The sequence below is a fragment of the Streptomyces sp. NBC_00370 genome (assembly GCF_036084755.1).
Lineage (GTDB): Bacteria > Actinomycetota > Actinomycetes > Streptomycetales > Streptomycetaceae > Streptomyces.
Genome location: NZ_CP107968.1, coordinates 4,458,713 through 4,516,018, shown reverse-complemented (window position 1 = coordinate 4,516,018; position 57,306 = coordinate 4,458,713). Strand labels below are relative to the sequence as shown.

At 71.2% G+C, this 57,306-nt stretch carries 50 protein-coding genes and 1 tRNA gene (2 of these 51 only partly in view); 28 read left to right on the top strand and 23 right to left on the bottom strand.

Going from position 1 to position 57,306, the window contains the following annotated elements; genetic code table 11:
• The 3 genes from OHS57_RS20110 to OHS57_RS20100 form a co-directional block, all read right to left on the bottom strand.
• A protein-coding gene (locus OHS57_RS20110; protein ID WP_328582893.1) for a PP2C family protein-serine/threonine phosphatase crosses the window boundary here: on the bottom strand, nt 1–592 show its 5' portion. The gene continues 236 nt to the left of window position 1, outside the view; only the first 592 of its 828 coding nucleotides appear in the window; its start codon is at nt 590–592; its stop codon lies off the left edge, out of view.
• Nucleotides 593–695: 103 nt separating this feature from the next.
• Nucleotides 696–1,973, bottom strand: coding sequence for a hypothetical protein (locus OHS57_RS20105; protein ID WP_328582892.1), 1,278 nt, complete (start codon nt 1,971–1,973; stop codon nt 696–698).
• Nucleotides 1,963–4,104 carry a PulJ/GspJ family protein gene (locus OHS57_RS20100; RefSeq protein WP_328582891.1) on the bottom strand — a complete coding sequence of 714 codons (2,142 nt, stop codon included), beginning with the start codon at nt 4,102–4,104 and terminating at the stop codon, nt 1,963–1,965. Before OHS57_RS20100 ends, OHS57_RS20105 begins: the two co-directional genes overlap by 11 nt.
• 304 nt (nt 4,105–4,408) lie before the next feature.
• Between OHS57_RS20100 and OHS57_RS20095 the strand changes: the two genes are divergently transcribed.
• Entirely contained in the window at nt 4,409–5,749 is a 1,341-nt protein-coding gene (locus OHS57_RS20095) for a DUF1254 domain-containing protein (RefSeq protein WP_328582890.1), read from the top strand.
• Here OHS57_RS20095 and OHS57_RS20090 read toward each other — a convergent pair.
• Nucleotides 5,716–6,996 carry a TetR/AcrR family transcriptional regulator gene (locus tag OHS57_RS20090; RefSeq protein ID WP_328582889.1) on the bottom strand — a complete coding sequence of 427 codons (1,281 nt, stop codon included), beginning with the start codon at nt 6,994–6,996 and terminating at the stop codon, nt 5,716–5,718. The two genes, OHS57_RS20095 and OHS57_RS20090, sit on opposite strands and share 34 nt — an antisense overlap.
• 121 nt (nt 6,997–7,117) lie before the next feature.
• Between OHS57_RS20090 and clpX the strand changes: the two genes are divergently transcribed.
• Together clpX and OHS57_RS20080 are read left to right on the top strand one after the other, a co-directional pair.
• Nucleotides 7,118–8,434 carry an ATP-dependent Clp protease ATP-binding subunit ClpX gene (clpX, locus tag OHS57_RS20085; RefSeq protein WP_041986974.1) on the top strand — a complete coding sequence of 439 codons (1,317 nt, stop codon included), beginning with the start codon at nt 7,118–7,120 and terminating at the stop codon, nt 8,432–8,434.
• Nucleotides 8,434–9,534: a mechanosensitive ion channel family protein gene (locus tag OHS57_RS20080; protein WP_328582888.1), complete on the top strand. Its 1,101-nt coding sequence runs from the start codon at nt 8,434–8,436 to the stop codon at nt 9,532–9,534. Before clpX ends, OHS57_RS20080 begins: the two co-directional genes overlap by 1 nt.
• Here OHS57_RS20080 and OHS57_RS20075 read toward each other — a convergent pair.
• Nucleotides 9,482–9,811, bottom strand: coding sequence for a hypothetical protein (locus OHS57_RS20075; RefSeq protein ID WP_328582887.1), 330 nt, complete (start codon nt 9,809–9,811; stop codon nt 9,482–9,484). The two genes, OHS57_RS20080 and OHS57_RS20075, sit on opposite strands and share 53 nt — an antisense overlap.
• A gap of 93 nt (nt 9,812–9,904) precedes the next feature.
• Between OHS57_RS20075 and OHS57_RS20070 the strand changes: the two genes are divergently transcribed.
• From OHS57_RS20070 to OHS57_RS20045, 6 genes are all read left to right on the top strand, one after another.
• Nucleotides 9,905–10,579 (top strand): serine/threonine-protein kinase, encoded by a 675-nt coding sequence (locus OHS57_RS20070; RefSeq protein ID WP_443042924.1) that lies wholly within the window; start codon nt 9,905–9,907, stop codon nt 10,577–10,579.
• Nucleotides 10,576–12,231 (top strand): hypothetical protein, encoded by a 1,656-nt coding sequence (locus tag OHS57_RS20065; RefSeq protein WP_328582885.1) that lies wholly within the window; start codon nt 10,576–10,578, stop codon nt 12,229–12,231. Before OHS57_RS20070 ends, OHS57_RS20065 begins: the two co-directional genes overlap by 4 nt.
• A complete protein-coding gene (locus OHS57_RS20060; RefSeq protein WP_328582884.1) occupies nt 12,228–12,794 on the top strand; it encodes a hypothetical protein in 567 nt (188 codons plus the stop codon). The genes OHS57_RS20065 and OHS57_RS20060 overlap by 4 nt, the downstream gene beginning before the upstream one ends.
• Nucleotides 12,775–15,297: an Hsp70 family protein gene (locus tag OHS57_RS20055; protein WP_328582883.1), complete on the top strand. Its 2,523-nt coding sequence runs from the start codon at nt 12,775–12,777 to the stop codon at nt 15,295–15,297. Before OHS57_RS20060 ends, OHS57_RS20055 begins: the two co-directional genes overlap by 20 nt.
• Complete coding sequence (locus OHS57_RS20050) at nt 15,294–16,220, top strand: hypothetical protein (protein ID WP_328582882.1); 927 nt, start codon at nt 15,294–15,296, stop codon at nt 16,218–16,220. Before OHS57_RS20055 ends, OHS57_RS20050 begins: the two co-directional genes overlap by 4 nt.
• Before the next feature lie 91 nt (nt 16,221–16,311).
• Nucleotides 16,312–16,995 (top strand): NADPH-dependent F420 reductase, encoded by a 684-nt coding sequence (locus OHS57_RS20045; protein WP_328582881.1) that lies wholly within the window; start codon nt 16,312–16,314, stop codon nt 16,993–16,995.
• A gap of 48 nt (nt 16,996–17,043) precedes the next feature.
• Here the strand turns inward: OHS57_RS20045 and OHS57_RS20040 are convergent, their stop codons facing one another.
• Both OHS57_RS20040 and OHS57_RS20035 read right to left on the bottom strand, forming a co-directional pair.
• Nucleotides 17,044–18,132: a HoxN/HupN/NixA family nickel/cobalt transporter gene (locus OHS57_RS20040; RefSeq protein ID WP_328582880.1), complete on the bottom strand. Its 1,089-nt coding sequence runs from the start codon at nt 18,130–18,132 to the stop codon at nt 17,044–17,046.
• 228 nt (nt 18,133–18,360) lie between these two features.
• Nucleotides 18,361–19,821 carry an MFS transporter gene (locus tag OHS57_RS20035; RefSeq protein WP_328582879.1) on the bottom strand — a complete coding sequence of 487 codons (1,461 nt, stop codon included), beginning with the start codon at nt 19,819–19,821 and terminating at the stop codon, nt 18,361–18,363.
• 245 nt (nt 19,822–20,066) lie between these two features.
• On the opposite strand from OHS57_RS20035, the gene OHS57_RS20030 reads away from it, so the two are divergent.
• A complete protein-coding gene (locus OHS57_RS20030) occupies nt 20,067–20,477 on the top strand; it encodes a MarR family winged helix-turn-helix transcriptional regulator (RefSeq protein ID WP_328585114.1) in 411 nt (136 codons plus the stop codon).
• A 25-nt stretch (nt 20,478–20,502) separates the two neighbouring features.
• Here the strand turns inward: OHS57_RS20030 and OHS57_RS20025 are convergent, their stop codons facing one another.
• On the bottom strand, nt 20,503–22,017 hold the full coding sequence (locus OHS57_RS20025; RefSeq protein ID WP_328582878.1) for a phosphoesterase: 1,515 nt from the start codon (nt 22,015–22,017) through the stop codon (nt 20,503–20,505).
• Nucleotides 22,018–24,279: 2,262 nt separating this feature from the next.
• On the opposite strand from OHS57_RS20025, the gene OHS57_RS20020 reads away from it, so the two are divergent.
• Entirely contained in the window at nt 24,280–25,161 is an 882-nt protein-coding gene (locus OHS57_RS20020; RefSeq protein ID WP_328582877.1) for an alpha/beta fold hydrolase, read from the top strand.
• A gap of 29 nt (nt 25,162–25,190) precedes the next feature.
• Here the strand turns inward: OHS57_RS20020 and OHS57_RS20015 are convergent, their stop codons facing one another.
• The 9 genes from OHS57_RS20015 to OHS57_RS19975 form a co-directional block, all read right to left on the bottom strand.
• Entirely contained in the window at nt 25,191–25,580 is a 390-nt protein-coding gene (locus tag OHS57_RS20015) for a PPOX class F420-dependent oxidoreductase (protein ID WP_328582876.1), read from the bottom strand.
• A 34-nt stretch (nt 25,581–25,614) separates the two neighbouring features.
• Nucleotides 25,615–27,765 carry a TerD family protein gene (locus tag OHS57_RS20010; protein WP_328582875.1) on the bottom strand — a complete coding sequence of 717 codons (2,151 nt, stop codon included), beginning with the start codon at nt 27,763–27,765 and terminating at the stop codon, nt 25,615–25,617.
• Nucleotides 27,766–27,862: 97 nt separating this feature from the next.
• Nucleotides 27,863–28,774, bottom strand: a complete 912-nt coding sequence (locus OHS57_RS20005) for an SDR family oxidoreductase (RefSeq protein ID WP_328582874.1) — start codon at nt 28,772–28,774, stop codon at nt 27,863–27,865.
• A gap of 40 nt (nt 28,775–28,814) precedes the next feature.
• Nucleotides 28,815–30,047, bottom strand: coding sequence for a beta-ketoacyl-[acyl-carrier-protein] synthase family protein (locus tag OHS57_RS20000; RefSeq protein ID WP_328585113.1), 1,233 nt, complete (start codon nt 30,045–30,047; stop codon nt 28,815–28,817).
• A gap of 29 nt (nt 30,048–30,076) precedes the next feature.
• Complete coding sequence (locus OHS57_RS19995; protein ID WP_041987002.1) at nt 30,077–30,322, bottom strand: acyl carrier protein; 246 nt, start codon at nt 30,320–30,322, stop codon at nt 30,077–30,079.
• Between the two features lie 131 nt (nt 30,323–30,453).
• Nucleotides 30,454–32,610, bottom strand: a complete 2,157-nt coding sequence (locus OHS57_RS19990) for an acyl-CoA dehydrogenase family protein (RefSeq protein ID WP_328582873.1) — start codon at nt 32,608–32,610, stop codon at nt 30,454–30,456.
• 243 nt (nt 32,611–32,853) lie between these two features.
• A complete protein-coding gene (locus tag OHS57_RS19985) occupies nt 32,854–34,149 on the bottom strand; it encodes a beta-ketoacyl-[acyl-carrier-protein] synthase family protein (RefSeq protein ID WP_328582872.1) in 1,296 nt (431 codons plus the stop codon).
• Nucleotides 34,146–35,228 (bottom strand): beta-ketoacyl-ACP synthase 3, encoded by a 1,083-nt coding sequence (locus OHS57_RS19980; protein WP_328582871.1) that lies wholly within the window; start codon nt 35,226–35,228, stop codon nt 34,146–34,148. Before OHS57_RS19980 ends, OHS57_RS19985 begins: the two co-directional genes overlap by 4 nt.
• A gap of 165 nt (nt 35,229–35,393) precedes the next feature.
• Nucleotides 35,394–37,670, bottom strand: coding sequence for a terpene synthase family protein (locus tag OHS57_RS19975; protein ID WP_328582870.1), 2,277 nt, complete (start codon nt 37,668–37,670; stop codon nt 35,394–35,396).
• Nucleotides 37,671–37,844: 174 nt separating this feature from the next.
• Here OHS57_RS19975 and OHS57_RS19970 point away from each other — a divergent pair, with 174 nt between their 5' ends.
• The 4 genes from OHS57_RS19970 to OHS57_RS19955 all read left to right on the top strand — a co-directional run bounded on the left by OHS57_RS19970 (nt 37,845) and on the right by OHS57_RS19955 (nt 41,281).
• Nucleotides 37,845–38,495: an HhH-GPD-type base excision DNA repair protein gene (locus tag OHS57_RS19970; RefSeq protein ID WP_041987016.1), complete on the top strand. Its 651-nt coding sequence runs from the start codon at nt 37,845–37,847 to the stop codon at nt 38,493–38,495.
• Nucleotides 38,492–40,018 carry a M28 family metallopeptidase gene (locus OHS57_RS19965; RefSeq protein ID WP_328582869.1) on the top strand — a complete coding sequence of 509 codons (1,527 nt, stop codon included), beginning with the start codon at nt 38,492–38,494 and terminating at the stop codon, nt 40,016–40,018. The genes OHS57_RS19970 and OHS57_RS19965 overlap by 4 nt, the downstream gene beginning before the upstream one ends.
• A 146-nt stretch (nt 40,019–40,164) precedes the next feature.
• Complete coding sequence (locus OHS57_RS19960; RefSeq protein WP_041987019.1) at nt 40,165–40,467, top strand: type II toxin-antitoxin system VapB family antitoxin; 303 nt, start codon at nt 40,165–40,167, stop codon at nt 40,465–40,467.
• A 154-nt stretch (nt 40,468–40,621) separates the two neighbouring features.
• On the top strand, nt 40,622–41,281 hold the full coding sequence (locus OHS57_RS19955; protein ID WP_328582868.1) for a LytR C-terminal domain-containing protein: 660 nt from the start codon (nt 40,622–40,624) through the stop codon (nt 41,279–41,281).
• A 202-nt stretch (nt 41,282–41,483) separates the two neighbouring features.
• Here the strand turns inward: OHS57_RS19955 and OHS57_RS19950 are convergent, their stop codons facing one another.
• Entirely contained in the window at nt 41,484–41,678 is a 195-nt protein-coding gene (locus tag OHS57_RS19950) for a hypothetical protein (protein WP_041987021.1), read from the bottom strand.
• A gap of 35 nt (nt 41,679–41,713) precedes the next feature.
• Nucleotides 41,714–42,349, bottom strand: coding sequence for a uracil phosphoribosyltransferase (gene upp / locus OHS57_RS19945; protein ID WP_041987023.1), 636 nt, complete (start codon nt 42,347–42,349; stop codon nt 41,714–41,716).
• 123 nt (nt 42,350–42,472) lie between these two features.
• On the opposite strand from upp, the gene OHS57_RS19940 reads away from it, so the two are divergent.
• The 5 genes from OHS57_RS19940 to OHS57_RS19920 all read left to right on the top strand — a co-directional run bounded on the left by OHS57_RS19940 (nt 42,473) and on the right by OHS57_RS19920 (nt 44,698).
• Nucleotides 42,473–42,664 (top strand): hypothetical protein, encoded by a 192-nt coding sequence (locus tag OHS57_RS19940; protein WP_041987026.1) that lies wholly within the window; start codon nt 42,473–42,475, stop codon nt 42,662–42,664.
• 309 nt (nt 42,665–42,973) lie between these two features.
• Nucleotides 42,974–43,510, top strand: coding sequence for a tRNA adenosine deaminase-associated protein (locus OHS57_RS19935; RefSeq protein ID WP_328582867.1), 537 nt, complete (start codon nt 42,974–42,976; stop codon nt 43,508–43,510).
• Nucleotides 43,511–43,563: 53 nt separating this feature from the next.
• Complete coding sequence (tadA, locus tag OHS57_RS19930) at nt 43,564–43,992, top strand: tRNA adenosine(34) deaminase TadA (protein WP_328585112.1); 429 nt, start codon at nt 43,564–43,566, stop codon at nt 43,990–43,992.
• A gap of 91 nt (nt 43,993–44,083) precedes the next feature.
• Nucleotides 44,084–44,171, top strand: a tRNA-Ser gene (locus tag OHS57_RS19925).
• A 200-nt stretch (nt 44,172–44,371) separates the two neighbouring features.
• Nucleotides 44,372–44,698 carry a plasmid stabilization protein gene (locus OHS57_RS19920; protein ID WP_328582866.1) on the top strand — a complete coding sequence of 109 codons (327 nt, stop codon included), beginning with the start codon at nt 44,372–44,374 and terminating at the stop codon, nt 44,696–44,698.
• A gap of 23 nt (nt 44,699–44,721) precedes the next feature.
• Here the strand turns inward: OHS57_RS19920 and OHS57_RS19915 are convergent, their stop codons facing one another.
• A complete protein-coding gene (locus OHS57_RS19915) occupies nt 44,722–45,816 on the bottom strand; it encodes a winged helix DNA-binding domain-containing protein (RefSeq protein WP_328582865.1) in 1,095 nt (364 codons plus the stop codon).
• A 207-nt stretch (nt 45,817–46,023) separates the two neighbouring features.
• Between OHS57_RS19915 and OHS57_RS19910 the strand changes: the two genes are divergently transcribed.
• The 4 genes from OHS57_RS19910 to OHS57_RS19895 all read left to right on the top strand — a co-directional run bounded on the left by OHS57_RS19910 (nt 46,024) and on the right by OHS57_RS19895 (nt 50,065).
• Entirely contained in the window at nt 46,024–47,049 is a 1,026-nt protein-coding gene (locus OHS57_RS19910) for a helix-turn-helix transcriptional regulator (protein ID WP_328582864.1), read from the top strand.
• Nucleotides 47,050–47,489: 440 nt separating this feature from the next.
• The gene (locus OHS57_RS19905) at nt 47,490–47,783 is read left to right on the top strand and encodes a Dabb family protein (protein ID WP_328582863.1); all 294 of its coding nucleotides are present in this window, start codon (nt 47,490–47,492) and stop codon (nt 47,781–47,783) included.
• Between the two features lie 177 nt (nt 47,784–47,960).
• Nucleotides 47,961–48,941, top strand: a complete 981-nt coding sequence (locus tag OHS57_RS19900; RefSeq protein ID WP_328582862.1) for a SigB/SigF/SigG family RNA polymerase sigma factor — start codon at nt 47,961–47,963, stop codon at nt 48,939–48,941.
• A 236-nt stretch (nt 48,942–49,177) separates the two neighbouring features.
• Entirely contained in the window at nt 49,178–50,065 is an 888-nt protein-coding gene (locus tag OHS57_RS19895; protein WP_041987043.1) for an RNA polymerase sigma factor SigF, read from the top strand.
• Nucleotides 50,066–50,179: 114 nt separating this feature from the next.
• Here the strand turns inward: OHS57_RS19895 and OHS57_RS19890 are convergent, their stop codons facing one another.
• The gene (locus OHS57_RS19890; RefSeq protein ID WP_041987044.1) at nt 50,180–50,392 is read right to left on the bottom strand and encodes a hypothetical protein; all 213 of its coding nucleotides are present in this window, start codon (nt 50,390–50,392) and stop codon (nt 50,180–50,182) included.
• A gap of 256 nt (nt 50,393–50,648) precedes the next feature.
• On the opposite strand from OHS57_RS19890, the gene OHS57_RS19885 reads away from it, so the two are divergent.
• The 4 genes from OHS57_RS19885 to OHS57_RS19870 all read left to right on the top strand — a co-directional run bounded on the left by OHS57_RS19885 (nt 50,649) and on the right by OHS57_RS19870 (nt 55,155).
• The gene (locus OHS57_RS19885; protein WP_041987046.1) at nt 50,649–51,176 is read left to right on the top strand and encodes a MarR family winged helix-turn-helix transcriptional regulator; all 528 of its coding nucleotides are present in this window, start codon (nt 50,649–50,651) and stop codon (nt 51,174–51,176) included.
• Between the two features lie 13 nt (nt 51,177–51,189).
• A complete protein-coding gene (locus tag OHS57_RS19880) occupies nt 51,190–53,700 on the top strand; it encodes an MFS transporter (protein ID WP_041987049.1) in 2,511 nt (836 codons plus the stop codon).
• 121 nt (nt 53,701–53,821) lie between these two features.
• Complete coding sequence (locus OHS57_RS19875) at nt 53,822–54,646, top strand: YceI family protein (protein WP_041987054.1); 825 nt, start codon at nt 53,822–53,824, stop codon at nt 54,644–54,646.
• A gap of 38 nt (nt 54,647–54,684) precedes the next feature.
• Nucleotides 54,685–55,155, top strand: coding sequence for a PPOX class F420-dependent oxidoreductase (locus tag OHS57_RS19870; protein WP_041987056.1), 471 nt, complete (start codon nt 54,685–54,687; stop codon nt 55,153–55,155).
• A 137-nt stretch (nt 55,156–55,292) separates the two neighbouring features.
• Here the strand turns inward: OHS57_RS19870 and OHS57_RS19865 are convergent, their stop codons facing one another.
• Together OHS57_RS19865 and OHS57_RS19860 are read right to left on the bottom strand one after the other, a co-directional pair.
• A complete protein-coding gene (locus OHS57_RS19865; protein WP_328582861.1) occupies nt 55,293–56,087 on the bottom strand; it encodes a TetR/AcrR family transcriptional regulator in 795 nt (264 codons plus the stop codon).
• A gap of 167 nt (nt 56,088–56,254) precedes the next feature.
• A protein-coding gene (locus OHS57_RS19860; RefSeq protein ID WP_328582860.1) for an ArnT family glycosyltransferase crosses the window boundary here: on the bottom strand, nt 56,255–57,306 show its 3' portion. 1,168 nt of this gene lie beyond the right edge of the window; the window shows 1,052 of its 2,220 coding nt (coding positions 1,169–2,220); its start codon lies off the right edge, out of view; it ends in the stop codon at nt 56,255–56,257.

Below are 57,306 nucleotides of genomic sequence, written 5' to 3'. Positions count from 1 at the left end.
TCACCGGGTAGCTCTCGCCGGGCTGGATGCCCAGCGGCAGCCCGCCCTCGTCCTCGGCGAAGCCGTACCGGCCGTCGTCGGTGGCCCAGACCGCCGCCACATGTCCCGCACGTGCGGTGCGCAGCTCCCACGCGACCGGGTCGAAGCAGACGAAGCTGCAGGTGGCGAAGAGGGCGGAGTCCATCGAGAGCAGCAGGTCGTTGGCACGGCGCAGCACCTCGCCGGGGTCGGTCGCCGTGTTGGCGACCGCCCGCAGTCCGATCCTGATCTGGCCCATGAACGCGGCCGCGTCCACGTCGTGGCCCTGGACGTCGCCGATCGAGTAGCCGAGCGTGCCGTCGGAGAGCGGGAAGCCGTCGTACCAGTCGCCGCCGATGTCCAGACCGTCCCTCGCGGGTACGTAGCGGGCGGCCACCCGCAGTCCCGGTACGGCGGGCAGCGCGGCCGGCAGCATCTTGCGCTGCAGCGCGACGGCCAGCTCCACCCTGGCCTGCTGAAGCTCGGCGCCCTCACGGGCCTGGGCGGTCAGCCGCCCGAGGGTGCTCAGCAGATCGTCCGCGCTCACCGCATGGGAGGGACGCCGCCGAGTCATGCATCACTCCGATGTACATCATCAAAGGGAAGAGCCTGGAACATACGAAGATGACACGAATGCCACATTCACTCTATTTCGGCGCGGCCTCCTCCGCCTCCGGTCAGCTCCGGCGGCTGCGTGTGAAGTCGCCGCGCGTCACGCGCTCGGCCATGCCGTCCGGGCTGCCGGACGGCTCCAGCGAGCCGTAACCGGTCGCCGCCCAGACGCTGTCGCCGGGCGGCAGCTCGAAGTACGGCACCCGGACGCCGTCGGCGCGTATGTCGGTCAGCACCTCGGGGGCCCGCTTGGCGCGCACCGCCTGGAGACAGGCGCCGCACGCCGCCACGTCGAGCCGGTCACGGCGGCCCATCGGACGCCAGTCGACGCGTCGCTCGGCCCGGCCGTGCAGCGGGTCGAAGAAGCACAGCGGGAGCGCGTCGGGCCGGCCGGCCAGCGCGTCGCGGCCCGCTGTGACCAGCGCGAGCACCCCGGCCAGGTCCGGCAGACCGCGCGCGCCGTCGAGGACCTTGCCCGCTGCGGCGTACGCGTCGAGCGCCTGCCCGAGCCCCGGCACCGCCGCCACGTCGGCGGCCTCCACCGCCTCACCGAGCGCGAGCACCTCCGCGTCGGCGCGGCGCCGCAGCTCGCCCTCGTCGGCCGCGCGGGCCGCGGCGAACACCGCCTGCGGGAACGCGAACGGCGAGCCGTGCGCCCGGCCCCGACGGCGCCGTGCGAGATACAGCGCGCCGCCCGCGCACAGCACGAGCGCGACGAGCCCGATCATGACCGGCAGCCACACCCCGCCGCCGTCCGACGACGCGGGCTTGTCCCCGTCCGACGACGCGCCGCCGCCCAGGTCGGCGGTCTCCCGGTCGTACACGGCCGAGCCGTCCCCCTCGGCTATCAGATCGACGGCCTTGTCGACGCGGTCCGCGAGCCCGGCGTCCTTCATCGAGTCCATGAACTCGACGGCGCTGACCGCGTCCCTCGCCTGATGGGTGTCGGAGGGCCACTCGTGTCCGGACAGCGAGTCCGTGAAGTCGGACATGGTGATCAGGACGAGATCACCATGTCCGAGCTGCTCATGGATGATGTCGGCCAGGATCTGCGGATCGCCGCCGAAGGCGTCGCCCTTCACCAGCGGTACCAGCGCGGCCTTGATCGGCAGCCCCGTCCGGCCGATCCGGGCCACCAGCTCCTTCTGCCGCTGGGGTGGTACGGCGCCCGCGTACGCCGGGTCCACGTACACGGGCGACACCCGCAGCGCGTCGGCGATCTTCTGTCCCGGGCTGGGGGCGGCGGCCGTCGCAGCGGCGGCCGTGGCGGGCAACGCGCCGAGCACGGTCAGCGCGAGCGCTGTGAGGAGCGCCGCGAGCAGCGGCTTGCGGTCACTGGACACTGGCGTACTCCCTTACCTTGACGATGAGCTGGGGTATCCCGTCGCGGGCCGCCGGCAGCGCGCCGGAAGCCTGCGCGTACGGGATCCGGCCGCCGCCCTTCGGCAGGGTCAGGCCCGGGGGCTCGACTCCGCCGGCGGCCGTCCGGCATGCCTCGCACAGCCATGGCCGTGGCGTACGGCGCCTGCCTCCCCGAGCGGCAGAACCGCCCCGGGCAGCCGCTCCCCGGGCAGCCGGTCCGCCCCGGCCGGCCGGTCCGTGCATCGGGTTGCGTTCACAGCAGTGCGCATAGGTCTGTTGGGTCCTGAGCATCGCGAGAGCCGTCCTGGCCAGCGCTATCGCTGCGGCCAGGTCGGCGGCCGGCACATCCTTGTCGACGAAACCGTCCGGATCGCCGTCGGTCAGCAGCATCGCGGCGTCGAAGCAGTCCCAGACCTGCGCCTGCACCGCGGCGTCGGCCGACTCCACCGCGAATTCGGTCCCCAGCGTGGTCAGTTCCCGCTGGGCCGTCCGCCGCAGATACGCGAGCGACGGCGCCGCCGGGGCGTCGAAGGCCGTTGTGGGCTTCCCCGGGGAAGCCGTCCCGCGCTCGCGCCGCCGCACCTCCACCAGGCGCGCGATGCCCAGACCGGAGGTGATGAGGCCGAACAGCAGGGCCGCACCGAACGCGCCGATCATCAGCCCCGGCCAGAAGTCACCGGTGTACAGCGCCGGCAGGGCGTTGTCGTAGAGCGGGTCCGGCGTGGCGTCCGTACCGCTGCCCAGGGTGTCGGTGTCCGAGGCGTCCGAACGCGGAATGCCGCCGAGGAACGTCATCAGTTTGTCGAGCCGCTGCGCGAGACGGTGGTCGTCGGCGGGATGGTCGAAGTCCTCGTGCCGGATGTCGTCCGGCAGCTGGTAACCGAGCCGGTCCGGGTCCAGCGGAAGGCCGTAGTTGACCAGGTCGATGTCGCCGTTCAGCGGGTCGGCGACGACATAGGCACCGTCCTTGCCGAGCCGGCGGTGCAGCGCCGCCGCGAACGCGTACGCGTCGCCGCCGGACTCGTCGTCCGTGAGCTGCGGTACGACGGCGACGTAGACGAGACCGGGCGTGAACGCCTTGATCTCGGCCTCCAGCCGCTTGCGGCTCGCCGGGTCCAGGAGCTGCGGGCTCTCCAGATCGGTGTAGACCGGATCCTGCCGCAGCCCGGCGGCCACCCGGTCCAGCCGCGCCGTCAGGTCGGCGCGCGTGGGCGTGACCGTGGCGCTGTCGATGGTCTGGTCGAAGACCTGGGGCGCGCCGAAACCGATCAGAGCCGCCAGGACGCCGGCGACGACCAGCTCGATGATGTTCGGCCGGGCCCGTGGCGCCCGGGAAACGCCCTTCGTGAGGGAATGGCCTTTCGCGCCGGAAGCAGCCTTTGTGAGGGACAGGCCCTTCGGCGCGGCCCGCGGCCCGCCGGAAACAGCCTTCGCACGGGAAACACCCTTCCCGTCCGTCCCCTGTGTACGGCGATGCCGCCACCGCCGTACATAAGGACCGGTCAGCAGTACCAGCAGCGGCACACCCAGGAGCAGCATCCCCGTGAGGAACGACTGGTTCTCACGGTCGGTCCGGTCGATGTAGAGGTCTTCGACCTCCGCCTTGCCGTCCCCCGCGTGCGCGTCACGCAGGGAGTCGGCACGCTGCGCCGCCCGCTCCGGGCCCTGCGCCACGGCGCCGACGAACTCCTGGAACGAGCGCAGCGCTCCCGCGTCGTACGGCAAGGCATACAGCGCGACGGTCGCGGCGTCGGCGGCCGGGGCCCGTACACCGAAGGCCCGCGCGTCCGTGACGCCCGTCGTGCCGACCAGGACATACAGCCCGTCCTTGCCGAGCCGGTCATGGACGGCGCCGAGCAGCGACCTGCCGCTGCTCGCGTCCGGCAGGACGAGTACGTACGTGGGGACGCCGGTGCGCTTCGCGAGCTTCGCGTACGCCGGGGCCGTGGAGCGCGGCACCTCGCGGGGCAGCTGATCGCTGACGTAGACGGGGTTGTGGCGCAGCAGCTCGGCGAGCCTCGCCGACTGGGTGCCGCCGTCGTCACCCCCCGCGGCCGACGCCGTTGAACCACCGGCCAGCAGCGCCAGCGCCGCCAGGAGCACACACGCCACGACCACCACTGGACGCGGCACCGCACGCGGCGCTACCGGACGCGGCACACTCCCCCGCCCCGCTCCCCGCACTGTCGTCATGCCGACCGGCATGGCAGCCTCCCCCGATTGCCCGCGTCGCCCGCAATGCCCCCGTTGGCTGCACACGACAACGAACCCGACTTTACCGGCCACCCCCGACACCGCGCCCAGCCTGTGGACAACCTGGAGAACAGGCAGGTCGGACGGGGTCATGAGAGCGTGGATTGGGAATGTCCGAAGATGTCCGAGGCCGTCAGCCTGCGGCCGGGAAGAGGCGATCAGGATGAGCGATCTGCAGGCGCTGGCCAGTGACGCGTACGTCTACGGCTATCCCATGGTGTTCAACCTCGACGAGGTCGACCGGTTCACCCGCAAGGGCATGAACGCGGTCGCCCCAGCCCCGTTCAACACCTTCAGCCACGCGACGAAACTCGCGGGCCCCGACGACACCTTCGTCAGCGTCAACAACGACACCGTCTACTCGATGGCGCAGATCGACCTCAGCGCGGGCCCGCTGCTGCTCACCGTGCCCGGCACCGGCGGGCGTTACTACGTGATGCAGTTCGTGGACGCCTGGACCAACAACTTCGCGTACGTCGGCCGCCGCGCCACCGGCACCCGCCCCGGCCGCTTCCTGTGCACACCGCCCGGCTGGTCGGGGAAGGTGCCCCAGGGCGCGACCCGGATCGCGTTCCCCACCACCGTCGCCTCGATCGTCGCGCGCTGGGCGTGCGCGGGCGAGGCGGACATCGCAGCCGTACGCGCGCTCCAGGACGCCACGGCGCTCGAACCGTACGGCACGCCCGGCGAGGCCGAGGGGCTGCCGGTCGCCGACGTCGGCGTGGTCGACGTCATTGACGGCGGCCTGATGTTCTTCGAGAAGCTGCGGGTGCGGATGGCGGCCTTCCCGCCCGCCCCCGCCGACATCGACTACCAGGGCACGTTCGCGCCGCTCGGGCTGCTGAAGGCCGTCAGTCCGTACACCTCGCCCGATCCGGAACTGGCGGAGGCGCTGCGGGCCGGGTTCGCCGACGGCAAGGAGAAGGTGGAACTGGCCACCACGCACGGCATGAGCCCGGAGGACAACGGCTGGAAACTGGCGTACCACGCCTTCGACTACAACGCCGACTTCTTCGAGATCGGCACCGTCACCGACCCCGCCTGGATCGTCGAGGACCGGGCCAGGGCCCGGGTCATGCGGGCGGCAGCCGCGCGCGCCGGGCTGTGGGGCAACCACGGGTACGAGGCGGCGTACGCGATGACCTGGAACGACGCGGCGGGCGAGCCGCTGGACGGCGGCAGTTCGTACACGCTGCGCTTCGAGAAGGCGCCGCCCGTCGACGCGTTCTGGTCCGTGACCATGTACGACCTGCCCGAGTACCACCTGGTCGACAACGCGGCGGACCGCTACTCGATCGGCGACCGCACCCCCGGCCTGGTCCGCGCCTCCGACGGTTCGCTGACGCTGCGTCTGAGCAGCGAGCGCCCGGCGGACGAGACGGAGGCGGCCAACTGGCTGCCCACACCGCCCGGTCGGTTCCGGCCCGTCCTGCGGATGTACGAGCCGCGCGACGCCGTGGTCACCGGGTCCTACAGGCTGCCGCCCATCACGCGCGTCTCCTGAGCCCCGGCGTCCTTGGCTCCCGCGTCCTGGATCAGCGTCTTCTGAACCCGCGAATCCTGAACCCGCGTCTCCTGCACCCGCGAGTCCTGCACCCCCACTTCCCGCGCTCCCTGATCATCCGTCAGGACAGCCCCGCCCGCCGCCGCGTGGCACGCGCCGCGCCCGTCCGCCCGGCTCACGATCCGGCCCGCCTCGACCCGTATCGCGACCTCGGTCTCCTCGCTCACGGCCGGCACACCGGCCGCAGCCGCCACCACCCCCGACGGGTCGACCACCACCTGCAACCGCGGCCAGGCGGCCGTCGGGAACGCCCGGCGCAAGCAGCCGCACAGGTCGGCGACGGCCAGCCGGGCCAGCGGGGCGAGTTCGTCGGGACTGCCGGTGACCAGCACGGCGGTCACGCTCGTGCCCGGCCGCGCCGCCCGTACGGCGTCCTCGACGGACTCGATCCGGTGCAGCCCGAGCACGGCCACCACCCCGTCGCCGCCGAGCCGCGCCGGCGCGTCCCGTACCGCGTCCACCGCGCCCTGCGGCGGGGACCACGGCTCGTCGGCGGGCAGCGCGCGGGTGATCACATGCGTGGGTGCGTAGCGCTCCTGGAGGACGAGACCCGCCAACTGGCCGCAGGCGCGCACGACATTGAACGGCTCGACGAAACCCGGTGCCGCGGCGGCCAGTTGGCTCGCGCCGTGCAGCACGGTCAGGACGGCCTCGGCGACCCGAACCAGGCTCCCCCCTGTGGACGTAGCCCCGGACCCGGCCCCGGCCCCGGCCCCGGACACCGGCGCCGACCCCAGCCGCTCAAGAGCGAGCCCGAGCAGCAGCGCGTCGAGCTTCATCAGTTGCGCGTACGGCCGCCGTATCCGCTCCTCGGCGAGGACTTCGGGCACCACGTACACACCGAGTCTGGCCGCGCCGTGCTGCTCGTCCGTGTCAGCGAGCGGCAGCCGCGCCACCCAGGCGCGGGCGAGCGCGCCGAGCGCCTCGCCGAGGGTGCGGCCGGGTTCGGGCCGTGGCGCCGCGGGTGCGCGTTCGGTACGCTCGGCCCGCTCCGCGAGCACGGCGAAGTACAGCCCGCGCTTGCCGGGGAAGTTGGAGTACACGGCGCCACGGGTCAGACCGGCCCGTTCCGCGATACGGTCCACCTTGGCGTCACGAAAGCCGCTGTCGGCGAACTCCCCCTCGGCGGCTGCCAGTACCCTGGCCCTGTTGCGCTCCTGCAGCTCCGCCCTGCTGAGCCGACCCATCACCCTCACACTCACCAATCGATCCGCCCGTCATCCTCCAGATGGTAACGTCATATGTTCTGAGCATTCAGAGCCGTCCGGACCCTCGCGGTCCGCACAACCGTTGAGGAGACGTTTCCGAGTGGCACGTATCGGTGACGGCGGCGACCTGCTGAAGTGCACGTTCTGCGGGAAGAGCCAGAAGCAGGTCAAGAAACTGATCGCGGGCCCCAGCCCGTTGTGCATCTGCGACGAATGCGTCGGGCTCTGCAACGAACTGATCGAGGAGGAGCCGGACGCGCTCGCGGGCGGCGACCGGGACGGCGAGGGCGCGGGGCCGCACGAGACCCCGAAGCCCATGGAGATCCATGAGTTCCTCGGTCAGTACGTCATCGGCCAGGACAGCGCCAAGAAGGCACTCGCCGTCGCGGTCTACAACCACTACAAGCGGCTGCGTTCGCTGGCCGCTTCCAACGGCCGGCACGCGGCGAAGCAGGACACGATCGAGCTGGGCAAGTCGAACATCCTGCTGCTCGGCCCGACCGGCTGCGGAAAAACGTATCTGGTGCAGACGCTCGCCCGGATGCTCGACGTACCGTTCGCCATCGCCGACGCCACGGCGCTGACCGAGGCGGGGTACGTCGGCGAGGACGTCGAGAACATCCTGCTGAAGCTGATCCAGGCCGCCGACAACGATGTGGAGAAGGCCCAGACCGGCATCATCTACATCGACGAGATCGACAAGGTCGCGCGCAGGAGCGAGGGCCCCTCGATCACCCGTGACGTGTCGGGCGAGGGCGTGCAGCAGGCGCTGCTGAAGATGCTGGAAGGCACGACGGCCAACGTGCCGCCGCAGGGCGGCAGGAAGCATCCGCAGCAGGAGTTCATCCAGATCGACACGACGAACGTGCTGTTCATCGTCGGCGGCGCCTTCGCCGGCCTTGAGCAGATCATCGAACAGCGGGTCAGCCACCGGGGCATCGGCTTCGGCGGCGCCGTCAGCAGCCAGGAGGAGCGGGAGGCGCGCGACACGTTCGCCGAGGTCATGCCCGCCGACCTGCTGAAGTTCGGCCTCATCCCGGAGCTCGTCGGCCGGTTGCCGGTGATCACGACCGTACGGCCCCTGGACGGCGCCGCGTTGAAGCGGATCCTCACCGAGCCGCGCAACGCGCTCATCAAGCAGTACCAGCGGCTCTTCGAAATCGACGGTGTGGAGCTGGAGTTCACCGACGACGCGGTCGAGGCCATCGCCGAACAGGCGCTGCTGCGCCGCACCGGCGCGCGGGCCGCCCGGACCATCCTCGAAGAGGTCCTGCTCAATGTGATGTACGAGGTACCGAGCCGCGACGACGTCGCGCGTGTCGTGGTCGACCGCGACACCGTGCTCGACAACGTGAACCCGACACTCGTACCGCGCGGCAGGCCGCCGAAGCGGGAGCACCAGGAGAAGTCAGCGTAGTGACCCGCGAGATCACCTGGCACGACATGGCCATCGCCGTCGCTGCCGTCCTCATCGGTCTGGCCGCCGGTGTGCTGCTGCGGATCGCGCTGCGCTGGCTCGGCGAGCGGGCGAGCGCCACCCGGTGGGGCGGCGACGACATCGTCGTCTCCGCGCTCCGTACGCTCGCGCCGTGGGCCGCGCTGGCGATCGGCGGTTCGGCCGCAGCCGCGGCGCTGCCGCTGACCGCCACGGTCGGCCACCGCGTCAATCAGGTCATGATCGCGGTCGTCATCCTGGCCGCCACCTTCGCCACGGCCGGTGTGATCGCCGACCTCGTGAAGTCGGTGACGCTGTCGCGCTCGGCCGTCGCCGGATCGGCCTCGATCTTCGTCAACATCACCCGGGTCACCGTGCTGGCGATCGGTGTGATGGTGCTGCTCCAGACGCTCGGCGTCTCGGTCGCGCCGCTGATAACGGCCCTCGGGGTGGGCGGTCTCGCGGTCGCGCTGGCGCTCCAGGACACCCTGGCCAACCTCTTCGCCGGCGTGCACATACTCGTGTCGAAGACGGTGCAGCCCGGCGACTACATCGAGCTGAGCAGCGGCGAGGACGGCTATGTCATCGACATCAACTGGCGCAACACCGTGGTGCGTCAGCTCTCCGACAACTTGGTGATCATCCCGAACTCCAAGCTCGCGGGCACGATCATGACCAACTACCACCGGCCCGAGCAGCAGATGGGGCTGCTCATCCAGGCGGCGGTGGGGTACGGGAGCGATCTCGGCCAGGTCGAGCAGGTGACCATAGAGGTCGCGACGAAGGTGATGGCGGAGGTGACCGGCGGGGTCGCCGACTACGAACCGTCCGTGCGCTTCCACACGTTCACGGAGTCCGGTGTCGGCTTCACGGTGATACTGCGCGCGCTGGAGTTCAGTGACCAGTATCTGATCAGGCACGAGTTCATCAAGCAGCTGCACATGCGGTACCGCGCCGAGGGGATCGAACTCCCGGTGCCCGGCCGGTCCGTTGTCGTGCACGAGCGCGTCACCCTCGCTCAGGACCAGGTCACAGCTCAAGCCCGTCCAGCAGTGCCAGGTCCGGCGGCACCAGCGTCGTAGAGAGCAGAAGCTCCCGCAGGAGGTGGTCGTTGAGGGTGTTGCCGACCGGCTCGCCGACCTCCTCGCGGGTCAGCCACGGCACCCCGTCGCGGGAGAGCCGTATCCGTACGGCTGTCACCAGCCGCTCCACGCGTTTGGCGTTCCAGCCCGCCTCCGACTGAAGCTCCGTCAGCTGGGCGGCCGTCTCCTTCCAGGTCAGCGGCTGCGGACGCAGATCGTGCAGCAGATAGCGGCGGCCGAGGACGACCAGGGCCAGCCGCTCGTCGTCGGTGAGCACCCAACTCCGCGGCGGGCGGGTGATGTCGGCGGGCAGCGGGACAGGCGTCGTGCGAACATCGTCCGTGTCTTCGACGCGGGCACGGTCACGACGGTGTTGGGCGAGCGGGGCTACTTCACGATGGAGTACGTCGCGGGCGGCACGCTCGAAAGGTTCCGTACCGCGCACGAGGAGCGGACCGGCGCCGTACCGGTGGCCGACGTGGCGCGGATCCTGCACCAGGTCAGCTCGGGTCTCGCCGTCGCACACGCGGCGCACCCGCCGATCGTGCACCGCGACATCACCACGCAGAACATCCTGCTCGGCTACGACGGGGACGACAACGGCCCCGGCGAGGGGCTGCGGGCGCGCCTCGGCGACTTCGGCCTCGCGACGCACACCAACCCCGTCACCGAACTGGCCAGCGCCCAGGGAGTCCTGGCGTTCAAGCCGCCCGAGACCCTGCTGGGATTCCGGGGGGACTCCCGCACGGGTGACGTCTGGGCGCTGGGCGTCGTCGGCTATCTGCTGCTGACCGGCCGCTTCCCGTACCCGAAGGGGCTCGCGGGCTGGATCGCCGGTACGTACCGGCGCGCGCCGCCCGAGCCGCCGCGCGAACTCAACCCGGAAGTGGACGAGTCGTTGGAGCGGATCGTGCTGGGCGCCCTGCGGCTGGAGCGCGAGCAGCGGACGCCCGACGCGGGCGCGCTGGCAGCGCAGTTCGCGCGCCGGGACGCGGAACGGTCAGCGCAGTCGCACCAGTCGTCAGAGAGGAGTAGCGGGACATGAGCACACCCGGGGACGACCTGCGCCCCGTCCTGGACCGGATCTCCGGCGCCGATCTCTACCGCAACAACGCCTTCCGCGTCACGGGACTCGCGTCGGACGCGACACCCGCGCAGATCCGCCGCGCACGCGAGGAGGCCGTCCTGGCCAGCCGGCTGGCCGCGCCGACGCGCGGCCCGGTCCACGACCCGGCGCGGGCCCCGGATCCGGATCCGGCGCGGGACCCGTCCGGGGCAACTCCCGCCACCGCGCCGCCGGCGACCGAATCGGTGCGGGCCGCGTACGAGACGATGCGCGACCCGGTCGCCCGGCTCGTCCACGAACTGCTGTGGCTGTGGCGCTCGGACGAGCCCGGCCGCCCGCTCTCCGTCGAGCACGACCTGGCGGTCCGTACCCACCGCGAGGCCGTCGAGACCGAGGAAGCGGGCCCGTACCCGCCCGGCTCCGAAGCGGTCAGGGCGCTGGACGAGCTGTGGGCGCGCGGCCTCGCCGCCTGGGCCTCGGTGCTGGCGTCGCGCGAGTTCTGGGACCACGCCAAGCGGCGGATCACCGACATCGGCGACCCCCGGCTGACCACCGGGACCGTACGGCGGCTACGCGACCGGCTGCCCCGCCATCTCGCCTCCGTGAGCGCCGAGTTCGCCCTGCGCGCCGTGCGGACCGGGAGCGAGGGCGCCGGGCACCGGCTGGTGACACTGCTGCGTGACTCGCCGCTGCCCGACGACGCCGTGGCCGACGCGCTGCGCGACGTGGTCCGCCCGGCGGAGCGGGCCGTCCGTACGGCCTGCGACGCCGCGCGCGAGAAGGCGCGGGCGGACGAGGACGGGGCGGGCGCCGCAGGCAACGAGCTGCTGGAGAAGGCCGACGAACCAATGCGTACGGTACGGGCGTTGCTGGGCGCCGAAGCGACGCTCACCGGCGCGCTCAGCGAGGAACTGGCCGTCGTGCTCAACCAGTGCGCCGTCACCCACTACAACGCGGACCACCCACCGGGCCTCTCGCTCGAACTGCTGCTCCGGGCGGCGGAGTTCGCCCGCGACCCCAGGACGCGGGAGCTGGTCGCGACGAACAAGAAGGGCGTCGAGGCGAGTGTGGGGGCCGCCGTTCCGACCGGACCCTCGCCCGATCTGTTCCCGTACTTGCAGGCGATGTGCCGGCGCGGCAGGGTCGAGCGGGCCGCCGGCCATCTGCGGGCCCTGGCGTCTGCGGTCGGTCCGCGCGACCGCACCATGTCCCGGCAGTTGCGGGACCTGGCCACCGACCGCAGGAGCGTCGCCGCGCCGGTACGAGGCGAGCCCTTCATCGGCTCGGTCGCGGGCTTCGGCGTACGCCCACGGCGCTCGGCGGGCCCCGACGCGCACGGCGTGCTGTGCGCCACGTACATGCTCACCTTGCTGTACGTGCCGGTCTTCCCGATCGCCGCGTATCTGATGAACGGCGACGGCATCCACGCCAAGGTGCCGGTGAGTGCCGCCGCGCGGTGGTGGCGACGGCTGCTGCTGGTCCTGGCACCCTGGCTGGTGCTGCTGCCGTTCATCGGAGCGCCCACCGCCATGGGCTTCGTCATGCTCTCGCTGCTCGCGCTGAACGTGACGCTGGTGTCCCTGCGCAAGCACCGGGTCAGCACGCTGCGGCGCTACCAGGCGGCACGGTGAAACGCGACCGCGCCAGCGACGGCGACCGCGAGGCGCCTCGGGCCGGACTGCGCGGGCGGCTGCGACAGCGGCACTTCCCGCCGGAGTTCCGCATCCCCACGCAGGCCCACCAGCCGCCGCGCCCCGAACTCCCGTCTCCGCGCGTCGAGTCGGCGCCCCAGGACGCCGTACCCCACCCGCCCGACTCGGCGCTGGCCGATCTCGCCACCCAGCTGTGGCGGCTCGGCAAGAAGCTCACCGAGCCGACCGCCGAAGACCGCGACAGCGGCAACGGGGGCCGTGCGTCGTCGCGCCGAGCGCCCAAGGCCGCCCGGCATCTGCGGGCCGCGCAGGACGCCCTCGCCAAGGCCGGAGTGCAGATCCACGACCACGACGGCATGGAGTACGACATCGGGCTCGCCCTCGACGTACTCGCCTACCAGCCCACCCCGCACGCGACGCGGGAGACCGTGCACGAGACAGTCCGGCCCTCGGTCTACCGGGACGGCCGCTGCATTCAGACGGGCCAAGTCATCGTGGCCCAACCGGAAGGAGAGCAGGACCATGGCTCGCGAGACCGTTGACTTCGGCATCGACCTGGGCACCACCAACAGCGCCATCGCCATGTCGACGGGCGCCGACGCGGACATCGTCCGCAACAACCTCCGCGACGAGTACACCCCTTCGGCCGTCCACATCAACCGGTCAGGGCACGTGCTGGTCGGCAAGCGCGCCAGGAACAAGCTCGACGCCGATCCGGCCAACACCCACGCCGAGTTCAAACTCCAGATGGGGGTACGGGACGCGGCGCGCGGCTTCGCGGGCTCCGGGCGCACGATGTCACCCGAGGAACTGTCCGCCGAGGTGCTGAAGTCGGTCAGGCAGGACGTCCGGCGCGCGTACGGCGAGGAGATCGGCGCCGCCATCATCACCGTACCGGCGGCCTTCGAACTCGATCAGTGCGACGCGACCCGGCGGGCCGCCGCGCTCGCCGGGCTTGAGTTCGCGCCGCTGCTCCAGGAGCCGACGGCGGCGGCCTGGGCGTACAGCGCGGTCGCGACCGATGTGCCGAGGCGCGGCTTCTGGCTGGTGTACGACCTCGGCGGCGGTACGTTCGACGCGGCCGTGATCCAGGTCCAGGACGGCGAGTTCACCGTCGTGAACCACGCGGGCGACAACTTCCTCGGCGGCAAGCTGATCGACTGGCTGCTCGTCGAGGAGATCCTGATCCCGGCCGCGCGCGCCGCGCACCCGGGGCTCGCGTCGCTGGAGCGCTCCGACCCGCTCCAGGCGGCGAACATCGCGAAGCTCAAACTCGCTGCGGAGGAAGCCAAGATCGAGCTGTCGCACATGGCGGCCGTCGAGGTGGACGTCGAACTGTCCGACGCGCGGGGCGACCGGATCCCGTTCGTGCACGAGGTGACCCGCGCCGACGTGGAGCGGGTGGCGATGCCCCTGTACCGGCGCTCGGTCGAGCTGTGCCGCAAGGCGCTCGCGGAGAAGAGCCTGGCGCCAGGCAACATCGAACGGGTCCTGCTGGTCGGCGGCGCGACGCTGGCGCCCGCCCTGCGTGACCTGCTCGCCGACCCCGCCGACGGGCTCGGGATCCGGCTGGACCACAGCCTCGACCCGGTGACCGTGGTGGCGCGCGGCGCCGCCGTCTTCGCGCGTACGCAGCGGCTGCCGCACGGGGCCAAGGACCGGGCCGCCGAAGTCGGCGACGTCCTGCTGGACTTCGCGCACAAGCCGACCGGCCGCAGCACGGAGCCGCTGGTCGGCGGGCAGGCCAGGACGGCGCAGGACGCCGAGGCCGGCGCCCGGGACTGGACGGGCTACACCGTCGAGTTCGTCAACACGGCCGACAACGAGCTGGAATGGCGCAGCGGTCAGGTGCCGCTCGGGGCGAGCGGCAGCTTCACCGCGCGGCTGAAGGCACGGGCAGCGCACAACACATACGCCATCGAATTCCGCACCCCGCAGGGCACGTTGGTGCCGACGAGCCCTGCCACCACTTCCTACCAGCAAATGGCGATGGAGGGCGGCGACGCCACGCTGAGCCATTCCTTCGGGGTGTGGGTGGAGGGCAACGAGGTGGCGTGGATCCTGCGCAAGGGCACGGAACTGCCGGCCGAGGGGCGGATCGTCCTGGAGTCCACGGTCGAGGTGCGGCGCGGCCAGCACACCGGCCTGATCAGGGTGCCGATCGTGCAGGGCGAACGGGCGAGGGCCGACCGCAACTCGATGGTCGGCCAGCTCGACATCCGCCCCGACGAGATCGCGCGTGACGTGCCGGCGGGCAGCGAGATCGAGGTCCTGGTGGAGATCGACGAGAGCTTCCGCACGCACGTCGACGCGTACATCCCCATCCTGGACGAGGAGTTCGAGATCGACGTCGAGCTGGGGCGGGACACCCCCGACGTCGAGGAGCTGCGCGGGCAGGGCGCCGCTGTCACCGCCCAGTACGAGGAGCTGCGCCGCCGTTCGGCGACGTCGCAGGCGGGCCGTACGACGGAGCTGCTCGACGCGTTCGACCAGCGGGGCGGGCTCGAAGGCATCAGCCGCGAGCTGGACTCGGCCGACGTCAACCCCGACGGGCCCGCCATCGCACAGGAGTTGCTCAGGAAGGCCGAGTCGGCGCTGGACGAGGCGGAGGACGCGCTCGTACTGCCCCGGCTCGTGCAGGAGGCCGAGTCGGTACGGGACTGGGTGCGCGAGGTGATCGAGGAGTACGGCGACGGGCACGCCAAGAGCGCCCTGCGCGAGGCGGAGGCGGAGCTGGACGCTGCGATCACCTCGGGCGACCCGACGCTGGTCGACCACGCGAGCGAGGCAGTACGCAACGTCGGACTGCAGGTGCTGGACGCGTCGGGACGGCTTCCGGTGCTGCAATTCATGTCCCTGAAGGAGCAGTTGGCGGCCAGCGCCGACGGACGAATCCAGCGGCTGCTGCACGAGGGCGAGGCGGCGGTCGCCGCGCAGGACACCGCCCGCGTACGCAATCTCGTCATCCAGCTGCGGCGGTTGCTGCCGAGGGACGCCGTCGTGGCCGACGGCAGCGTCGACACGACGGTGCGGGCGCAGCGATGAGGGCCAACGCCACGGCCGCTGCCACGACCACGGCCGGCCGTCCGGCGCCGCTGGTCCGTGCGCTGGACTCGGCGCGGCTGGGCCGGTACGCGGACGCCAGGGGCGCCCTGGACGAGCTGGGCGGTGACAGCAGTGACGACCCGGTGGTCCAGGATCTGCTGGCGCGGCTGCACGCGCAACGGGGCGAGCTGGCGGAGGCTGACGCCTGCTGGGCGCGGGTGCTGGCCTCGGCACCCGCCGACGCTCCGGTGGCCGTCGCTGCCATGGCGGGACGACGGCGGATCGCCGCGCTCCAGGCCCGGCGGTACCGGCCGACGGCGGGCCGCCGGTGGGGCGTCGCCGTGGTCGTACTGGCGACGGCCGGGGCCGTGGTCGCCGGGGTGCTGCTCCCGGTGGCCGCCGACCCGGCGCCGCCGGACCCGGCGGTCGGGAGGCGACTGGCTGCGGTACAGCGCGAACAGCGGGATCTGGCCGGGCGGCTCGACACCCTGCGTGCGCAACTCCCGCCTGCGGTGGTGGACTTGTCAGGGCCGGGGACGACGGTGACCCGGCAGGGCGACGGGCAGCTGATCACCTTCGACGAGGGGCTGTTCGGGCAGGACGCGACGCTGACACCGGCCGGTACGGAGGCCCTGCGGGCCCTCGGCGACCGGCTCGCCTCGGCGGGGGCGAGCGGTCCGCTCGTGATCACCGGCCACACGGACGACACCCCGCTCCCGCCGGACAGCCCGTACCCGGACCGGATCAACCTGGGTTTCACCCGGGCGCAGACGGCCGCCGAGGCACTGGCCGGCAGCGGCGGCATCCCGCTCACCGCGATCGGCATCCGCAGCACCGGCACGGCCCGGCCGCCGTTCCCCGACGACTCGACGGCGAACCGGGCGCGGAACAACACGGTGACCGTGCTCGTCGGTCAGCGGTAAAAGCGCGCACGGTCGCCGCCGTGCGGGTGCTTCTTGAGCCGTCCCGCTACGGCGGCGGAACAGATCGCTCCGAAGGCTCGTTCCAGCAGGTATGGCAACTCTTGGACTCATTGGCAGTGGACATATCGGCAGCACTCTGGCGCGGCTCGCCGTCGCCGGCGGACTCGACGTGGTGGTCAGCAACTCACGCGGGCCCGAGACGCTCTCCGACCTCGTCGCCGAGCTCGGCCCGCGGGCCAGGGCGGCTACGGCGGCGGAGGCGGCGGCAGCCGGGGACTGGGTCGTGGTGACGATCCCGCTCAAGGCGTATCAGCAGGTGCCGCAGGAGCCGCTGATCGGCAAGACCGTTCTCGACACGAACAACTACTACCCGCAGCGTGACGGCCAGATCGCCGAGCTGGACGCGGCGAAGACCACGAGCAGTGAGCTGCTCCAGGACCACCTGGACCAGTCGCATGTCGTGAAGGTCTTCAACAACATCTTCTTCAAGCACCTCGCCGACCTGTCCCGCCCCAAGGGCGCGGCCGACCGTACGGCGCTGCCGATCGCGGGTGACGACGCCGCGGCGAAGGCGAAGGCGACGGAGCTGCTGGACGCGCTCGGGTACGACGCGTTCGACGCGGGCCCGCTGGCCGAGGGATGGCGCTACGAGCCGGGGACGCCCGCGTACGGGAAGCCGTTCGCCTCGACGCCCGGTGACGACTTCATGTCGCAGCCCGGCGGCCCCGCCTCGGCGGCCGACGTATCGGCGGCACTGGCGGCGGCGCAGCGCTGAGCTGAGCCGAACTGCGCTGAGCTGAGCCGAAAGCAGCAGCAGGGCCCGTCAGTCGGCCCGTCCATCCGCCGGCAAGGCCTGGACGGGCCGCAGGTCCGCGCTCCACTTCTCCTCGATCCGGCCGTACTTCCACACCAGCAGCGCCAGCACCCACGTGACGAAGAACAGCCCGACGATCACGAACCCGACGATGTTCAGGTCGAGCCCGCCCACCCAGTCCCAGAACAGCCCGTGCAGCCCGAGCTGGTCGGCGAGCAGGCCGAGCAGTTCGACCGTGCCGATGATCAGGGCCACGGCCACCGAAAGGCCCGTGATGGTGAGGTTGTAGTAGACCTTGCGGACGGGCTTGGAGAAGGCCCAGCCGTAGGCGAAGTTCATGAACGAGCCGTCGATGGTGTCGAGCAGCGACATACCGGCGGCGAAGAGGACCGGCAGGCAGAGGATCGCGTACCAGGGCAGCCCGGAAGCGGCGCCCGACCCGGCGAGCACGAGCAGCGCGATCTCGGTAGCCGTGTCGAAGCCGAGCCCGAAGAGCAGGCCGAGGGGGTACATCTGCCACGGCTTGGTGATCGACTTCGTGACCCGGCCGAGCAGCCGGTTCATCAGACCGCGGTTGTTGAGCTGCCGCTCCAGCGCGCCCTCGTCGAAGCGGCCCGAGCGCATCCCCCGGAAGACCTTCCACAGGCCGATGAGGATGATCAGATTGATCGCGGCGATCAGATAGAGGAAGGCGCCGGAGACCGTCGTACCGATCAGCCCGGTGACGTCGTGCAGCCGCGAGCCGTCGTCCTCGACGGGCCCGGCGAGGGTCTTGATCCCGAGCGAGAGCAGGACCGCGAGGCCGAAGACGATGCTGGAGTGGCCGAGGGAGAACCAGAAGCCGACGGACAGCGGCCGCTGCCCCTCGCCCATGAGCTTGCGGGTCGTGTTGTCGATCGCGGCGATGTGGTCGGCGTCGAAGGCGTGCCGCATGCCCAGCGTGTACGCGGTGACGCCGATACCGATCCCGAAGGCCTGCGTACCGACCTTGTGGTGCTCGGGGGCGACGACCGCCACGAGTGTGACCCAGCCGATGACGTGCAGCGCGAGGACGAAGGCGCCCATGCCGCCGAGCCGGGTCCACTCCTCGCGGGTCATCGAGGCACGGACGCGACTCCAGCGAGAGCCCCCCGCCCCCGCACCGGGTGGGGTACCCGGTGCGGTCCCTGATTCGGGTCCTGGTTCGGGTCCTGATCCGGCGGGGGGCTGAGGCTGGGTGTCGGACGACACGGTGAGCACGGTGCGGCGGCCTTCCTTCGGTGGGTCTGCTTTCGCCACCTTGGTGCGCCGTGCCCGTAACTGCAACCTATGTGCAGTAAAGCTCCGTCACTGCTTCGACAGGTCGGCGTCGACAACAGGCACGGCCGAGGTCGCCACGAGCGAGGGACCCATCTTGGCGCGGGCCGGAATGCCGAGGACGACCAGCGCGGCGACCACCGCCGCACCCGTACCGATCATGAAGGCGACGCGGAAGCCGCTCTCGGTGGGGATCGTGACCGGGCCGAGCCGGGTGGTCATATGGGCCAGCACCACACCCATGACCGCGCTGGAACTCGACGTGCCGATGGAACGCGCCAGGCTGTTCAGGCCGTTGGCCGCCGCGCTCTCCGACGGCGGTACGGCGCTCATGATGAGCGCGGGCATCGCCGCGTACGCGAAGCCGACACCGGCGCTGATGATGGCGGCGAACGCCAGCACGCCCCACGTACTGCCCATCAGGCCGAGGGCGGCACCGTAACCGACAGCGATGATCAGCGCGCCAACCAGCAGCGACAGCTTGGGCCCGTAAGCCGCGGAGACCTTGGCGGCGAAGGGCGAAACGGCCATCATCACCAGCCCGGCGGGCGCCATCCAGAGGCCGGCGGCGAGCATGGACTGGCCGAGGCCGTACCCGGTGCTGCCGGGCAACTGGAGGAGCTGCGGGGCGACGAGCGACATCGCGTACATGGAGAAGCCGACCACGACGGACGCCAGGTTGGTCATCAGGATCGGCCGCTTGCCGCTGGTGCGCAGGTCGACCAGCGGGGCGGGGTGGCGCAGCTCCCAGAGGCCCCACAGCAGCAGGATCACCACGGCCCCGCCGAACAGTCCGAGCGTCGTGCCGCTCCCCCAGCCCCAGTCGGCGCCCTTGGAGATGGGCAGCAGCAGACACAGCAGCCCCGCGGAGAGGGCGAGCGCGCCGAGTACGTCGAAGCGGCCACGGGCGGTGACCGAGGACTCCGGTACGAGCAGCAGCGTCAGCAGCCCGACGACGAGGCCGAGCCCGGCCGAGCCCCAGAACAGCGCGTGCCAGTCGGCTCCTTGGGCCACGGCGGCGGAGAGCGGCAGCCCGAGCGCGCCGCCGACACCGAGCGACGAACTCATGACGGCCATGGCCGAACCGAGCTTCTCGGCCGGCAGCACGTCCCGCATGATGCTGATGCCGAGCGGGATGACGCCCATCCCGAAGCCCTGCAGCGTGCGGCCGATCACGACGGGCGTCAACGAGTCGGCGGGCGCGCACACCAGCGAACCTATGACCAGCAGGGCGGTGCTGATCAGCAGCATCCGCCGCTTGCCGTACAGATCACCGAGCCGCCCGACGACCGGGGTCGCGATGGCGCCGCCGAGCAGGGTCGCGGTGATGGCCCAGGAGGCGTTGGCCGCCGAGGTGTGCAGGAGTTGGGGCAGATCAGGGATGAGCGGGACAACGAGCGTCTGCATCACGGCGACGGTGATGCCTGCGGCGGCGAGGACGCCGACGATGACGTTGCTGTTGCTGTTGTCCGGTCGGGAGGCTTGCATCATGCACAGAGTATGCATGATGCAAGGCGTGTGCACCATGCATATCTGCCGGGGTAGGGTCGGGGAGAACCAGGTGAAAAGCCCCAGGAGGAACAGGCGTGCAGACGGACCGGGAAACGGACCGGGAACCCGACCGGCGTGAGGCCGCGCGACGGGACGCTCAGCGCGACGCTCAGGGGGACGTGCGGCGGGACGCGCAGATCGAGGCGATCGAGCGCGAGCTGAGACTGGTCGGCCGGCACGCCACGATGGGCTCCCTCCACCAGTGCCCGCCCGGTGTCCGGCTGGAGCGCAGCGCCCATCTGCTGCTCAGCCGGCTCGAAGCCGAAGGGCCGCTGTCCATCGGCCAGCTCGCCGACGCCTTCGGCCTCGACACCTCCACCGTCAACCGCCAGACGGCGGCGCTGCTCCGCGTCGACCTGGCCGAGCGGATCCCCGACCCCGACGGCGGCATGGCACGCAAGATCCGGATCACCGCGGAAGGCCTGCGCAAGCTGCGCGCCAACCGCGCCTGGGCGACGGACGGCCTCGGCACCGTGCTGGAGGACTGGACCCCGGACGAAGTCGCCACGCTCGCCGACGCGTTGCGGCGGTTCAACACGACGGTGGAGGAGAAGGAAGGCCGGCCGTGGCCCCGCGCCGCCGAGGCGGACGGCTGACGCGGAGCCGACGTGGCCCTGGCGGCTAACGGACCTTCACGAAAACGGGGTTGGAGTAGAACCACAGGTCGTCCCAGGGGCTCTCCAGCCCGTCGGCGAGCGGCTCGGCCTCGTCCGTGCTCGTACCGCGCACCCGGGCGTACAGGTCACCCTCGACGTCCCGCAGGGTGTGCCGGATGACGTAGTCGTTGCGGTGCTTGTCCCAGTCGCGCGGGCCGAACCGCGCGACGACCTTGGTGGTCGGGTTGGTGTCGGAGTCGAGATCACGGCTCGGTCCCGTGATCTTGCCGACGATCAGGTCGACGCGGCGGACCTGCGGACGGTCGCCGTTGGCGTTCTTGCCGTCCAGCGGCCGGAACCTGATCTCGATCTCGACGTCGGTACGGCCCCGGCTGCTCACGGCCAGCGTCTCACCGACGGCCGCCGAGCGGCCGTGGTTGCTCGCGCTGACGTCGAGGCTGGTGACGAGGTCGCCGGTACCGACCCAGATACGCCCGTTGCGGAGCCCGTCCATGATGTCGGCGTAGTCCTGCCGGGCCAGCACATGCGTCTTGCTGTACTCGCCGGGCCAGAAGTCGGAGCCGCCGCGCGTCCAGTGCACGTGCGAGTCGGACGTGGCGGTGATCCACCAGCGCCTGCCCTCGCCGAGCAGCGCGTCCCACAGACCGCCGACCCGGGCGGTCATCTGGTCGAAGCCGCCGTGGGTCGGGTAGCTGCTGTACGAGCCGCGCGCACCGCCGTTGAGGGGTCCGGCCTGGTGGCCGGGCGCGCCCTCGAAGCCGACGTAGATGTCGGGCGCCGCGTTGTTGCCGTTACGGAACTCGCGGGGCGTGTCCTGCCCGTACACCCCGAGACCGGTCGCGGACCGCGAGGCGTGGTGGGCGATCACCAGCGGCTTGCGGGGCATGCCGCGCGCGGCCTTGAGGAATTCGACCATCTTGGCCTCGGTGTCCCGCGCGGGATCCGTGGGGAAGGCGTCGAACTTGGCGAAGCGGCTCTCCAACTCGAAGAGCTGCTGGGCCTCTTCACTGTGGTGCGGGATCATGAGCGTGTGGTGGTCCAGCGCCGGGGCGTCGAACTCCATCCCCCAGAACTGCAGCACCTCGGGCACGAGCCGACGCGAACGCAGCAGGTCGGGGTAGGCCTGCTCCAGGTTGACCTTGGAGTGCGTAGGACCGCCGTGGTCGGTGCACATGGCCCAGGTGAGGCCGAAGTTCTTGGCCATGATGGCGTTGGTGACGATGGGGTAGACGGCGTCGGCACCCTTGTGGAAGACCGGCGGGTTCTTCGTCGTGTCGAACTCGCCGCTGTACTCCGAGTGCACGTGGTGGTCGCCGGCCCGCCACACACGGCTACGGGAGTCACCGCCGTGGGAGTCACCGGACTTGCCCGGCTTACGCTCGTCGTCGTCGGCCCAGGCCGTGCCGCCGCCCACCAACGGACTGGCAGCGGCCAACGTGGCCCCGACACCGGCGTACTTGACCAGGCGCCGCCGCGACATCGCCGCGTTCTCGGGATCTTCGCTGTTCTTGTCCTTCACGTGAAGCCTCTCATTCGACCGCTGGGGGGCAACCACTGCTGGGGGCTCACCGAGTGTCGAAGAGTAAAAGGAACGCAAAGTGAACGGAGTTGAGGAGCCACGAGAACAACGAGACGGAGACCGGGCCCGAAACGCCGAGATGGCTTCACTTCGCGGTCACATGAAGGCGCGCGGCCCCGGACCTGTGCGGGCGGTGACTTGAGGCAACCGTGAGGCCGCCCCAAGGGGGACGACTTGGACGCGGCGTCCTAGAAAGCTGCCCGGACACGCGCACGGAGGTAGTGACGACGATGGAAGCGACGAGCTTCGCGGACGCGCTGGGCTGAGCGGGGCTGGGCGGGGCGGGGCTGGGCGGGGCGGGTGATGGCGGGTGCGGGTCAGGGCGGCATGAGCCAGGAGCTGTGCGGGCCGGGAAGTTAGCTGAGCCGAGGGCCGCCCCTGGGCTTTGAGTGTCGCGGTTCCGGTCCGGGCGTCAAGGGCGCTCCTGCGTCGCGTCGGCTTCGCCGATTGCGCTTCGCTTAACCCTTGACTCCCGGCCCTCCACCGCAAGTGCTTCTTTGAGGGGGGGCGGCCGGGGGGGGCTCCACGGGGGAGCTGGGCTCGTGGTGGCGGGTGCTTGGCCGGGCGGCGGGTGCCACGCACCAGTTGCATGGGGGGACTCGGCCCGGCTTAGCGTCCACCCCCACCGGGCAGCGGTTGCGACTCATGCCCCGCTGATCACTGCGAGTGGGGGGAGGTCGGGAGGATGCCCGGGCGGGGGTAGTGGGGCCGGGGCAACGGGCCGGTGGGTGGGGCGGGTGCGGCTGGGGTGACGGAGGGTAGCCCGTGGGGCGGCCCTCGGCCGCCTTTTGCGTGGGTGGTTGCGTTAGACGCGCGGCGGGACGCATCAGGCCGGTGCGGGCACCGGGCGGTGTGACGGGAGTGTCCAGCGAGGCGGCCGTCAGGGGCCTTATGCGTGGGGCACATGAAGCCGGTGCGATCCTCCGAGAGGCGAGGCGGGTGGGACGGAAGTGCCCAGTGTGGCGGCCGTCGAAGGCCTTATGCGTGGGGCGTTGCGTTAGACGCGCTGCGGGGCGCACCAGGCCGGTGCGGGCCCCAGGCGGTGGAACCGGTGTGACGGGAGTGTCCGGTAAGGCACTCGACGGGCGCCTTTTGCGTGGCGGGTTGCCTTCGGTGCGCTGCGGGGCACATCAAGCCGGTGCGTTCTCCCGAGCGGCGAGGCGGGTGTGACGGGAGCGTCCAGTGCGGCGGCCGCCGGAAGCCTTATGCGTCGCGGGTTGCGTTAGGCGCGCTGCGGGGCGCACCAAGCCCGTGCGATCTCCCGAGCGGCGAGGCAGGTGCGGCAGATGGGTCATCCGTGAGTGGTGGCATCCCACACACCCCGGCCCGCAACAGGCCCCAGGTGCAGCTCACCCGCACCGGAGCCGACCGGGACTCCATGGCCCCACCCGTCACACCCGCCCCGACACCCAGGGCCCTCCACCCACCTGATGCTCCCTGCGGCGCGCCTAACGCAACACAGGACGCAAAAGACGCCCGATGGCCGCCCCACCAACCACCTCAGTCACAACCATCACACCCGCCCCACCCACCGACCCGCTGCCCGGCCCAACCACCCCAACCGGGGCGCCCTCCCGCCCCACACCCACTCACAGCGACCAGCGGGGCATGAGTCTCAGCCGCTACCCGGTGGGGGTGGACGCCGAGCCAGCCCGAGTCCCCCCATGCAACTGGTGCGTGGCACCCGCACCCGGCCAAGCCGCCGCCACCACGAACCCAGCTCCCCCGTGGAGCCCCCCGGCCGCCCCCCCCTCAAAGAAGCACTTGCGGTGGAGGGCCGGGAGTCAAGGGTTAAGCGCAGCGCAATCGGCGAAGCCGACGCGACGCAGGAGCGCCCTTGACGCCCGGACCGGAACCGCGACACTCAAAGCCCAGGGGCGGCCCTCCGACCAGCCAACTTCCCGGCCCGCACAGCCCCCGGCCCATGCGCCCCGACCCGCACCCACCGCCCCACAATGACCAGCGGGGCATGAGTCCCAGCCGCTACCCGGTGGGGGCGGACGCCGAGCCGAGCCGAGTCCCCCATGCAACTGCCGCGCAGCACCCACACCCGGCCAAGCACCCGTCAGGGGCGGCCCTCCGACCAGCTAACTCCCCGGCCCGCAAACCCCCCGGCCCACGCACCCCGCGCAGCGGAGTACGCGCAGGTCACGCGGCGAAATTCCGGGTGCGCTCCGTCGCCGGCCGTGGCAGGCTCCCCGCATGCCGGTCATTGGTGTGTCTCCCGAGGTGTCCATCGCGTACGAGACCTTCGGCGACCCCGGGGATCCCCCGGTCCTGCTCGTGATGGGATTCGGCGCGCAGATGATCGCCTGGCACGAGGACTTCTGCCGGGCGCTGGCAGACCACGGCCGCTACGTGATCCGGTACGACAACCGCGACTGCGGCCTGTCCACCACGTTCGACGATCACCCCGTCGACATGGGCGAGTTCATCGCCGCCGTCAGCTCGGGCGACATCCGCGCCGCGCTCGCGATGGTTCCCTACCGGCTCCTCGACATGGCCGACGACGGCCTCGGCCTGCTCACCGCGCTCGGTGTCGAACGTGCCCACGTGGTCGGTGCGTCGATGGGAGGAATGATCGCCCAGACGATGGCCATCTCCTCCCCCGAGCGGGTGCTGACCTTGACGTCGATGATGTCCTCGACCGGCGAGAGTGAATACGGCCGGCCCAGCCCGGAGGCCCAGGCGGTGCTGTTCGGTCCGAAGCCCGCCGACCGCGAGGGCTACGTCGCGGCGGCGGAGAGGGAACTGGTCTGGGCGTCCAAGCGATACGGCAACGCCGCAGCGTTGCGGGAACTGGCCGCCGCGAGCTACGACCGCGCCTACTACCCGGCGGGGATCGGACGGCAGCTCGGCGCGATGATCCTCAGCGGTTCACGCGCGGACGCGCTCCGTGAACTGCGCGTGCCGACCCTGGTGATCCACGGCCTGGACGACACCCTGATCGACCCCAGCGGCGGAAAGCGCACCGCGGAGCTGGTGCCCGGTGCCGAACTGCTGCTCATCCCCGACATGGGCCACGACCGCCCGCGCGAACTCTGGCCCACGATCATCGACGCCGTGGTGGCCCACACCCGCTGAGCAGGCACGTGCCATCCGCCGGACAGGCCCTAGCCGAGGGTGATCCGGATGCCGACGGTCCCGTCCGCGCCCCGCCGCAGGCGGCTGCCCAGCAGCGTAAGTCTGCCGATCAAGCCGTACTTACGGCCCAGGAGACCGCGGTAGTGCTTGGTCTGGACGCCGTCCAGGATCTCCGCCCGCCCTGCGACCGGCTCACCCGACGGGTTGCCCCGCAGGTCGCAGGCGGAGACCACGACGTCGGCGCGGTTGCGGATCCGCTTGACCTTGCCGGAACCGGTGACCGTCCAGACACCGAGGGCGTCACCGTCACGGATCACCCACACCGGGGTCGCGACCTCCCGGCCGTCCCGACGGAAGGTGGTGACCAGGAGGTACTTTCCTGATGCGAGACGTTCGAGGTCCGCTCGGCCATCTGTCATGCCGGAAGGCTATGCCACGGACCGCCCGCCCGCCCTACCCAGCAGTCGCGCCAACTCCCGCATCCACGCCCACTGCCTCCCCCCGTTGCGGGCGCCTCGCAGGCGCGGGCCGGTCCAGGGCCGCGACGACGTTCGCGCAGAAGCGGTCCACACAGTCGTCGACACTGCGGATGAAACTGGACTCCGCATGGCCCCGGGTGTTGCCCATGCTCTTGAACAGGGACAGCCGGAAGCCGGTGATCTCGGTGTCCCCCTTGGGCAGCAGATCCGCCGGCTCAGGCCGAAGCCGCTCCAGGGTGCCGCGCGGCCCCGTCGCCCCCTCCGGCACCAGCGTCTGGATGTGCAGGTCGGCCGGGGCTTCGTCGAGTTGGCGAACGAGCCGCTTGGCCCAGGTCAGCGGGTAGCCGGTCGCCGGGGCCGGGATGTCGATGGACGTGCGCAGCCGGCCGGTCCGCAGGTCCGCCGCGAGCGCCAGCACTCCCGGCGCGCCCTCGATGCGCAGTTCGGCGTGGAGCCGGCCCTCTTCACACAGCAGGTCGGCCAGCGCGCCCCGGCGGCCTTGCGGGTCGGCCGTGCGCCTCACGCGCTGGACGGGCAGCACTTTCTGGCCGAGTTCACCGCCCAGGCGCAGACAGACCTGCCGTACGAGCCGTTCCCAGCTCTCCACGACATCGACGGCGCGCGGATCCCCCTGGCACAGCGTCTCGTCATCGATGCCGTTACGGACGGGGACCCAGGCGGGGCCCATGTTCTGGAAGCCGTGGCAGCCGGAGTTCTCGTGCTGGAGGTAGTGGAGCAGTTCCTGGAGCAGCCAGGCGTGCGCGGCGTTGCCGACTCCTTCGTGGCGGATCAGCAGCTGCGCCTGGTGGGTGACTTCGGCCCAGGACAGATGCCGTAGGACGACCTTGTGCTTCCGTCGTCCGTCGACCTTGACGTCGACCAGCGGACGCCCTTCCAGGGCCACGTCGTTGCACAGGGTGATCACGGCTTCGTAGCCGCGTCGCGCGGCGATGTCCATGTAGTCCTGGACCTGTTGGGGCTTCAACGGGTTGCCGTTAGTCTTCGTCTCGACCAGCGCCGTCCACAGCTTGCCCGCGCGCTCGACCCGGATGATGCCGTCCGGCCGCTTCGGAGTGTCGCCGTGCGGCAGGGAGACTTCGGTGAATGTCTCCATCCGCCCGACCGGTGCCCCGAAGCCGGCCATGAGCCGCCGACCGAACTCGGGGACCTGCGCCATCACCGACAGCAGGACGGATGTCGCCCGCGTCTCGCGCTCCCGGTCGTTCTTCAGCGACGGTACGGGGAACAGCCGTGCCGCGTGCCAACTGTCGTTCTCGGCGAGGGACTTCCGGGCCACCTTGGGCAGGGTGACCTTCTTCTTGACGGTACGGGGCCGACGTACCGGCGGCGCCGGGACCGGGACCTCGCCCTGACCTTGCACCGCCACCTGCGCTGTTACGTGGACCGACGCCTGCGCCGGCGCCTGCTCCAGCGCCACCTGCGCCGGAATGATCGCCGACGGCCCGGTCGCGGTGCCCGTATTCACGCCGTCGTCAGGCTGCGGCGCGGCAGCGACCACCGCAGGGACGTCGCTCTCGTCACCGTCGGCATGGACATCACTGTCGGCCTCCGCCGCGTCGTCCACGTCGATGCCGAAGTCCGTTGCCAGACCGGCCAGACCGGTCTCGTACCCCTGCCCGACGGCGCGGAACTTCCACTCGCCGTCGCGCCGGTAGAACTCGCCGAAGACGAAGGCGCTCTCCGGCCCCGCGTCGTCGATCGAGAACCCGAGGATCCCCTCACCGGTCCGGTCGGCGACGGTGAGCCGTAAGCCGTTGAGCTCGCCGAACCGCGCGCCCTCGTACCGGCTTGCGGCTACGACGATCCGTGCCACGTCCGGCGCCATCGCCTGCAGATCGATGCTGATGCGGTCCTCGCTGCCGCTGTCCGTGGGCGTCTTGCCCAACAGGCTCACGCTGCCGTCAGCGGCGACCGCGTTGTTGTAGAAGAAGAAGTCGGCGTCGGTCCGTACCTTCCCCTCCCCGCCGAGCAGCAGTACGGACACGTCGGCATCCCCGTCGCCCTGCTCACTGCTCCAGCTCAGCCCCACCTGCAGGGACCCGGTCCCGGCGTCCTCACTCAGCGTCGCCAGCACGACGTTGGCGCCCTTGGCCATTTCGCGCATGCCACCCCACCCCACCTCATGTGACGCACCGCACACTCACGGTGCGAGGTGTGCACTTTAGCGCCCGAAGTACCCCGTTCGGTGGGCTATGAAGCAATTAAGCAGAGTCGACCCGGGAGTCGACAGGAGAGCCGGCTCGGTGCCCCCTGTCGGCCGCTCCGCCCGCGCCCAGCAGACCCGTTGTCGGCATCCCCGCCGCTCTCCCTTCCAGCTCGGGGAGTTGGCGGCGCGCGCTGCGGGTCACCGCGCCCGGCAGGGCCGACCGCAGCAAGTACGCCGTCCGTAGCCAGGGTTGGGCGTAGACGTGACGGGCGCGGCGTTCGATACCCGCCGCCAGGCGGGTGACGGCCGGGGGCAGGGGGGACGTTCGGTTGGCGGGCCAGGGCATGCGGGCGCGCAGGTCGCGCAGTACGGCGTCGTCGGCCGCGCCCCGCGCCATGTCCGTGTCGGTCCAGCTGAGATAGCCGACGCCGACCGTCACGCCGTGGTGGGCGACCTCGGTGTGCAGGGTGTGGGCGAAGGCCTCCACGCCGGACTTCGACGCGCAGTAGGCGCTCATCATCGGGGCGGGCGCGAGGGCCGCCAGTGAGGCGATCTGGAGGTAGTAGCCGCGTGCCGCCAGCAGCGCCGGGAGGAACGCGCGGGCCGTGACCGCGCCGCCGATGAGGTTGACCTCGACGACGCGGCGCCACGCGTCCGCGTCGGAGTGCAGGAAGAGGCCGCCGGCCGCGACACCGGCGTTGGCGACGACGACGTCGACCGTCCCGAAGCGGTCCGACACGTGAGCCGCCGTACGGGACATGGCGTCCGCGTCCGTGACATCCGCGTACCAGTGGCCGGCCTCGCCCGGCAACGACGCCGCCACCCGCGCCAGTTCGGTCTCTTCGAGGCCGACCAGCGCGAGTCGCGCGCCGCGAGCGGAGAGCGCGTGGGCCAGTTGCTCGCCCACGCCGCGCGCCGCGCCGGTGATGACGGCCGTACGTCCCCGGAGGGCCGATTTCGTGCTCATGGAAGCTCCTTCGGGGACGTACGGGCAGGGGCGAGGACCGTTACGCGCGTTCCAGCGCGACCACCGCGTTGTGCCCCCCGAAACCGAACGAGTGGCTCACCGCCCGGTCGATCCGGTCCAGCAGCCGAGGCTGCTTCGTCACGCAGTCGATGTCGAACTCCACAGACGGCGCGTCCAAGTTGGCGATCGGCGGTACGACGCCGTGCTGCAGGGTCAGCACGGTCAGTCCCGCCTCGATCGCGCCCGCCGCGCCCATGCAGTGGCCGAGAACGCCCTTCGGGGCCGTGACCGGGGGCCGGTGGGGGTAGACCCGGCTGATCAGCGCCGCCTCGGTGGCGTCGTTGAGGGGGGTCGACGTGCCGTGCGCGTTGACGTGATCGACTTCGTACGCGCTCCAGCCCGCGTCCCGCAGCGCCGCCTCGACCGCGCGCTGCGCCACGGCGCCCGACGGGTGCGGGCTCGTGGGGTGGTGGGCGTCGGTGGTGGCGCCGGTGCCGGCCAACAGCGCGCGGGGGACCGCGCCGCGCGCCCGCGCGTCCGTCTCCCGCTCCAGCACCATGATCGCCGCGCCCTCCCCCATGACCAGACCGCGCCGGTCGGTGGCGAACGGCCGGCACAGCAGCGCCGGGTCGTCGTCGGGTCCTGCCGTCGCCGCAGCGCCCGAGCGGGCGAGCCCGGTCATGGCGACGGGGAAGACGATCGACTCGGTGGCGCCTGCCACCGCGATGTCGCACTGCCCGGTCGCCAGCAGGTCACGCGCCACCGACAGCGCCGTCACGCCGGACGAACAGGCGGTGCACGGCGCCATGCTGGGGCCTGTGGCCCGCATCTTGATGGCGATCTCGGCCGCCGGCATGTTCGGGATGGTCAACAGGATGCCGGTGGGTGAGGTGGCCTCGGGGCCGCGCCGGTCGAGGGCGACGGCCTGTTCGGTGAGGCTCGCCGAGCCGCCGCTGCTGGTGCCGACCACGACGGCGACCCGGGTGCCGTCCCAGGTCGCCGGGTCGAGCCCGGCGTCGGCGACCGCCTCGCGCGCCGCGAGCAGCGCGAACTTGACGTACCGGCCCATCCGGAAGGCGGTACGGCCGCCGACCGCGGCGTCGAGGTCGATGCCGTCGACCGTGCAGGCGAAGTCGACGACGCAGTCGCGCAGTTCGGGGACCCTGCGGGCGGGCGAGACCCCGGCGTTGACGCCGGCCCAGGTGGACTCGGTGTCGTTGCCGACGGGGGTGATCATGCCCAGCCCCGTGACGGCGACGGCGGGTTTCGTCACGATGGGCGCGCTCGTCACGATGGGCGCGATCACGGCGTGACGCCCACAAGTGCCTTGTCCAGGAAGGCGGAGATGTCGGCGAGGGTGGCCGTCCTCAGTACCTCTTCGGCGTCGGCGTCGACGCCCAGCGTCTCCTTGATGATGACGGCGAACTCGGCGACGGCGAGGGAGTCCATCTCCAGGCTGTCCATCGTGGCGGAGGGGATGATCTCGTCGGCCGGCACCTTGAAGGTCTCGGCGAGAACCTCGGTGATCTTGGGGTGGATCTCGTTCATGTCAGTTCCTTTCGAACGGAGTTGAGGGGTCTCGGCCAGCAGGTAGGCCGCTCCCCAGTACGTGCACAGGACGACGCGCAGGCCCCAGCCGGCCGCCGCCTCCCGTACGCGTCGTACGGTGCGGTTCGCTCTCACCGCGTCCGCTGGAGGGACGGCCGGGCTGACGGCTCGGCGGACGGCTGAGCGGATGGCTGAGCGGATGGCTGAGCGGATGGTTCGTGAACCGGTTCGTGAACCGGTTCGTGAGCCGGTTCGGTGTGCCATGGCGCGGCCGGGTCGTCGTACGCGCCGGTGTAGTGCGCCCGGCCGATGGGGTGGTCGGCCAGGAGTTCTTCGGGCAGGGCGAACGCCGCGACGAGCGTCGGGGCGCTGCCCGCAAGTTCCGCGATCAACCGTTCGACGGTGTCCGGCAGTTGATCGATGTGGTACGCGGTGAGCCGGCCGCGCGCCAGCAGATCGCCGCTGTTGCGGTCGATCCAGCGCAGCGCGAACAGCCGTTGCAGCGCGCGCAGCAGGCCGTACGCCTCCGTCCCCGGCGCCAGCGTGTCGACCGCCGTCGCGAACGCCTCGGCGGCCCGCCGGTACGCGTGGGCCTCGACGGCCCGCAGGGCGGCGCCGGACGCGGCGTTCCAGCGGGCGACGGGGTCGCCGTGCGGTACGCCGCCCATCCGGGCGCGGGCGCGGGACAGCCACATCTCCTCCACCTCGCCGAGGAGTTCGGTGAGGTAGCTGGTGTCACGGAGATGGCCGGTGTCCCGGAGATGGCCGGTGTCCCGGAGACGGCCGGTGTCCCGGAGACGGTCCGTGTCGCGGAAGGCGCCGGAGCCCGCGAGGTCCGACCGCGCCGGGCCCGCGGTCTCCGTCCCCGCCGGGCCCCCGGCGGCGAACAGCATCTCCGCCGCCGCCTTCGTGTAGATCGCGACGTTGTCACCCTCGGCCGTGATGGCGCCCTCGATGCCGGCCATCAGGTCCGTCATGCCGTTGTTCTCCAACAGCCCCTGCGCACCGCAGCGTTCGCGGCACTCCAGGATGATGTCCCTGGCCTGCCAGGTGATCCACCCCTTCGCGACGGCGACCAGCCGCTCCGCCTCGGCCTTCGTCTTCTCGGTGTGCGACTCCCACGCGGCGAGGGCCGTACGGTGCAGCAGGGTCATCGCGAAGACCGTCGCCAGCGCCTCGACCAGCGGGCCGTGGTGCGTGCGGTGCGCGATGACGGGGATCCGGTCCGCCGCCCGCGAGCCGCTGATCAGCCGGTTCCCGCCGTACCGCACGGCGAGCGCCAGCGTCGTCCGCGCCGAGCCGACGGCGCAGGCGCTCATCGAGAGCTTGCCCGGGGTAACCCGCCCGATGGAGGCCAGGAACCGTCGGCGGCGGTTGCGCTGCGCGCTGCTGAACCCGCCGTCCGCGCCGAGCCTGCCCTGGGCACCGCCGAGCAGCGCGTCACGGCCGACGAAGACGTGGTCGAACGAGGTCAGACAGTGGTCGACAGGGCTGCCGATACGCGGCGGCAGCCGCCGTACCCGTACGCCCGGCAGTGCCCGTACGGCGTCGGTCAGCGGCGTCAGGAAGAGAAAGACCCCGTGGTCGGTGCCGTCCACCAGCAGCCGGGCCGCGACGACGCCGCTCTTGGGGCCGCCGGCCGGGCTGGTGTTGGGCATGAACTTCTGCGCACCCGCGTGCGGGGTGTGCAGCACGAATCCGGCCCGTTCGCGGTCGTACGTGGCTGTGGTCTCGACGGCCGCCGCGTCGTTGCCGTGCGCCACCTCCGTACAGAGGAAGGTGCCGACGCGGCGCAGCGTCACGAAGTCCGCCAGATCACGGCCGCCCGGCGCGTCCCCTACCCCGCCGTCGTGGTCCAGCAGGCTGCCGAGGAACAGGTTGTAGTGGATTCCGGCGACCGTCGTGAAGGCCGGATCGACCGGGCCCAGCCACTCGTGGAGCGCGGCGAGGCCCCGGGGGTCGGCGGCCAGCCCCGCCGGGCTGTCGAGGGTGTCATTGACGGTGCGCAGCCGCGCGTACGCACGCGAAAGGCGCTCCTGGGGCGAGGCACCGGGACCGCCGGGCGCGGCCATTTGGCGGAACGATTCTGCGGCGGCGATCCTGCGCCACGGTGCGTGCTCGCGGTGGAAGTCCGTACCGAACAGCACGTCGGTCAGCCGGTCGACGACAGGTCCGGAGACAGGTCCGGACACAGGTCCGGAGACAGGTCCGGAGACAGCGCCGGAGACTGCGCCCGGGGCTGAGCCGAGGCCGGGGCGGGACGGGCCCACGGCGGTGTTGTTGATCATCACGGTCACGCGAGGAGAACGACAGGGAATCGCTGAAGAAACGACACTTCAGCACTCCCGCGCGTGAAACATTCGTTCGGCCGTATACCTCGTCCACTTGGGTGTCGACCACCCGGATCAGCGGTTTCACCCCGCCGTTCGGCGCAGCGGAACGCAGAACACAGCGAACACAGCGCGGAACACGGAACACGGCGGAGCACCCGGCCGGCGACCTCGCCCGGCCGGGTGCCACGACAAGAGACCTCAGGCGCGGCGGAACGCCAGCGCCACGTTGTGCCCGCCGAAACCGAACGAGTGGCTGACCGCCGTCTCCACCCGCTGCCGCCTCGGCTGCTTGACCACGAGGTCGAGATCGTCGGCGATGTCGATGTCCGGCGCGTCCAGGTTGGCGATCGGCGGGACGACACCGTGCTGGAGCGTCAGCACCGTCGCCACCGCCTCGATCGCCCCTGCCGCCGCCAGCGTGTGTCCCACCACGCCCTTGGCGGCCGTGACCGGCGGCCGGTGCGGGAAGACCCGGCTGATCAGCGCCGCCTCCATCGCGTCGTTGAGCGGGGTCGACGTGCCGTGCGCGTTGACGTGTTCCACGTCGTACGCGTTCCAGCCCGCCTCCCCCAGCGCCGCCTCGACGGCCGCCTGCGCGCCACGGCCCGTCGGCTCGGGGGCCGTCGGGTGGTACGCGTCGGTGCTCGCCCCCGCGCCTGCCAGCAGCGCGCGCGGCGCCCGGCCGCGGGCCAGCGCCGCCGACTCCCGTTCCAGTACGAGCATGGCGGCGCCCTCGCCGATCACGAACCCGTCGCGGTCGGCGGCGAAGGGCCGCGAGGCGCCCGCCGGGTCGTCCGTACGCCGGGACAGCGCGCCGAGCCGTGCGAAGGCCGTCACCACCAGCGGCGTCAGTACGGACTCGGCGCCGCCCGCCACGACCAGGTCGCACTGGCCGGTCGCCAGCAGGTCCTTGGCGGCGGCGATGGCCGTCGCCCCGGAGGCACAGGCCGTGGCCGGTGCCAGGCTGGGGCCCTGGGCCTTGAGCGCGATGGCGACCTCGCCCGCCGCCGCGTTCGGGATCATCATCGGCACCAGCAGCGGGGAGACCGCGTCAGGCCCCTGCTCGTGCAGCTTCAGCGCGTTGTCGACGAGTACGGAGACGCCGCCGACGCCGACGCCCAGCACCACGCCGACCCGGCTGCCGTCCCAGGTCTTCGGGTCGAGTCCGGCGTCGGCCACCGCCTGGCGCGCCGCGATCAGCGCCAGCTTCACGAACCGGGCCATCCGCCAGCCGGACCGGCCGCCGACCGCAGCGTCCACATCGAAGCCACCGGTACCGCCGGTGCCGCCGCTGCCGCCGCTGCCGTCACGACCTCCGCCGCCCGCGCCCCCGATCGCGCAGCCGAAGTCCACCGGCTGCCCGGCCAGTTCGGGCAGCCGGGAGGCGACCGAGCGCCCGGCGCACAGGCCCTGCCAGAAGGACTCCTCGTCGGCGCCTGCCGGGGTCACCACGCCCACCCCGGTCACCGCCACCGAGCCGGCTGTTTTCGTCACGATGATTCGTTCCTTTCGTCGTTCTGAGCGAGGTCGTTCTCTGCGAGGTCGTTCTCAGCGATGTCGTTCTCTGCGACATCGCTCTGGGGCGCGGGCCAGCGCAGCGCCGCCGAGCCCCAGGTGAGACCGCCGCCGAAGGCCGTGAGCAGCACCCGGTCGCCGGTGTGGAACCGGCCCCGGCCCGCCGCGTCGGCCAAGGCGAGCGGGATGGACGCGGCGCCGGTGTTGGCGACCCGGTCGAGATGGATGACGCAGCGCTCCGCCGCGATACCGACCCGGTCGGCGACGGAGCGCAGGATCCGGGCGTTGGCCTGGTGGGGTACGAAGTGGTCGACGTCCGACGCCGCCCAGCCGACCTCGTCCAGCAGGGAGCGGCAGGAGCCGGTCATCCGCTCGACGGCGTGCTGATAGACGGCGCGGCCCTGCATCCGGAAGAACTCGTCGCCCGCCGGGGGCGGTTCTGCCGTAACCGCAGAGCGAGCCCGGGAGCGGGCGCCGCCGCCCGGCACGGTGATCAGGTCGTATCCCGTGCCGTCGCTACCGAGGTCGAAGGCGAGCAGCTCGCCGGGATCGCCGGTCCGGCCGGCCGCGACCAGCGCGGCTCCCGCGCCGTCGCCGAACACCACACCGGAGGAACGGTCCTGCGGATCGAGCCAGGCCGAGTAGACGTCGGCGCCGACGAGCAGCACCCGCTCGAAGAGGCCGGAGACCACCAGGCCCTGGCAGACGGCGAGTCCGTAGACGAAACCGCTGCACACCGCCGCGATGTCGAGGGCGGGGGCGGTGCCGAGGCCGAGCCGGGCGGCGAGCGCGGGCGCGGTGGCCGGGCAGAGGTGGTCGGGGGTGGCGGTGGCCAGCACGACGGCGTCCACCGGCCGGCCCGCCGCCGCCGATCCGCGCACCAGCGGCTCGGCCGCCTCGTACGCGAGATCGCCGGTCGACTGCCCCGGCGCGGCCCGGTGTCTGCTGCCGATGCCGGTACGGCCGCGGACCCACGCGTCGTCCACGCCCCAGGCGGCGGGCAGCGCCTCGTTCGGGACGGGCTCGCCAGGGACGCGTCCGGCGACGGCTTCGATCACCGCCGCCGTACGCCCCGCCGTACGCCCGTCCCCTCCGTGCTTCCCGGGCCCTCGGTGCCTCCCGGGCCCTCCGTACCGCTCACGCGCATATCCGTTCGCCACCCACGTCCCCCATCCACTCGATCTGCGTCGACCGGATGGCGAACGGATTGCGCCCTGCGAGGGTTACGGTGCCATTTGGGGCACAGCCGCTACGGAGCCGGCCGAACCGGCCGAACTGCCCGCCGGCAGCAGGATCCTGGCGGCCGATGTGCCGCGCCCCGTCAGCGTCGGCGGCATCCAGCGCGGCTCAGCGCGGTCCTGGAGCAGGTCCGACTCCTTGTAGCGGTGGCAGCCCGCATGCCAGACGAGAATCCCGGAGAGCCAGTTCTCCAGCTCCTTCACATATCCGTCGAGCACCTCCCGCACCTCCGCGCTCAGGTCGAAGTCGTCGTACAGCACGGGCAGTTCGTTCGCGGCGACGTGCTGGAACTGGCGCATGCGCGAGTTCATCAGGTCGTCGACGATGTGCAGCGCCGTCGGATAGTCGCAGTTGAAGAAGTTCTGGACGACGAGGACGCCGTTGTGCACCTCGCCCTCGAACTCGATCTCCTTCTGGTACGAGAAGACGTCGTTGAGCAGGCACGCGTAGTCCTGCGCCGCGTGCTCCAGCGCCTGCATCGGTCCGCTGCGGTAGATCTCCTCCGGTACGACGTTGCCGTGGCCGATCCGGCACAGGCTCATCGTCATGTCCGAGCCGAAGGTCGCCCGGCGCATCTCGATGTAGTCGACGGGCTCGGGGATACGGTTCTGCACCTGGTTGGCCAGCTCCCACAGCCAGCTCTCCGTCATGTCCTCGACGGCCTTGCGGAACGTGCGCCGGGCGTCGAGGTCCATCGGGCCCGCCGTACGCGCCCACAGGTCGGCGAGGGCGCGTTCGAGGCCGGTAGCGGGCAGCGGGGTGTCCAGGGATTCGACCGGCATGAACAGCGACAGGCGCTCGTTGCACGCCTTCGCGCCCGCCAGGTCGCGGGTGGTGCCGTAGACGACCGGGAAGTAGTCGTCCCCGTACGTCCCCCAGGCCAGCCAATCCGACGACAGGTCCAGGCCCTCCGGTGTGGCGTCCGGGTGGATACCGGCCGCGCAGAGCGGCAGGTCGATACGGCGGATCCGGTCCGCGTCCCACACGCCCGAGTTCGGGATGCCGGGCTGTTCCTCCAGGATCCCCATCCGGGCCGCCCATGCGACGACATGCTCGCGTGAGGCGTCCAGATGCGGGCTGAGCGTCGCCTCGAACGGCATCTGGAAGTCGGGCAGTTGCGAGGGTCCCACCCGCTGGAACGGGACATGGCTGTGGCTGCGCAGCCTGGCGGGGCCGCCCGCGGTGAGCGTCTTGAGGAAGTCGGAGGCGGCCGTGCCCCGGCCGACCGGGGTCTTCGGGAAGAGCGGCCCCGCCGTCTCGTCGGTGTCGACGCCGCCGCCGTTCATGTACCGGCTGGAGCGCATGTGCCATTCATGGCCGCCCGACTGCCAGTCCTGGAGGCCCTTCACATAGGCGAGGGTGTCGGCGACGGACGCCGGGTCGGTGCCCTTCTCCACGAACAGCGGGCCCAGTTCGGTGAGGGCGGTGTTGTCGAACTGCTGGAGGCGCGCGGTCAGCAGGTCGTTGACGGCTTCGGCCGCCTCCTGCGTCGTGCAGCCGAGGAAGGTCTCCAGCACGAGCACGCCGTTGCTCAGCTCGCCCTCCTCCTCGATCTCGCGCTGGTACGAGAAGAGGTCGTTGCGCAGATGGACGCCGTCCGAGAACGTGTCGCGCAGGACCCGCAGCGGCCGCGACTCGGCCAGTGCCGCCGGCACCTCGGCGCTGACGTACTCGATGAGCCCCGCGGACCAGGGCGCCCCGCCGACCTTGCGGCGCATCTCGATGTACTCGACGGGGTTGGAGATCCGCTCGGCGTTGATGTTGGAGAGCTCCCAGAGGGACTCGTTCAGCAGATTCTCCGTGGACTCGGCGAACCGCTCCCGCCACGCCATGGACATGCTGGGGACCGTACGGGCCCAGAGGTCGGCGAGGCCGGCCTCCACGGGGTTGGTCGGCTCGGGGAACCCGTCCTTCAGATCCATCGGCATGAAGAGGGGCAGCCGGTCGAGATACGCCTTGCCGCCCTCCCTGTCGTGGTCGCGCTTGAAGATCTCCAGGAAGTGGTCGTCGAAGAAGAACACCCACACATACCAGTCCGTGACCAGCGACAACTGGGGTCCGTCGCAGTCCGGGTGGGTGTACGAGCAGAGCAGCGCGTAGTCGTGGGAGTCGAGGTCGTGCTGCTCCCAGATGCCCGAACCCTCCAGCATGCCCATCTCCCTGGCCCATCTGCTGGAGTGCTCCCTCGCCTCCTCAAGGTGCGGGTTGAGCCGGGCCGGATATGGCATGTAGAAATCCGGCAGTTCAAAAGGCTGTGTCACCGGTGCGCGGCCTTTCCCGAAGGTTCCGGTCCCGAAGGTGCCGGAATTGGTTCTCCTGGGCCGGGCTCTACCCCTCCGCCGGTTGGGCCATTCGCGCGACGAAACAGTCATATGAACACATGGGAATTGCGTGGCGTGCATGCGCCCGCCCGCGAGCCGCGAGATCATTCGGTAATGAGCACCACAATTCGGCTCGCCCAGCAGCCCGAGGCGGACGCCCTGCTCGGCCGCAGCCCGCTGGCCGCCCTGGTCGGCATGCTGCTCGACCAGCAGGTCCCCATGGAGTGGGCCTTCTCTGGCCCGTACACCATCGCCGTACGCCTCGGCGGCGACGACCTCGACGCGCGGCAGATCGCCGCCTACGACCCGGAGGCGTTCGCGGCACTGCTCTCCGAGAAGCCGGCCGTGCACCGGTATCCGGGGTCGATGGCGGGGCGCGTTCAGCAGCTCTGCCACTATCTGGTCGACCATTACGACGGAGATCCGACGACGATTTGGCGAGAAGTCGCCACCGGCGCCGAGGTACTCGAACGACTGAACGCATTGCCTGGCTTCGGAAAGCAGAAGTCGCAGATTTTCCTGGCGCTGCTGGGCAAGCAATTCGATGTACGGCCCACCGGCTGGCGCGCGGCGGCGGGCGCGTACGGGGACGAGGGGTCGTACCGCTCGGCGGCCGACATCACGGGGCCCGAGTCGCTGGCAAAGGTGCGGGCGTTCAAGCAGGAGGCGAAACGGGCGGCGAAGGCGGCCAAGGCAGCACCATCGAAGTCCGCACCATCGAAGTCCGCGAAGTCCGCGAAGGCCGCGAAGGAGACCGGCAAGTGAACCTGGTCCCCCGCAGCCTCGTCGCCACCCTGGCAGCGACCGCCCTCACCGTCCCGCTGCTGCTCGGCGCCGCCCCGGCGCACGACCAGGCCAGGGACGCGGCCAGGGACGCGGCGCGGCTCTCCCGCGAGCTCGTACGGGACGCGTCGGCCGAGAGCGCCTACCGCCATCTGGAGCGGTTCCAGGCCGTCGCGGACGCGTCAGGCGGCAACCGCGCCGCAGGCTCGGCCGGCCATGAGGCCTCGGCGCGCTATGTGCACGACCAGCTCGAAGAGGCCGGCTACGACGTCGCGTACGAGCCGTTCGACTTCACGTACGTCGAGACGCTCGCCGAGAAACTGACGGTACGGGCGCCCGAGCGGCGCGAGATCGCGATCACGGCCATGTCGTACACGAAGTCCACGCCCGAGGGCGGCATCACGGCTGCGGTCGCCGCCGTCCCCGTGGACGCGACGACCGGCTGCGAGCCCGCCGACTACGCGTCCGGGAGCGTCACGGGCAAGATCGCGCTCATCGAGCGGGGCGGCTGCGACTTCGCGGTGAAGCAGCGGAGCGCGGCGGCGGCAGGGGCCGTCGGCGCCGTGATCTACAACAACGCCGACGGCGCGCTCAGCGGCTCCCTCGGCAGCGCGAAGGACGCACCCGCCCCCACCGCCGGAATCCCGACCGGCGGCATCACGCGCAAGGACGGTACGGCGCTGGCCGCCGCGGTCAGGAAGGCCGAGGCGGGCGGGGCCGCCGAAGCGGTGCGGGTCACCATGGACGTACGGCAGCTCCGGGAGCAGCGCACCACCCGCAATGTGATCGCCGAGACCAGGGGCGGCGACCCCGCGCGGACCGTCATGCTCGGCGCGCATCTCGACTCCGTCGGCAAGGGCCCCGGCATCAACGACAACGGCTCGGGCTCGGCCGGCCTGCTCGAAGTCGCCCTGCGGCTCGCCGCGACCCACGAGCGCCCGGACAACAAGGTGCGGTTCGCGTGGTGGTCGGCGGAGGAGCTGGGGCTGCTCGGCTCCGAGGCGTACGTGAAGGCCCGCACCCCCGCCGAGCGCTCCGCCGTCGCGCTCTATCTGAACTTCGACATGATCGCGTCGCCGAACTTCGCCCAGCTCGTGTACGACGGCGACGACTCCGACCGCGAGGGCGCGGGCCCCGGCCCTGCGGGCTCGGCGCAGCTGGAGCGGGGCATCAACGACTTCCTCGACAGCCACGGGATCGCACACAAGGGCGCGGACTTCGACGGCCGTTCCGACTACGGGCCCTTCGTCGCCGCCGGCATCCCGTCCGGCGGCACCTTCACCGGGGCGGAGGTCGTGAAGACGCGCGGTGACGCCGAGCGGTTCGGCGGCGAGGCGGGTGTCGCGTACGACGCCTGTTACCACTTGGCGTGCGACGACCTGTCCAACATCAACATGACCGCTTTCGACAACAACATCGATGTGATCGCCGACGCCGTCGGCAGGTACGCGCACGATCTGGGCCCGCTGACGGCCGGGCCGAGCAGCGCGCCGCAGCGCCCGTAAACCCGGCCACGAACCCGTTCGAGGGAACCAGCGGAGCGGAGGGAACCGCTCCGCTCGTGCATCACTCCCGCTTTAACGGTGAATGTCACTTTTGGACTACGTCGCCTTGGCTGCGCCCGGAGCCGCTCGACCGGTAGGCTTTCCGTGTGATCTTCAAGCGCATCGGTAACGGGCGGCCTTATCCCGACCACGGCCGGGAATCCACCCGGCAGTGGGCGGATGTCGCGCCGCGCCCGGTCCGCCTCGACCAGCTCGTGACCACGAAGGGCCAGCTGGACCTGGAGACGCTGCTCGCGGAGGACTCCACGTTCTACGGCGACCTCTTCGCCCACGTCGTGAAGTGGCAGGGCGATCTCTATCTGGAGGACGGACTGCACCGCGCGGTGCGTGCCGCGCTCCAGCAGCGCCAGGTGCTGCACGCGCGGGTGCTGGAGCTGGACCGGGGCTGACGCCGAGCGGCGGGGGCGGAAGACCGCCCGGTGACCGCCTTGCGGACCGCTCCGAGGGTCTTCGACTGAGCCTTTCGGGGGCTTTCCCACCCTGTCGGCGCAACCTGTTGATCATTTAGTAGGAAACACACTCGGCGCGCACTACGCTTCGCACATGAGCATGCTCACTCCCCCCGGCATGGGCGGCAAGTACCGCATCACGGGTGACAAGTACCCCCGCATGCGACGCCCACGTCACCGCCGCAGGATCGTGCTCGTGTCCGTCGCCGCCGTCGTCGCCCTCGGCCTGGCCGGCTGGGGGACCTTGCAGCTCATCCACGTCTTCAACGGCGACAGCGAGCAGACCAGCGCGGCGGACCGCAAGCCGTCCTGCAAGCCGTCGAAGACGCCGGTGAAGGCGCTCCCGAAGCCCGCCCAGATCAAGGTCAACGTCTACAACGCGACGCCGCGCGGCGGACTGGCCCAGAGCACCGCCGACGAGCTGAAGAAACGCGGCTTCGTCATCGGCAAGGTGGGCAACGCGTCCGCCGCGTACGACAAGAAGATCCCCGGCACCGGGATACTGCTGGGCGCCCCGACGACGTCGGACAGCTCCCTGTCCGTCCTCGGCACCCAGCTGAAGGGGGCGACCCCGAAGACCGACACCCGCAAGACGCGGGACGTCGACCTGATCCTCGGGACGGCCTTCAAGCAGCTGACGGTCCCGAAGGACGCGAACCAGGCGCTGGCCGCCCTGTCGAAGCCGGTGGCCGACCCCGGCTGCACGGCCGAGCTGGGTTCACCGGCGAAGTCGATCAGGGCGACGGAGCACTGAGCGCTCCGGGTGCGGGCCGGCCGCGTCCGCACCCGGAGCCCTAGGGCCTCTCGTTTGGATCTTGCCGGGCTCGCGGGGGCTGGTGCCGCGCCTCGCGGCGTTGTCGTCGGTCGGCGACGCTCCGCGTCGCCTCCCTCCTCCGCCTTGCGATCCACGACACCAGCCCCCGCTCCCTGATCCGGCCTGATCCAAACGAAAGACCCTAGCCGTCGTCGCCGCTGCTCCCGCTCACACCCCGGCGGCTGTTCCGCCGGGAGAGACGCACCGCGTCGCCGGCGGCAAGCGTCACGGCCGCCACCCCTCGGACCCAGCGGGGGCCGCCTCGCGCTGCCCAGACCACACACACGCACCCGGCGACGGCAAGCACCACGACCACGAGCAGTACCAGAACGATCATCTGTCCCCCATCCGGCCTGATTCGGAAGACAGGGCCTAGTCGACGGTGCCGTACATCCGGTCCCCGGCGTCGCCGAGGCCGGGGACGATGTAGCCCTGCTCGTTCAGCCGCTCGTCCACGGCCGCCGTGACGACGGTGACCGGCGCACCCGCCAGCTCGCGCTCCATCACCTCGACGCCCTCGGGCGCCGCGAGGAGCACCACGGCGGTCACGTCGTCGGCGCCGCGCTTGATCAGCTCGCGGATCGCCGCGACCAGCGTGCCGCCGGTGGCCAGCATCGGGTCGAGCACGTACACCTGACGGCCCGACAGGTCCTCCGGCATGCGGCTCGCGTAGGTCGACGCCTGGAGCGTCTCCTCGTTCCGCATCATCCCGAGGAAGCCCACCTCGGCGGTCGGCAGCAGCCGCACCATGCCGTCGAGCATGCCGAGACCGGCCCGCAGGATCGGCACGACCAGCGGACGCGGGTGCGAGAGGCGCACGCCCGTCGTCGCCGTGACGGGGGTCTCGATGTCGACCTGTTCGGTGCGCACATCCCTGGTGGCCTCGTAGGCGAGCAGCGTCACCAGTTCGTCGGCGAGGCGCCGGAAGGTGGCGGAGTCGGTGCGCAGGTCGCGCAGCGTGGTGAGTTTGTGCGCCACCAGCGGGTGGTCGACGACGTGAATGCGCATGGCGACCACAGTAACGGCCGGGCCGCCGGGCAAAGGCCAGGGATGTACGCACGGGCATCAACCCCGGACCCTGCGGGAAGGTGTGAGTGAAGGACCCGCAGCCAAGGGGTGGTGAGAGCGTCGATGCCGGACCAGGAGCCGCAGAGCGACCCCGGACAGGACGATGCCGAGGCGGAGGCAGCCCGGCGCAGACGCCGCGCGCAGTTCCTGCGCGAGCTGAACGAGGCGAAGGCGCTGCGCGAGCGGGTGAAACCCCGACAGGCGCGGGCGGCACGGATGCGCCAGCAGATGCGGATGCGTACGTTCCGCTGGTGACGGCGGCGCACCCGTCGGCACCCTCCCCTTCACTCTCCGCACCACCGTTTCCCTACGCACGGGTAACCAGGGGTGACCCGCGGTAGCCCCCCGGGCGCGCCCGACGCCGTTCCCGATTCGTGACCGTCCAGACGCGCCCCGAGGGGTACGCGGCGCTTGGCGGCGAACGGGCGGTGAATAAAATGGCCGCACGACGCAACGGTGGAAGACCTCTCGCACAGCGCGAGTTTCTGCCACGATTCCGAGTGGGCGGGGCACAGAGCAGCGCACCGCCGGACCGTCACACCTCTGACCAGTGGGAGAGTCACGGTGTACTTCGCCGCACTGCTCGCGCGCACCGAAGACGGGTGGGAAGCGAGCGATACAGATCTCGATGATGTGGAAACCCTGTCGGACCTCACCGACCTGGCCCGTGAAGCCTCGGTTGACGAGGAGACAGTTCTCCTCTTCATCGAGCAGGAGGATGCCTGGTTCGGCATCGTCCGTGTGGAGGGCGAGGAAGATCCTCGTTTCTACGTCTCAGACGCGGCCGCGGCCGCACGCTCCTCGTACGGGGAGATTCTCATCGATGAACTGATCGGCGCGGACGATGATGACCCGGCAGCCGACCTGGACACGCTGGACCTCGACGGTACGGAGGACGGCGAACCGGACGTGAGCGACGAGGAGGACGACGACACCCCCGCCACGAGCGGGGAGGCCGCGACGGCAGGACCGATCGGGGACCGCGAGATCCTCGCCGACCTCGGGCTGTCCGAGTCGGACCTGCTGGCACTGGAAACGGACGCGATGGCCGAGATCGCGGAGGCTCTCGGCGCCGCGGACGTTCTGGAGACTGTCCGATAGTGCTGGGGCACGAACCCGTGCCCGACCCGGTACGCGATCCATGGCAGGCGCCGATGCGCCAGGCCCTGGACGAGGCTGCACGGGCGGCGCGAGCCGGCGATGTGCCGGTCGGCGCCGTCCTGCTGTCCCCGGAAGGGGCACTGCTTGCCGCCGCCCACAACGAACGTGAGGCCACCGCCGACCCGACGGCCCACGCGGAGGTTCTCGCCATCCGCAGGGCGGCCGGACAACTCGGCGCGTGGCGCCTCACCGACTGCACCCTGGTCGTCACCCTCGAACCCTGCACGATGTGCGCGGGCGCGATCGTCCAGTCCCGCCTGGACCGCGTCGTCTTCGGCGCCCGGGACGAGAAGGCCGGCGCGGCCGGCTCCCTGTGGGACGTCGTACGCGACCGCCGCCTCAACCACCGCCCCGAGGTGATCGAAGGAGTCCTCGCCGACGAGTGCTCCCACCTCCTGACGTCCTTCTTCCGCACCCCCTGAGCAACCCCTGAGCGGGCCTTGAGCGGCCCTCGGGCGGCCCCCCGAGATACGGATTTCGAACCACGGCCCACCGTGGGCTAGGATCTCTCCCGGTAGCGTGTCCGAGCGGCCGAAGGAGCTCGCCTCGAAAGCGAGTGTGGGGAAACTCACCGAGGGTTCAAATCCCTCCGCTACCGCCAGCAAGAACCGCCTCTGACCTTGGAAGCCAGGTCAGGGGCGGTTTTTCGTTGCCCGGCGGGCGCCGGTTCCGCCGCCGAATGCCCGTCGTGGTGCGGGGTGCCGATGCCGTTCGTACGGTGGGGCGGAGGAGGTTTTTCCGCTGCGTCTTCGGTCAACCGAGAGACACAGGCCGGAGGAACAGAGGCCAGAGGAGAGTGACATGCCCGCAGGTTCCAGCCCCAAGCGTGAGCGCCAGTACGAGCACGTCAAGGAGAGCGTCGAGAAGCGCGGCGCCTCCGCCGGGCGTGCGGAGGAGATCGCCGCACGGACCGTCAACAAGGAGCGCGCCAGGTCCGGCGAGTCGAAGACCGCGAGCAAGGTCTCGACCAAGGACCCGAAGTCGGCCTCCCAGCGCGGCGGCGAACGGTCGCACAGCGGCGCCCAGGGGCCGACGAGGGATCAGCTGTACGAGGAGGCCAAGAAGAAGAACGTCGAGGGCCGCTCGTCGATGAACAAGCAGCAGCTGCGCGAGGCGCTCGGCCGCTGACGACGAGATCCGAACGAGAGACCCTAGGCCGGGTCGACCCGTACCTCCTGCGTTTCGTTGTCCGAGAGGAACGCCGCCATCGCCCGGCCCTCTTCGGTGACCGCCGTGCGGTCGCCGCGGGCGAGGTGGTGGAGCGGGGTGACCGCTACGGTGCCGGATTCGACCTGCCAGGTCGCGGCGACCCGGCCGTCGACCAGGACGACGCGCTCGCCCGCGACCGACAGGCCCCGGTGGGCGGCGTCGATGACGCGGGTGCGGTCCTGGTAGCCGAGGATCGCGTTGTCGAAGGCCGGCAGGAACCGTACGGGGGCCGGGGTGTCCGGGTCGGGGCGGGGCGCGTCAGGGAGGTCGAGGAGTTCCCGGCCACTCTCGTCGCGGAAGCTGACCAGCTCGTGGCGGATCGCCGCCACCGCGGCCGGCAGGCCCGCGAGGCCGCACCAGGCGCGCAGGTCGGCCGAGGCCGCCGGGCCGAAAGCGGCCAGGTAGCGGCGTACCAGCGCCTGGCCCACGGGATCGGCGCCGTCCGGGGACGGCGGGTCGACCTCGCGGCCCAGCCAGGACGCGAGCGGGACGTTGCGTACTCCCGCGCGTGTACGCCACAGCCCGCGCGGCGGCAGTTGCGCCATCGGGACGAGCGCGGCGATCACCATCTCGCCCAGCGCCCGGGGCCCCGGCGCCGGCCAGCGGTCGGCGAGCGCCCGCGCGAGTTCGGCCATCGAACGGGGCTCCCCGTCGGCCATCACCGCCAGGGCGGCCGCGGCGAGTTCGTCGAGGTCCACAGCGGCCAGCTCGGCGCGGTAGACGCCGAGCACCCGCTGGCGCAGCATGGCGCCGTGCCGGGACCGCCAGGCCAGTACGTCGGCGGCGGTGACGAGATGGACCGTGCGGCGCATGAGGTGGGTGCGCACCACACTCCGTCCGACCAGCAGCCCGGAGAGCACCGCCGGGTCGAAGCCGCGCAGCCGCGACCAGAGCCCCAGATACGGCTCCTGCGGTTCCTGCGCCTGGAGCCCGCCGAGGTGCGCGACCGCGTCGAGCACCGGCAGGTCGGCGCGGTCGAGCAGCAACTGGCGGGCGAGCGTGGCGCGGTTGAGCGCACGGGTGTCGAGAACGGTCATCGCATGCTCGCTCGGGTGGTCCTCACGGTCGGTCAGATCTCCTTGTGGAGAGGGCGGGTCGCTTGTGGAGAGGGCAGGTCGCTCAGGGCGCGGTACGGCTGTCGAGGCCTCGCGCGGGATGCCCGCCGTCGCCGTTCTCCGGCACACGACACACACTCGCAGGAGTAGCGGTCAGGAGCTGTCCGCTACTCGGGGCATCCTGGGGTCATGCCGAAGACCTCAGCACGGCTGCTCTCGCTGCTCTCGCTGCTCCAGGCCCGCAGGGACTGGCCAGGGGCGCTGCTGGCGGAACGGCTGGACGTCAGTCCGCGCACCGTACGCCGCGACGTGGACCGGCTGCGGGAGCTCGGCTACCCGATCGTCGCCGCCAAGGGCCCCGACGGTGGGTACCGGCTCGGGGCCGGTACGCGGCTGCCTCCGCTGCTGTTCGACGACGAGCAGGCCGTCGCCCTCGCCGTCGCGCTCCGGACGGCCGCCGCCACCGGGGCCGGGATCGAGGAGGCAGCGGCGCGCGCCCTGAACACCGTCCGGCAGGTCATGCCCGCGCGGCTGCGCCACCGTATCGACGCCTTCCAGGTCACGGCCGTCGAGCAGTCCGGGGGCCGGCGGGAACCGCAGGCCGACAGCGGTGTACTCCTGGCGCTCAGCGCCGCCGTCCGCGCCTGTGAGGAGCTGCGCTTCGACTATGCGCCCGCCGGGTCCCCGCCGCGCCGGGTGCAGCCGCACCATCTGGTCGTGCGGGGCGGCCGCTGGTATCTCGTCGCGTGGGACCTCGACCGGGACGACTGGCGCGTCTTCCGCGCCGACCGGATCACTCCCCGTACCCCCACCGGCCCCCGCTTCACCCCGCGCGAGCTGCCCGGCGGGTCGGTGGCGGGCTTCGTCACCGGGCGGTTCCGTGGCGCGGCCGACGGACCGGGCGGCTCGGGCGGACCGGGCGGCTCGGGCGGCGGCAGCGGCAGCGGCTCCGGTGACTGGCCCTGCCGCGGCGAAGTGATCCTCGACCTGAACGCCGCCGACGTCTCCCGCTTCGCCCGCGACGGGGTCGTCGAGGAGCTCGGCCCGGACCGCTGCCGGCTCGTCCTGGGCTCGTGGTCCTGGCCGGCCCTGGCCGCCACCGTCGGCATGTTCGACGCCGGCATCGAGGTCGTCGGACCGCCCGAGCTGACGGCCGCCTTCAGGGTCCTGGCGCGCCGTTACGCCTCAGCGGCCGACGGCGCCGACGGCGTCTGAGCCGGAACTCCCGCGCCGGGCGTGCCACTTGCGGTACACACCCAACCGGCCCGTCCCCCCGGCGACTTCGACCGTGCCCGCACCGGCGATGATGCTCGCTCAGCGATCTTATTTTTTGACTGGAACCGATCAGTTACTGTCCGGTCCCGTTCATACGGTTAGACTCACGCGACTGCATCGGGGCGGCAGGGGAGGCAGCACACAAGATGGCAGCGGCTAAGAAGATAATTCTCTACGGAGCGGTCGTCTTCGTGCTGTATACGATCATCACCTCGCCGGCCAAGGCCGCCGAACTCGTCCAGGTAGGGTTCGAGGGCATATCGAGCGCCGCGCAAGGCGTCGGCGAGTTCATGACCCAGCTCGTCCAGTGACTCTCACCTGACGACCCTCGCACGACCGCGGTCCTGCCGTGGCGCTCCCGTCGCCCCCAAGGAGTGTCCGTGATCCGCCACCTGGTCCTTTTCAAGCTCGACGAAGGCGTCTCCCGGGACGAGCCGCGCGTGGTCGCCGGCGCCCGTGCGTTCGAGGCGCTCGGCGGGCAGATCCCCGAGCTGGAGTTCTGGGAGTGCGCCTGGAACATCAGCGACCGGCCGATCGCGTACGACTTCGCCATCAACTCCGCCACCGCGGACCGCGATGCGCTGCGGCGCTACATCGAGCATCCGGCGCATGAGGCAGGCGTCGCGCAGTGGCGTGAGTTCGCCACCTGGGTGATCGCCGACTACGAGTTCTGACCCCTCGGCCTCCCCTGCCCCACGCCGCTACGGCGTGGGGCTTTTGGGCTTTTTGCCCCAACTTGCCGTCAACACGGAGTGATCAGGTGCTTGCGCACGGTGGACATGTCTTGTGATGCTATGACCGCTTTTGACGGATGAGTTGACCGCAGTCGACCGCAAAGGGGTGGCGTGACCGTGCCGGCCAGTACTACGCCTCAAGTGCCGCCCCAGCCCGAGAGCCCCGCCGAGCCCGAACCGGCACCCAGAGCCGGCCCCGGGCCCGGTCCCGACGCAGAGCCTCAGACAGAACCGCGGACCACGCCGGCGACCAAACCGGTCACGGAGACCGGGCCGGTCACGGAGACCGAGCCGGTCACCGAGACCGAGACCGAGCCGCGCACCGCCGCGCAGAGCCGGGGCGCCGACACCCGCGCCCTGACCCAGGTCCTCTTCGGCCAGCTCAAGAACCTGGAGCCGGGCAGCCACGAGCACGGCCGGGTGCGGGCCGCGCTCATCGAGGCCAATCTGCCGCTGGTGCGGTACGCCGCCGCCCGCTTCCGCAGCCGTAACGAGCCGATGGAGGACGTCGTCCAGGTCGGCACGATCGGGCTCATCAACGCCATCGACCGGTTCGACCCCGACCGCGGGGTGCAGTTCCCCACCTTCGCGATGCCCACGGTCGTCGGCGAGATCAAGCGGTACTTCCGCGACAACGTACGGACCGTCCACGTCCCCCGGCGGCTGCACGAGCTGTGGGTCCAGGTCACCGGCGCCACCGAGGACCTGACGACCGCTCACGGCCGCTCACCCACCACCGCCGAGATCGCCGAGCGGCTGAAGATCTCCGAGGACGAGGTGCTCGCCTGCATCGAGGCCGGCCGGTCGTACCACGCGACGTCGCTGGAGGCCGCCCAGGAGGGCGACGGACTGCCGGGACTGCTGGACCGGCTCGGGTACGAGGACCCGGCGCTCGCCGGCGTCGAGCACCGCGATCTCGTCCGCCATCTCCTCGTACAACTGCCCGAAAGGGAACAGCGGATCCTGATGCTCCGCTACTACAACAATCTGACGCAGTCTCAGATCAGTCAGGAACTGGGAGTCTCTCAGATGCATGTGTCAAGACTTCTGGCCCGTAGCTTTGCGCGACTGAGATCCGCAAATCGGATCGAAGCGTAACCCTCCCGAGTTTGCGGATATGTTTCTTCTCCGCACGGTCGAAATGATCCCCACACCCCCTCCGGGCTGCGCAGACGTGGTTATGGCTTGTCGACATGTCACTACAGCGTGTTGACGACTTGTGACATTCTGCGGGAACCGCGTTTGCCGCAGCCCCGCCTCCGGTATTCAGGTGGAGGCTGCGTTCCTCCGACGGGAGCGGCCACCGCGACCGTCAGCGACCTCAAGGGGGTGGCATGTCCGAAGAACAGGGCAGCTCGAAGGTGCTCACGCTTACGAAAAGCGATCCCGAGCCCAACGCTCTCGACACCGTGACCGTGGTTCAGCCGCGCGTGTCCCAGCCGGAAGCCATCGATACGCGCACTCTGTCCCGCTCCCTGTTCCTACGCCTCGCCGTGCTGGTCGGCGAGGGCCAAGAGGCGGACAGCCCCGAGCGCACCTATGTGCGCGACACCCTCATCGAGTTGAACCTGCCGCTGGTGCGGTACGCGGCGGCTCGCTTCCGCAGCCGTAACGAGCCGATGGAGGACATCGTCCAGGTCGGCACGATCGGCCTGATCAAGGCGATCGACCGGTTCGACTGCGAAAGAGGCGTCGAGTTCCCGACCTTCGCCATGCCCACGGTCGTCGGCGAGATCAAACGATTCTTCCGTGACACCTCATGGTCGGTGCGGGTGCCGCGCCGGCTCCAGGAGCTGCGGCTCGCGCTGACCAAGGCCAGCGACGACCTGGCACAGAAGCTCGACCGCTCGCCGACCGTGCCCGAACTCGCCGCCGTGCTGGGCGTGTCCGAGGAGGACGTGGTCGACGGCCTCGCGGTCGGCAACGCGTACACGGCGTCGTCGCTCGACTCGCCCTCGCCCGAGGACGACGGCGGGGAGGGCTCGCTCGCCGACCGGCTCGGCTACGAGGACATGGCGCTGGAAGGCGTCGAGTACCGCGAGTCGCTGAAGCCGCTGCTCGCCAAACTCCCGCCTCGTGAGCGGCAGATCATCATGCTGCGGTTCTTCGCGAACATGACGCAGTCCCAGATCGGCGAAGAGGTCGGCATCTCGCAGATGCATGTCTCGCGGCTGCTGACCCGCACGCTCGCGCAGCTGCGCGAGGGCCTGATCTCGGACTAGGGATCGCGGACCGGGATCGCGGCTCAGGGATCTCGGTCCGAGAAGCGGCCGAGGACATACGGAGACCCCGCCCAGCACTCAAGGCGTCGGGCGGGGTTCCGGTGGTGAATACGCTCAGCCGAAGGCCAGCCAGGCCACCACGGCCAGGATCACGACGACGGCCACGACGCCGACGATCACGCCGACCTTCGGTCCGCCACTCTGCTGCGGTGCTGCCTGACGGCGCTGCGGCTCTCCCTCGTCGACGAAGGCGCGGAACATCTGGGTGCTGCCGGCCGGGTCGGGGTTGCCCTCGGGACCCTGCGGGGCATGGGGATTGTGTGCCATGTGCCAGGACCCTAGCGAACGTACGCGTCCGGCCCAACCCCGGGCCCGCCCCGGATCGTCATATGCACGGTTCGGACCGGTGCTGACCACACCCTGACCCCGGTCCCGAGTGACCTTTCGAACACACACGCCGGTGTTTGACCATAACCATGCGATCTGTTTTGAATTCCTTTGCCTCTCTCTGCCCGATTTCGTTTGCCTGCAGCAACCAACAGCTTCTATGGTTGCCCCAAGCAACAAGATGCCGGGAGGGTCCATGGCCGCACACAGCCAGTACGCGGAACTGGCCCGGCAACTGTCGGCCATCGGCGCCATCAAGCGGGGCCTGACCCGCATCCTGCCCGCCGACTGCCCGGGCGGCTCGGCCGCCGTACTCACCCTGCTGGACCGGCACGGCGAGATGCGGATGAGCCGCCTCGCCGAACTGCTCGCCGTCGACATGTCGGTAACCAGCCGCCATGTGGCGCACGCCGCGCAGCGCGGCTGGCTGGAACGGTCCCCCGACCCCGGCGACAAGCGCTCACGCATCCTGCGGCTGACCCCCGCGGGCATCCGCATGCTCGACGAGCTGGCCGGCAGGACGACCGAGATGTTCGCCCGCGTGCTCGACGACTGGACCGACGAAGAAGTCGGACAGCTCAGCTCACTGCTGAACCGGCTCCGCGCCAGTTTCGGTGACTGCCGCGAATGGCACACGACAGACCGGTTCGACCACGGGACGCCGGAACACCGGCCCTACGACGACGACTCGTACTCCCGTACACCCGCGCATTCAGACACGTAAGACAAGGAATTTCATGGCTACGACCACACCCACAGGTGTGCGGGGCGGCCACGCCAAACACGGGGGCGAAGCAGCGCCCGGCAACGGCACGCCGATGACACACCGTCAGGTCATGGAGGCCCTCTCCGGGCTGCTCCTTGGCATGTTCGTCGCGATCCTGTCCTCCACGATCGTGACGAACGCCCTCCCCCACATCGTCTCCGACCTCGGCGGCGGCCAGAGCGCGTACACCTGGGTGGTGACCGCGTCGCTGCTGGCGATGACGGCGACCACCCCGCTCTGGGGCAAACTCTCCGACCTCTTCAGCAAGAAGCTGCTGGTCCAGGTCGCCCTGATCATCTATGTCGCGGGCTCGGTCGTGGCCGGCCTCTCGGTCAACTCCGAGATGCTGATCGCCTGCCGTGTCTTCCAGGGCATAGGCGTGGGCGGTCTCTCCGCCCTGGCCCAGATCGTGATGGCCGCGATGATCTCGCCGCGCGAGCGGGGCCGGTACAGCGGCTACCTCGGCGCGACCTTCGCCGTCGCCACCGTCGGCGGCCCGCTGCTCGGCGGTGTCATCACGGACACCTCGTGGCTGGGCTGGCGCTGGTGCTTCTACGTCGGCGTGCCGTTCGCGGTGATCGCCCTGATCGTGCTGCAGAAGACGCTGAACCTGCCGATCGTCAAGCGCAAGGTCAAGGTCGACTGGTCGGGCGCCTTCTCCATCGCCGCCGCCGTCTCGCTGCTGCTGATCTGGGTGACCTTCGCCGGCAACAAGTACGAGTGGCTCTCCTGGCAGACGTACGCCATGGTCGGCGGCTCCGTCGTCCTCGGCGCGCTCTTCGTCCTCATCGAGTCGAAGGCCAGCGAGCCGATCATCCCGCTGCGGCTGTTCCGCAACCGTACGATCACGCTGGCCTCGCTGGCCTCGCTCTTCGTCGGTATCGCGATGTTCGCCGGGACGGTCTTCTTCAGCCAGTACTTCCAGCTCGCCCGCGACAAGTCGCCGACCATGTCCGGCGTCATGACCATCCCGATGATCGGTGGTCTGTTCCTCTCCTCCACCGTCTCCGGGCAGATCATCACCAAGACGGGCCGCTGGAAGGTCTGGCTGGTCAGCGGCGGCTTCCTGGTGACGGCGGGCCTCGGCCTGCTGGGCACCATCCGGGTCGACACCCCGTACTGGCACATGGCGTTCTACATGGCGGCCCTCGGTCTCGGCATCGGCATGATGATGCAGAACCTGGTCCTGTGCACCCAGAACCAGGTGTCGGCCTCCGACCTGGGCTCCGCCAGCTCCACCGTCACCTTCTTCCGCTCGCTGGGCGGTGCGATCGGTGTCTCGGCGCTCGGTGCCGTGCTCGGCAACCGCGTCACGCACTACGTCAAGGACGGGCTGACCGCGCTCGGCCCGCAGGGCGCCGGCGTCGGCAGTGCGAGCGGCGGCGACGGCACCATCCCCGACCTGGCCACCCTGCCCGCCCCGCTGCGGACGATCATGGAGGCGGCGTACGGGCACGGTGTCGGTGACGTCTTCCTCTACGCGGCCCCCGCGGCCCTGGTCGCCTTCCTCATCACCCTGTTCATCAAGGAGATCCCGCTGCGGACCCGCGCGGTCGGCGACGCGGCGCAGGAGGCCGCGGCCGCGGCCGAGGCCGCTGAGGCTCCCGTACCGGCGGCTGTCGGCGCGCCGGTGGGCTCCGCCGCTTCCGCTGCGGTCGCCGACGTACCGGTTCAGGCGACCGCACCGATCCCGGCAGCCGAGTCGCAGCCGCAGGACGGTACGCCTGTGCGGGGCGTGGTGCGCGGCGCCGAGGGTGCTCCGGTGCCCGGCGCCGCCGTCACCCTCATCTCGCTGGGCGGCACGCAGCTCGCCCGCGCGGTGGCGGGACCCGAAGGCACGTACGCGCTGGGCGCTCCGGGCTCCGGCTCGTACGTCCTGATCGCCTCGGCCGACGGCTTCCAGCCGCAGGCCGCGACGGTGGTCGTCGGTGACGGGCCGCTGGCGTACGACGTGCTGCTGTCCGGTACGAGCGGGCTCAGCGGCTCGGTGCGCGGCGCCGACGGCGGGCTGCCCGTGGAGGGCGCGATGGTCATCGTGACCGACGTGCGCGGCGATGTGCTGGCCACCGGCAAGACCGTCGAACAGGGCGAGTTCGCGTTCGGCGAGCTGGTCCCCGGATCGGTGACCGTCGCGGTCAACGCGACCGGTTTCCGGCCGCTGGCCCTGCCGGTCGAGATCGGCGGCCAGGGCGTGACCCGGATCGAGGCGGTGCTGCAGTCCGGCGCCTTCGTACAGGGCACGGTACGGGCGGGCGCCGCGCGGCGTCCCCTCCCCGACGCGCGGGTGACGCTCGTCGACGCGGCGGGGAACGTGGTCGCCACGTCGACGACCGGCGAGGACGGCGCGTACGGCTTCGCCGATCTGGACGCGGGCGAGTACACGGTCATCGCGACCGGCTACCCGCCGGTGGCCGGCTCGTTGACAGTGGCAGGGCGCGGGGTCGACGACCACGACATCGAACTCGCCCACCCCGGCGCGTAGTCGGATCCCTTCGGGGGACCGGGGCAGGCCCTTGCCGGGCCTGCCCCGGCGCGTCACTGCGTCACTGCGTCACTGCTCCACGCGCCACCGCGGCACCGCGTAAAGAAAGAGAGAAAACGGGATGGGACTTCGCGCACAGGTACGGACGCGGGACGGCTGGGCCGTTCAGCACGCGATCGTGACCATGACCGACATGACCGGCTCGCAGGTGCTGCGGGCGGCGGCCGACGACGACGGGGGCGTGGCGGCCGACCTGGCGCTGGCGCCGGGGCCGTACACCGTGGTCGTGACGGCCGTCGGTTACGCGCCGGCGGCGGCGACCGCGCTCGTCACGGCGAGCGGCAGGGCCGAGGTCGGCACGGTCGTCCTGGCCAGGCAGGGCGGCTCCGAGCTGCCGCCGCCCGGCTCCTGGAGCCTGGACCCCGCGCACTGCTCGGTGAGCGCGGTCGCACAGCATCTGGGGATCTCCAGCGTGCACGGCCGGTTCAAGGAGTTCGGCGGCCGGATCGAGATCGTCGAGGCGGGCGGCGGGTACGAGCAGTCGCGCGTGGACGCCGTCATCAGCGCGGCGAGCATCGACACCGGCAACGGACTGCGGGACAAGCACCTCAAGTCGCCGGACTTCCTGGACGTCGAGCGCTTCCCCGAGATCAGCTACCGCAGTACCGGGCTGACCCCGGCGGGCCAGGACCGCTGGACGGTGCACGGGCAGCTCTCGCTGCACGGCGTCCTGCGCGACGTGGACCTGGACCTGCGCTACCTGGGCAGCGGGCCCGACCCGTGGGGCGGCGTGCGGGCGGCGTTCCGCGCGACCACCGAGCTGCGCCGCGAGGACTTCGCCATGAACTACAACCAGGTCATGCAGGCCGGCATCTCGATGATCGGGACGACGCTCCGCGTCGAGCTGGACATCCAGGCGGTGCAGGGCGACCTGCCGCCGATGTGACGGGAGCCGCACGTCCTGGGCGTCGTAGGCTGCGGAGCATGGCACCGAACATCGCAACGAACACATCAGTCGACCGCGACGAGCTGCTTGAGTTCGTCCGGCCGAGGCACCGCGCGATCCTGCTGACCACCCGCTCCGACGGCCGCCCGCAGGGCTCCCCGCTCACCTGCGGCGTGGACGACTCGGGGCGGATCGTCATCTCCACGTACCCGGAGCGCGCGAAGACCCGGAACGCGAAGCGGGACGAGCGGGTCAGCGTGATCGTCCTGTCGGACGACTGGAGCGGGCCCTGGGTGCAGATCGACGGTACGGCCGAGGTGCTGGACGTACCGGAGTCGGTCGAGCCGCTCGTGGAGTACTTCCGGAACATCTCCGGCGAGCACTCGGACTGGGACGAGTACCGCGCGGCGATGGTGAAGCAGGGCAAGTCGATCATCCGTATCACCCCGGAGCGATGGGGCCCGCTGGCGACCGGCGGCTTCCCCGCGCACCTGGCGCCGAAGGAGTAGCGTGTTCGGCGCTCGACGTTCGGCGCTCGACGTTCGGCGCTCGACGTGGCGCCGGTGGCGGGCGTCTGTGGCGGGCGTCTGTGGCGCGGCGCCGCTCGCGTATCGCCTGTGGTGCGTGCGGGGGCTGATCCTTGCGGTCAGCCCCGCGCGCGCATCGCCTCGATGCCGGCGATGAGCAGTTCGAGCGCGAACGTGAAGTTCCGCTCGCGCATCTCCTGCACCGTGTCGCCGTCGCGCGGCGCCATGATGTTGCTGGCGCTCTCGAAGTCCCGCCGGAACGTGGGCTCTTCGTTGATCGTCCCCATGGCCAGATGGAAGTACTCCTCCTGGCTCAGTCCCGCGTCGGCGCAGCGCTGCACGAAGTGGCCTTCGATCGTGCCGAATCCGTACACGAACTGGAAGACGGCTGCCAGCGCGCCCGTCTGTCCTTCCGTCCCGAGGCCGGTCCTGCTGAGGACGCCCTGCACGGCCGATGTGAACACCGTCGCGTGCGGGCCGATGTTCAGATACCGGCCGACGAGCGGCGAGACCCAGTGGTGACGGACCAGCACATCGCGGTAGCTGGCGGCGAGTTCGCGCATCTGGTCGCGCCAGTCGGCCGACTCGTCCGTCAGGTCGGGGACTTCGACCTCTCCGAAGACGGCGTCGAGGGCCAGCTCCATGAGGTCGTCCTTCGTGTCCACGTACCAGTAGAGGGACATGGCCGTCACGCCGAGTTCCGCGGCGAGCCGGCGCATGGAGAACTTGGCGGGGCCTTCGGCGTCGAGCAGCCGTACGGACACGGCGGTGATCCGGTCGCGGTCGAGCCCGGTGGACTGCTCGGCGCCCTCGGCCTTGCGTCCGCCGCCGCCACCGCGGCGGCCGTGCTGCTTCCCCTCCAGCCAGACGCTGGTCCGGGGGGCCCGCTCGGTGCGATCGGCTTCCGACACCATGGATGAGCCTCCTCGGTTCCTGTCTGCCGGACGGGCGCCGCCGGAATCCGGACGTCCGCTGCTGAGATGCTATGCCGCTCCTGTCAGTGATAGTGCCCGCTCAGCGCGGCTCAACAGCAAGGACGCCGGTCCGCGACGGACCGGCGTCCTCGGTGACGTGCTGTCAGCTACTGCCGCTGCGTGAGGTCGTACAGGGTGGTGCCGTCGACGGTGACTTCGTGGAAGGTCGCGGCGACCCAGGTGGTGATGGCTGAGCTGGCGGCGCCCCCGGGGCCGCCGCCCCCGGGGCCGCCGCCCGCGTTCTCCCCGCCGCCGCTCGCGCCGCTCGTGCCGGCCAGGAAGTAGTGCACCTTGCCGTCGGACACGTACTGCTTGAACTGCGCGAGGGTCGGGGACGGGTCGCTGCCGTTGAATCCGCCGATCGCCATGACGGGCCGCTCGGTGGCGAGTTGGTAGCCGGCGGCGTTCTGGGAGCCGATCGCCGCTGCCGCCCAGGTGTAGTCACCCGCGTTCTTGAGGAGCGCGGCCTTCACCTGGGAGCTGACCTTCGTACCGCCGAGCAGGCCCCCCATGCCGCCGCCCATGCCCCCGTCCATGCCGCCCATGGCGCCGCCACGGGGGCCCTTCGCGGTGCCGCCGGGCGCCTGGCCCGTTCCCGGTTGCTGCCCGGCTCCGGGCTGCTGACCTGCCGTCCCGGGCTGCTGTCCGGTCGTCCCGGGCTGCTGTGGCATCCCGCCCGCGCCTGGCGTACGGCCCTGGCCGGGGCCGCCGCCGCCCGGCCTGCCGCCGCCGCCGAAGCCGCCGCCGGGGCCGCCGCCGGGGCCGCCCCGCGCCGACGCGGGTCCCGCCGTGATGATCGACCCGGTGTGCGGCGTACCGACCGTGGACAGCGTGTACGCCAACGGCCCGGCCAGCGAGGCGGCGACGGCGAGGACCGCCACGGCGAGCACCGCGCGCCGCCCGAGCAGGACCGTACCGATGAGGGCCGCCGCCGCGAGCAGCGCGCCCACCAGCACCGCCCAGCGCAGCCACGGCAGGTAGTCGGGGGTCCGGTCGAGGAGGACGTACGACCAGACGGCGGTCCCCGCGGTCGTCACGCTCAGCGTCAGCGAGCCGAGCAGCCGGCCGCGTTCCTCCCACAGGACGGTGGCACCCATCCCGACGAGAGCCGCGATGTACGGGGCGAGCGCGACCGTGTAGTACTCGTGGAAGATCCCGG

Bases quoted from the DNA above. Each gene is read 5' to 3' on its own strand.
- OHS57_RS20005 (WP_328582874.1), bottom strand. From the start codon at position 28,774: ATGAGCACGAAATCGGCCCTCCGGGGACGTACGGCCGTCATCACCGGC.
- OHS57_RS20050 (WP_328582882.1), top strand. From the start codon at position 15,294: ATGAGGGCCAACGCCACGGCCGCTGCCACGACCACGGCCGGCCGTCCG.
- OHS57_RS20030 (WP_328585114.1), top strand. From the start codon at position 20,067: ATGGGCTCCCTCCACCAGTGCCCGCCCGGTGTCCGGCTGGAGCGCAGC.
- OHS57_RS19895 (WP_041987043.1), top strand. From the start codon at position 49,178: ATGTCCGAAGAACAGGGCAGCTCGAAGGTGCTCACGCTTACGAAAAGC.
- upp (WP_041987023.1), bottom strand. From the start codon at position 42,349: ATGCGCATTCACGTCGTCGACCACCCGCTGGTGGCGCACAAACTCACC.
- OHS57_RS19890 (WP_041987044.1), bottom strand. From the start codon at position 50,392: ATGGCACACAATCCCCATGCCCCGCAGGGTCCCGAGGGCAACCCCGAC.
- OHS57_RS19910 (WP_328582864.1), top strand. From the start codon at position 46,024: ATGCCGAAGACCTCAGCACGGCTGCTCTCGCTGCTCTCGCTGCTCCAG.
- OHS57_RS20065 (WP_328582885.1), top strand. From the start codon at position 10,576: ATGAGCACACCCGGGGACGACCTGCGCCCCGTCCTGGACCGGATCTCC.
- OHS57_RS19880 (WP_041987049.1), top strand. From the start codon at position 51,190: ATGGCTACGACCACACCCACAGGTGTGCGGGGCGGCCACGCCAAACAC.
- OHS57_RS19870 (WP_041987056.1), top strand. From the start codon at position 54,685: ATGGCACCGAACATCGCAACGAACACATCAGTCGACCGCGACGAGCTG.
- tadA (WP_328585112.1), top strand. From the start codon at position 43,564: ATGCGCCAGGCCCTGGACGAGGCTGCACGGGCGGCGCGAGCCGGCGAT.
- OHS57_RS19995 (WP_041987002.1), bottom strand. From the start codon at position 30,322: ATGAACGAGATCCACCCCAAGATCACCGAGGTTCTCGCCGAGACCTTC.
- OHS57_RS20040 (WP_328582880.1), bottom strand. From the start codon at position 18,132: ATGACCCGCGAGGAGTGGACCCGGCTCGGCGGCATGGGCGCCTTCGTC.
- OHS57_RS19875 (WP_041987054.1), top strand. From the start codon at position 53,822: ATGGGACTTCGCGCACAGGTACGGACGCGGGACGGCTGGGCCGTTCAG.
- OHS57_RS20055 (WP_328582883.1), top strand. From the start codon at position 12,775: ATGGCTCGCGAGACCGTTGACTTCGGCATCGACCTGGGCACCACCAAC.
- OHS57_RS19865 (WP_328582861.1), bottom strand. From the start codon at position 56,087: ATGGTGTCGGAAGCCGATCGCACCGAGCGGGCCCCCCGGACCAGCGTC.
- OHS57_RS19940 (WP_041987026.1), top strand. From the start codon at position 42,473: ATGCCGGACCAGGAGCCGCAGAGCGACCCCGGACAGGACGATGCCGAG.
- OHS57_RS19885 (WP_041987046.1), top strand. From the start codon at position 50,649: ATGGCCGCACACAGCCAGTACGCGGAACTGGCCCGGCAACTGTCGGCC.
- OHS57_RS20035 (WP_328582879.1), bottom strand. From the start codon at position 19,821: ATGATGCAAGCCTCCCGACCGGACAACAGCAACAGCAACGTCATCGTC.
- OHS57_RS19990 (WP_328582873.1), bottom strand. From the start codon at position 32,610: ATGATCAACAACACCGCCGTGGGCCCGTCCCGCCCCGGCCTCGGCTCA.
- OHS57_RS19950 (WP_041987021.1), bottom strand. From the start codon at position 41,678: ATGATCGTTCTGGTACTGCTCGTGGTCGTGGTGCTTGCCGTCGCCGGG.
- OHS57_RS20090 (WP_328582889.1), bottom strand. From the start codon at position 6,996: ATGGGTCGGCTCAGCAGGGCGGAGCTGCAGGAGCGCAACAGGGCCAGG.
- OHS57_RS19955 (WP_328582868.1), top strand. From the start codon at position 40,622: ATGAGCATGCTCACTCCCCCCGGCATGGGCGGCAAGTACCGCATCACG.
- OHS57_RS20015 (WP_328582876.1), bottom strand. From the start codon at position 25,580: ATGACAGATGGCCGAGCGGACCTCGAACGTCTCGCATCAGGAAAGTAC.
- OHS57_RS19915 (WP_328582865.1), bottom strand. From the start codon at position 45,816: ATGACCGTTCTCGACACCCGTGCGCTCAACCGCGCCACGCTCGCCCGC.
- OHS57_RS20095 (WP_328582890.1), top strand. From the start codon at position 4,409: ATGAGCGATCTGCAGGCGCTGGCCAGTGACGCGTACGTCTACGGCTAT.
- OHS57_RS19920 (WP_328582866.1), top strand. From the start codon at position 44,372: ATGCCCGCAGGTTCCAGCCCCAAGCGTGAGCGCCAGTACGAGCACGTC.
- OHS57_RS19970 (WP_041987016.1), top strand. From the start codon at position 37,845: ATGAGCACCACAATTCGGCTCGCCCAGCAGCCCGAGGCGGACGCCCTG.
- OHS57_RS20010 (WP_328582875.1), bottom strand. From the start codon at position 27,765: ATGCGCGAAATGGCCAAGGGCGCCAACGTCGTGCTGGCGACGCTGAGT.
- OHS57_RS20020 (WP_328582877.1), top strand. From the start codon at position 24,280: ATGCCGGTCATTGGTGTGTCTCCCGAGGTGTCCATCGCGTACGAGACC.
- OHS57_RS20045 (WP_328582881.1), top strand. From the start codon at position 16,312: ATGGCAACTCTTGGACTCATTGGCAGTGGACATATCGGCAGCACTCTG.